Below are 57,671 nucleotides of genomic sequence, written 5' to 3'. Positions count from 1 at the left end.
ATTCTAATCACTGTATCAATGGGAGTCTTATCACTCGTAATTGGGTTTGGTGCACCATTTGTAGTTAAGATTTTAGGTCATGAATATGAAAATTCTGTCCCTTTAATTCAAATTCTCTCTGGTTTACCGTTGCTGCTTGGTTGGGCAAATGTTTTTGGCATCCTCACCATGATTAATTTTGATTATAAAAAGGAATTATCCCGTATTTATATCATTACAAGTATCTTTGGAGTTCTCTTAACAATTGTTCTTATCCCAACCTTTAAGCAATATGGAACCGCTTGGAATGCTATTCTCGCAGAGGCATTAGCAACGTTTTTAATGGCAGGGTTTTTATGGAAAAAAGGGATTCATGTTTGGAAATTTAAACGCTAAGAAAGGATTTTTACATATGGTAATAAACAAAGTAGCTTCTATTATGGTTACTTATCATCCCGATTCAGATGTTGTTCAAAATGCAAAATCCATTATTCAATCATGTGAAAGACTAGTCATCATTGATAATGGTTCAAATGCAGATTCAAAGGCATACCTTAAGGAGCTTGAAAGCGAGGATCGAATCATCCTTATTTATAACAATGAAAATAAGGGGCTCGGCTTTGGCTTAAATGCTGGGATTCGCTATATTTTAAATGCTGAAGATCTACAACAAATCCAATGGATTGCTACATTTGACCAGGATAGTCATGTAGAGCCGGATTATTTTACAAAAATCATGCTTGCCTATGATACTTACCAGGAAAAAGACAAATTAGCCATTCTTGCACCTAATTGGATTGAGCAGAAAGCGAAAAATGAGGATGCATCAAATTTAGAGCAAAGCTATGAATTACAAGAGCAAAAAACGGTGATTACTTCTGGAAGTCTTGTAAAAAAAGATGTTTTTCAGAAGATAGGTTTATTTGAAGAAAGCTATTTCATTGATTTCTTAGATATTGAATTTTGTTTGCGGGCTAGAAGCTTTGGATATAAAATTGTCCAAGTTCCTCAAGTGACAATGCTGCATAATTTAGGAAATACTGAGCGTCATAAAGTACTAGGCTCTAATCTACAAGCTACGAATCATAATGCCATCAGGCGCTACTATATTACCAGAAATAGACTTTATACGTATAAAAAATATTTTCGGACAGAGAAGGAATGGATGAAAGAGGATATGATTGCAACAGCAAAAGAATTTCTCGTTATCCTCCTGTTCGAAAAAAACAGATTAAAAAAGCTTGGTAGCATAATTAAAGGTACCTTTGACGCGTTAAGAGGAAAAACAGGCCCAATGATTTAAACTATAAAAAATGCGGGGATCCTTGATCTGCCATACTATGGCTGATTAAGAATCCCCGCGCTTTTGTTTAATAACTTTTAAAAGCGTATAGCATTTTAAAGATAATCGTATCTCTCTTGTTTTGCCGGAAAATGGGTGTGTTTATTGCATAGTCAATTCTTCCGAAAAAGGATTGTCTTTTATATAAGAAATCATCAACCAGTCTTTTTTGTTCATGACTTAATTGGTCTTGAAATAAATGGGAAAATTCTTCCGTCTGTACTGTGTAAGATTTTTCATGACCTTTTTTCTTAAAATTTTTATAGCGAATCATCATGCTTTTGAATTTATTATTTGCCATGCCAAGCGTATTAGAGGAATGCTGGCGATACAATAAATGGGATTGTTCATCATAGATGACTTTGCCAAAAGCAGTTCCAAGTAAGTAAAACCAAGAATCATGCATGGTTATTTTTTTCACATCTGGAATGTTGGACTTAAATAAGTTCAACATTTTTTTATTAAAGACAATGGTACAGCCGGTTGCAATATTTTGAATTAAAGCATTCTTAAATTCAACCCCTTTGGGTGGAATTTGAGATTGCTTTAATAATTGTAAGTTTTCATCTACAATATCTAGCCGTGAAAAATACATAAGAGGAATTTGTGTATTTTCTTGTTCCATTAATTCGACTGCTCTTGATATTTTTGTTGGCTTCCAGAAGTCATCCTGGTCGCAAAATGCAAAATATTCAGCTGTATCAGAAGCCTGCCTTAATAAATCAAAAAAGCTTGCGATAACCCCTTTATTTTGTTCTTTCAAAACTTTTATATTTTGATGCTGCTTTCCATACTCATCTAAGATCGCGACGGTAGAATCCTTCGAACCGTCATCACGTACTAAAATATCAATATTTGGGTAGTCCTGCTGAAGTAGACTATCTAGTTGTTGACCTATAAATTTTTCGCCGTTATAGGTGGACATTAAGATTTGAACCTTTTTCACGTTTATATACTCCTATCCCTTCAATAACTATGAATCTACTGCTTGTTTTTGCAATTTATAACTAGCTAGGGACCTTATATCAACCCTAGTACTCTATTATACTTTTAATAATAAAAATGATCAATCTAGCTTCTTTTACCAATCGTACGACACCTTCTACGTCTTATGAAGGGTACATGAATAGGAAAAATACTCCTATTATATGATATGATGGATTCATTACATAACGATGGGAGATGAATCAAGAATGAAAAATGAAATCATCGAACGTTTTATTTCATACGTCAAAGTAGATACACAATCGAATGATGAGAGTGAAACATGTCCATCTACACCAGGGCAGCTTGTTCTTGCAAACATGCTCGTTGAAGAATTAAAAGAGATTGGTCTAGAAGAGGTAACCATCGATGAAAATGGCTATGTCATGGCTACTTTACCTTCTAATACAGAAAAAAATGTGCCTACGATTGGTTTTTTAGCTCATGTGGATACGGCTACAGATTTTACAGGTACCAATGTCCAGCCCCAAATCGTCGAAAGCTACGATGGCAAGGATATCGTTTTAAATAATGCCCTGAACGTTGTCTTATCACCGCAAAGCTTTCCAGAACTCTTAAACTACACTGGCCATACGTTAATTACAACGGACGGAACAACACTTCTTGGAGCGGATGATAAGTCAGGGATTGCTGAAATTATGACTGCCATGGCTTATTTAGTTAAACACCCAGAGATTAAGCACGGGAAAATTAGAGTTGCGTTCACACCAGATGAAGAAATTGGACGAGGTCCTCATAAGTTTGATGTTTCAGCATTTAACGCAGAATATGCCTACACCCTAGATGGCGGCCCACTTGGTGAACTTCAATATGAAAGCTTTAATGCGGCTGGAGCCAAGCTCACCTTTAAAGGGAAAAGTGTTCATCCCGGCACCGCCAAAGGAAAAATGGTTAATTCCATGAAAATCGCAATGGAATTTCAAAGCAAACTTCCGGCTTCAGAAGCTCCGGAGTATACGGAAGGCTATGAAGGCTTTTATCATCTAATCTCCATTTCCGGAAATGTTGAAGAAACAAAGCTTTATTACATCATTCGTGATTTCGATCAAGAGAATTTTCAAGCAAAGAAAAAGACCATCACGGCCATCGTTGATGAATTGAAAGAAGTGTACGGACCGGACAGTATTGTGTTAGATATGAAGGATCAATACTACAATATGGGTGAAAAAATTAAACCCGTTAAACATATTGTTGACATTGCTCACGAAGCAATGCAAAATCTCGATATTGAGCCTATCATCATCCCGATCCGCGGCGGCACAGACGGATCTCAATTATCGTATATGGGACTCCCTACGCCTAATATTTTTACAGGTGGAGAAAACTTCCACGGCAAATTCGAATATATTTCCGTTGACAATATGATCAAAGCAACTACTGTTATTATTGAAATAGCAAAGCTGTTTGAAGAAAAAGCGTAAAAACAACGAGGGCTAAAACCCTCGTTATTTTTTTCAAAGTCATCATCCCCAATTGGTAGAAATAAAATTTCTATATCGACATCACAAATTTACCTTCGGTCAATTACTGCCTAATGCTAGCTTCAAAGAATCGAATAACATAAATTTTTTCCATTTTATTCCCTATTTCATCTTCCAATAAACGGATAAATATGATAGTTTTGTATATTAGGTGAAGTTATTCAACAAATTATTTACTCACCATACGATCCATTTGGAAGATTATATAATAAGGGGAATTTCAATATATAATGAAAAAATATAAATTACTTATGATTCTATTAGTTGGTTTTGTATACTGGGTCCTTTTATCTAGCTTTATGTCAAAAGAAAAAGTGGTAGATCAACAAACCGGTAACCCTTATCAGATCACTCTACATAAAAGTAAACCAATCGCCTCCATAAAAAAAGATTTAACGAAAGATCGTTTGATTGAATATGTTCAGTCAGAACAAGTGCTGCCTGAACCGTTAAAAAACGATATTCATAGAAAAGTAATCGCGCTTACATTTGATGATGGTCCAAATCCAAGTTCAACGAATCGAATCCTTGATGCCTTGAAAAAACACAGTTCTTATGCGACATTTTTCGTGCTTGGAAATCGCGCCCAACGCTATCCTGAAACTGTTCAAAGGATTGTTAAGGAAGGAAATGAAGTAGGAAATCACTCGTGGGATCACCGTCTGTTTACTAAGTTAAACGAGGATGAAATTCATCATGAGGTTTATGATACCGAATCTATTATCGAGCAAGTAAGCGGGTATAGACCTGTCCATTTAAGACCGCCTTTTGGAGCAGTAGATGAACGTGTCCGTCAATCTATTGGAGATATGAGCGTGGCACTGTGGAATGTTGATTCAGAGGATTGGAAATATAAAAATACACAAAAAATCATTGAAAATGTCATGTGTAAGGCTGGCGACGGAAAAATCATTCTCATGCATGACATTTACCAAACAAGTGCAGAAGCAGCAGAACAAATCATTGAACAGCTAAGCAATCAAGGATATATCCTTGTAACAATGGCTCAGTTGGAAGAGGTACAGAAAAGAAGAGGCATGCTCTCTCCTTAAATGACAATTATTAAGGTTAAGCCATTTGAATGGCTTAACCTATTTTCAATTCGATATAAAATTAGCCGAAATCGATAATAAATTTAAAAATTCGATAAAAAAATCAGAAAATCGATAAATAAAATAGTAAAATCGATAAAAAACTTACTTTCGTGTTATCTTTTAAGAAAAAATGTACTCACCTTCACCAATCGTAACGGTTTTCCCTTTTAGCATTTCAGAATTCGTTTCAAAAACGACTTGCTTAAATTGGTTCTCGTCCCCTTTTACGAAAGTAAAAGTCTTATCTCCAATACCAAGGGTTGCGGAAGTATCATCTGAATCTACGACGGACAGCCCAAATAATTTTCCCCAATGCTCAGCAACAGCTGCCGGGTCAGAAACATGAAAGACCGCTTTTTTAATAATAACATCACCAGCAGGGTGTCGCTGGATAATTCCAGATGAGGTTAAGTTATCCAATCTTTCTTCATCTGTCCCTTTCCATTGAATAACAAATGGATAGACTAATCCTTGAAAATCGCCATCAATGGTCATCATTCGCCATTCTATTAATCTCCCATTCGTATCCAAGCGCTTGCCATCCATGATAGGAGACAGTTTCAAGCCTGCTTCCTTTAAAGAAGCTGCGATTTCTTCAATATCATTTGTCCGAATAACTACTCTGCTTAAAACCTCATGTTCTGGCAAAGTGATAACGGCATCCTTTACGACACGATTATGTTCCGTTGCCTTTGCTAATTCAAGATTCTCAATTGCTAGAAACTCGATATACGTTAAGCCAAAATAACTTAGCGTATTATAGGTTCCCCATTCTTTATGTGAACCTCCTTTAAAGGCAATCAATCCATTTTCTTCAAAGGTTTCAAGCGTTTGATTTAATTCATTAACATAATGAACGAGGTGATCCCAATTTTTTGTAGCCATAACTAGTCCTCTCCTAACTCCGTTGTCCGCTTTACGGCTGCTAAGACACTTCTTTGCAAGCCGGCTGCGAAATCACTATTGTTAAGTTCGTATAAGGCATGAATTCCTACACCGCCAGCTGAATTATTTATATCCAGCAGCTGTCTTGGGTGCAGGCCAGTTTGTTGAAGCATAGCGACAGAACCAGCGACATTTTCCAACGCAACCTTCCACGCTTGGTCCCGAGACAATCCAGCTAGTACACCAGCATCAGCAAGTGATTCAATAAAATAATAAATATAATTTGGTCCAGCTACACCATATCCAGTGAAAATATCAATTAAGGATTCGTCTATATATTGGACTTTTCCGAATCCATTTAAGAATTCATCTACTTGATCTTTTGTTGAATAAGCATTTAATGCTACTCCACTATAGCCATATCCCGTATCGGTCAAGGTGTTTGGAATGACCCGGATAATCGCGCGTTCCTCTCCAAAAAAACCAGCTAGCTTTTCTATCGTTACACCAGCCACAATCGAAACGATTGCGGCAGTTGGTGCAGCGAATTGTTGTACGGCTTGACCTAGTGCAGCCAAATTATCTTGTGGTCGGACAGCAATCACAATCAAGTCTGCATCTGCAAGGTAGCTCTCCTGTGAGCCATCTGTTTTTACACCGTATGTCTCACTCAAAAACTGTAGACGTGCCTCATTAATATCCGCTACGCTGATTTGATCTGCTGACACAGTCTGATTGGTCACAATGGCGCGAATGATTGCTTCTGCCATTTGTCCGCCACCGATAAAATGAATCTGTTTCTTTGTCAACCTGTCCACTTCCTTACTTAGTTGTTTTTCCACGCTTCAGGTAGAATGAAACCATCATATTTCTCTATTCCAGTAATATATTTTTCAAACTCTTGAGATTCGTAGGCAGCTTTTAGATCCTTCGCCCATTGTGTATTTTCATCCTTCTTATTAATTGATACGATAATTCTGTGCTGCATTGGAGTATTTTCAATTTTTAATGCATCTGTAATCTTTTTGCCTGCATTTGCAATATAGTTTCCATTTACAACCCCATAATCAACATCTTGAAGGGATACTAAAATTTGTGCTGGATCTAAAATCTTAATATCAATTTTATATTTATCTGGCTCCATGCTGTTAATGTTAAAGTCAGCTGTACCAGCACCTGCTTTTATTTTTACCCAGCCAAGCTCTTCTAAAATACGAAGCGCACGCTCTTGGTTAACTGGATCATTTGGAACAGCAACGGTTGTACCATCTTTTACATCATCAAGTGATTTATGCTTTGTAGAGTAAAGACCTTGTGGTGCACCTGGGACATAGGCAATTCCAGTCATATCTGAACCAATTTCTTTATTGATTGCTTCCATATAAGCTGTACTTTGGAATATACTTGCGTCAATAGAGCCTTCTTTCATCGCTGGATTTACCTGCATGTTTTGAGAAAAAGTTTTAATATCCACTTTGTAGCCTTTTTTCTCTAAGATAGGCAGAATCGACTGACGGAATTGCTCTTCATACGTTCCAACACCAAAGCCCACCGTAAATTCTTTCTTTTCTTCTTTTTTCGCACCTGAATCTGAGTTTTTTGTGTCTTCTTGACCACAAGCAGATAATACTAATACAATTCCAAGTAAAATAGTAAGGAATAATTTCTTCATTATTTCGTCTCCTTTTCAAATACAGAATTTTTTAGTTGTTCTAGAGCTTCATCGGTTACATTAAGCGGTATTGCACAATTTGGAGCGAGAATAAAAGGTTGATCCTTCATTAGGCTTAAAGCTTCTTCAGCTTGCTTTTGAATTTGAACAATGTTGTTTGTTGCAAATAATGCGTGATCGACACCACCTACCTTAGTAGCTTTTAAAGCTGCATCTAAGTCAGGATTTCCTTCAGCCTTTGTATCCCAGCTAATCCCATCAATTCGATAGTCATTAAATCTCTCTGGCTGGGCATATGTTCCACAAGTATGAAGGACATTTTTCCCATACTCTGCAGCTTCTAAAACAATAGAATCGTAAGGTCTAGAAAACTCATTAAACATCGCTTCGTCAAATAAGCCTGGATGAGCTGTGCCTGTCACCGCATAAAAGAGTCCATCTGATCCAGCATGTTCTAATTCTTTTACATAATCTGCTAAAGTTAATGAAATCGCATGTAAAGCATGATGTGCTGCTGCTCTATGCTCTGAAAATAACGCTTCAAGAGTCACAGGTTTCTCAATGCCAAAAACTGTTTCTGTTACATAAGCAGATCGGCCTACAATAAAGAGCAGGACCGTTAAAGGTGAAAAAACCGTTTGAATCAAAGGAGTATCAGGCAGACCTTGACGAATCTTTTTCACCGCTTCCAATTGCTCTAATAATGGAGCTGAACTTACTGCTTTTTTGACTTCAATATCCCATAAATTTGAGGCTGTTGGAATGGCAGTCGTTTTTTGTCGAGGAAAAACAGTTCTATAATCTTGGAAGTCATACACATTTCCCCACGTTTCAGCCAAATAGGTTGCCCTTGGATTAATTTTGACCCAATCCCAATCATATTTTTTTGTGAATGTGACGGTTGTATCTGCTAAATCTTCGGCGTTTTGTTCTTTGTCGACGAAATGACGCCATCCACTTACAATAGGACGATCAGCCTGTTCGCCTGATAATAGGGCGTTAAATCGATCTTTCTTACTCCATTCACCCACTTAACCTTTCCTCCTTTTAAATGAATGTATTTATCCCGCATTAACGGTCAGTAAGTCCCCCACCTCAAGGTTATACGGGTAAACGAGAAATCCTAGGTAGGGGATAACTGACCGTAAAAGCCCGACGACGGACAGGACGTCCTAGTCAGGCGAATGCCACAGGATGTGGCATGTATGAGCGTGATTGGTTCAACTAACAATCAGTGTGGGATGAAGCCCCCCCATTGATTGAAGTTTCACTTTATGTGATTCAGAAAAAGGGATCTCCCCTCTCCGTTTCCACTGTAGATCATTAATAACGGCGAATCTTCCTTGCTAAAATGTTTCCTAATGATTGAATTCCTTGTACAAAAATAATCAGTATAATAACCGTAGCAACAACTACAACGGTGTCAAATCGTTGGTATCCATATACAATGGCTAAATCCCCAACTCCACCACCGCCAACCGTTCCAGCCATGGCAGTCGCGCCAATTAATCCAATTGTCGCAGTCGTTAAAGATAGGATTAGTGAACCAAATGCTTCTGGTAATAGAAAATACCAAATCACTTGAAACGGTGTAGCCCCCATCGATTCTGCTGCTTCAAGAATCCCTGGATTTACCTCAAGCAAAGAGTTCTCTACTAATCGTCCAATATAAGGAGCGATATAAATAATAAGCGGAACGATTGCTGCGCTTGTCCCAATAGAAGTTTGAACAATCAATCGGGTAAACGGGATAATGGCAACGAGTAAGATAATAAAAGGCAATGAGCGAACAATATTCATAATCGGATTTAAAATGGCATACAACACTTTGCTTTCCAAAACACCGCCTGGTCGAGTAACCACTAGTAATATCCCGAGTGGTATCCCGATTAAAGATCCAACAAGCAAGGACATCGAAACCATATGTATCGTATCGATAATCGCTTGAATAAATTGATCTGTTGTAATCGTGGTTGACATCATGCTTTTTCTACCTCCTCAATACCAACCCCGTTGGTTTTTAAGAATGACAGTGCATCGTTCACTGCTTCTTTCTCCCCATTTAACTGAATAATCATTTTTCCTACTGTTGTTTCTTGAATCTCTGTCATATTGGCAAATAAAATGTTGACCTTCACATCGTACGAACGAATTAATTCGTACATAATAGGCTCAGAAGCGCATTGGCCAACAAATTCGAGTTTGTAAAGCTTACTTCCTTGTTCAACTTTAATTGTTTTTTGCACGCTAGTTGGAATACTATTTTGAATAACAGTCTTCACAAAATTTTGTGTGGTCGGGTGCTTCGGATGTCCGAATACCTCAAGGACGCTTCCTTGCTCGATAATTTCTCCTTTTTCCATCACAGCGACCTTGTTGCAAATCTCCTGAATAACAGACATTTCATGAGTAATAATCATAATTGTTATGTTGTATTCATCATTGATTTTTTTCAAAAGCTGCAAGATAGAATGAGTCGTCTGTGGATCTAAAGCGGATGTTGCTTCGTCACAAAGAAGTATAGATGGGTTTGAGGCAAGTGCTCTTGCAATCCCAACGCGCTGCTTTTGTCCACCAGATAATTCACTCGGAAAGCTGTTTGCTTTTTCACTTAATCCAACAAACTCAAGCAATTCCATAACACGCTTACGGATTTCGTTTTTATTTTTCTTTAACAAAACGAGAGGAATTGCCACATTATCAAATACTTTTTTCGATTCTAATAAGTTAAAATGCTGAAAGATCATCCCAATATGTTTTTTTGCCGCACGCAGCTCTTTCACACTGTAAGCATCTAAATCATGTCCATCAACAAAGACCTGTCCTTTTGTCGGCCTTTCTAGATAGTTCACTAAGCGGATTAATGTACTTTTTCCAGCTCCACTATAGCCGATAACCCCAAAGATATCGCCCTTTTCGACCTTTAAATTGATCCCTTTTAATGCATCATTTTTGATCCCTTTACGATGATAGGTTTTGTAAATATCCTTTAATTCAATCATCTGTATTCCTCTCATTTCGTTTTTGTTATAAATTCAGGATTGGTAAAAATGCCTGTTAATGCTTGATCTAAGTCCCTGATAATATCATTAGCATCCTCTAAGCCAACAGAAAGGCGAATTAATCCATCTGTAATGCCAAATTTAATTCTCTCTTCCTTTGGAATTGACGCATGAGTCATTGAAGCAGGATGCTGTACTAATGTCTCTGGATCACCTAGGCTGAAGGAAATCATCGCCAGCTTTAAAGAATTTATAAATTTTTTCCCTTCAACTAAGCCACCCATTACTTCAAAGGAAACAATTCCCCCCATCCCTTTCATTTGCTTTTTTGCAAGCTCATGCTGTGGATGAGATTCTAAACCAGGGTAATAGACTTTATCAATGTAAGGATGAGACTCAAGGAATTCAGCAATTTTTTGAGCACTGCTGCAATGTCTTTCTACTCGTAATGCCATCGTTTTAATCCCTCTTAAAATCAAGAAGGATTCCCAAGCATTTAAATTTTGTCCTAAATCACCCATCAGTTTCTTTCTCATAAACTGTATGACATCTTTTTTTCCTATAATAAAACCAGCCAGTACATCACCATGTCCGTTTATATATTTTGTCGCACTATGTACAACAACATCTGCGCCAAGCTCCAATGGCTTCTGTAAGCAAGGACTCATAAAAGTATTATCGACAATGACGGGCAGCTTATAAGATTTACAAACTTCTGTAATTTTTTGAATGTCTAAAATCGTTAAATTTGGATTTGAGGGAGTTTCAATATATACCGCTTTCGTGTTCGGTTTAATAGCATTCATCATTGATGTGATATCCGTGCAATCGACAAAATCAAATTGGATGCCAAATCTCGGTGCTAAGGAAGTTAAAAAGCTATATGTACCTCCATAAACATCCTTTGTGACAATGACATGATCCCCTTGCTTTAAAAAACCGAGCAATGCAATAGAGATTGCAGCCATTCCACTTGAAACTCCTAAAGCATCTTCCCCGCCTTCTAATGCAGCTATCTTGTTTTCTAGTGTACGCAACGTAGGATTTCCGTACCTTCCATAAAAAACTCCTTCCTCCTCACCCGAAACAACAGCCGCTGCTGTTTCTGCATCAGGGAACGCATAAGCGACTGCTGGTACAATACTTTGAGAGATGGCACCTGTTTGGGAGTCTGGAAATTGGTTTTCATGGATAATTTTTGTATCCATACTCCATTCTGTTTTCATTGAAAACTCACTCCTCACTTTTATCTCCAATTTCTTTAATTCTCTCTAGTGCAGTAGATAGACTGCTTAATATATGATCTTGCATAGCTTTTTCCGCGCCCTCCTGATTTTTTTGGGCTATGTTTTGTAAGATAAGGCTATGTTCTTCATCAGCTAGCGTGTTCCAATTCCCATGCATAGAAACAAATCGACAATAGCGTAGAGCATGATCTCTTAAAAGGTCCAATATTTTCACAAATGTTTTTAGTCCACTTATTTCAGATAAATAATCATGGAATTCAAACCCATATGAAACTAAATCTTGATTATAGCCGTGCTGAAAGGATTGTTTAATTTTTTCAAGTACGGTCGTTAAATTTTGAATATCCTCGCTGGTGGCGTTTTTTGCGGCATGCTTAGCGATAAATCCTTCTAGCATACTGCGAATAAGAAAAATTTCTTCAACCTCTTTCATTGTTATTGGCGCGACTTTCAATCTGCCATTCGGCTGTCGAATGAGAAAATCCTCTATTTCTAATCTTTGTATAGCCTCTCTTAAAGGTGTTCGGCTAATTCCTAACAAGGCTGCTAAATTTTCTTCTCGCACGATTTGATCAGGCTTTAGCTCACCTTCTATAATTTTTTGTTTTAGTGCAAAATAAGCATTATCCTTTGATAATCTACGTGGTCTTGCATCAAAGCGGTTCATATATCCATCTCCTAACAACCAATTAAAACTATTTCGCTTAGCATCTAAATTTGATGTGTATAATTGTATACATTTTTATTGAGGATACTTACACTTATTCACACTGTTTAGTTTCAGAAAATGCAAACATCACGTTTAATGGCATCAGATAAATCAAGATATATTGGCAGGTCAGATTTCAGTATGCTGACTGGTCGTACATATTTCTTGCACTTGAAGAATACACAGTTTAATGGAAGGTTCTACATTCTGAAATTACTTTTTTGTGAAAAGGGCCATTTGAATTGAATCACATGATTTAAAACATATAAGGTCATGTATCTTAGTTGAGGAAGGATCTTTTTGTAAGATAGTCTTATCGAAATTATTTTTAGAGTTTTCAGACTATTCTGTTGTATACAATTATTATATTTTGCGTTTCTTTTTTCGTCAACATATTTTTAATAAGAAATAATATGAATCTACATATTTCGACATGAACCTGTATAGTTGTCTTTTATTATCAAAGTTTAAAAATTTTTCACTTGGCCTTTCACTCTTGATCAATCTACTATGTGAGTAAAGCAAAAACACAATTCTATGTAGAAAATCTTATTTTTTACTTTTATATATAAAACCGAGTTGTTTAATTGGAATAATTGGATAATATCATGACATGTCCTTTTAGTCAATCTCTTTTTAAGGAATTTTGTACTATTATGTAGAAATTTCATACTCTTTCTTTCGTCTTAGTTGAAATAATTCCATATTTAACAAAAACACCTAAACTTTTCGCCAAATGTGAACGATGTATTCTTCCTACTTAGCTATCCATAATAAGAAAAGCAGATGCGCCTTATTTAGCCCTGAAGAAAAATGTTCATTTGCCTCCAAAAGCGCGTACTTTGCTTTTTAAGGCAAAGGGTTATTTTTCACAAGGGCTAGGCGCTGGAGCTAGACATCAAGAAAAGCGGCCGTTTTTCTTAATAACCGCTCGGCTGTTCGCCTTCTGCTGAAATGGAAATGCCCAATTTAATTAGCTCAGTCTTTGCTTGATTTAAATAATGTTCAGCTTGATTTTGCCACCTTATAATCATTTGTATAAATGGTTTAAATTCAGAGCTGGCATTTCCCTCCATCACTCTTAACCATTCTTTCACAGAACGATCCTGTTTTTCAGCATTGTTTATACATGTGATCATCGTATCAATGATCGATTGTCTCTGCTCACCCGTATTGAGCCTTTGAGCCGATCCAACCGCAGTCACACGATGGTAGGACGCTGGGACTAAATGATTATGCATTTCATTATTCCCTTTTAAATCTTTCGTTTGTGGAATATGATATAGCTCACTGCTCATCGAACAAACCATTTCTTCGGCAAATAAACTCCTTTGCAGCAAATTTAATATATTTAACCAGTTTACTTGTCTGTCATAATAGTAAGTATACAAACATACCACCCCCTAAAAGAATTTTCCTTTATAATGGTATGTTGATTCTTCCTTTTAGGTGATTGTACATATAAATTAGCTTTTTTTTGCGAGGAATTAAAAATGTGTGGGATGTTGACAGAGGGTAGAGAAGAAAAGACAAACTGGTAGGGAAGGTGAAAAACACCCTCCCTACCAGTTTGTCTTATGTCTGTCGCGGCTGTTCAAGGCGCTTACGCTTTTCTATTAATGTCCGCCAAGGTAGGCAAGTTTAACCTGTTCACTTGCTCGCAGCTCTTCAGCTGTTCCAGAAGAAACAATCTTCCCTGTCTCTAACACGTATGCTCGATCTGCAATCGATAAAGCCATATTGGCATTTTGTTCGACGAGAAGGACTGTTGTCCCCGTACGGTTGACCTCTTCAATCACTTGGAAGATCGTTTTTACTATAAGAGGTGCAAGTCCCATTGAAGGTTCATCAAGGAGCAGGAGCTTTGGCTTAGACATTATCGCTCTACCCATCGCCAGCATTTGCTGCTCACCGCCAGAGAGAGTTCCAGATAATTGTTTTTTACGTTCAAATAATCTCGGAAAAATGTCATAGACCTTTTGTAAGTCTTTTCGAACCTCACTTGAGTCCTTTCTTAAATAGGCACCTAGTTCAAGATTTTCTTCCACTGTCATATTAGCAAATACTCTGCGCCCTTCTGGCACATGAGAGATTCCTGCTTTTACGATTGACTGAGCTGGCTTACCTGAAATAGATGCACCTAAGTATTCAATTGTCCCTTCCTTTGGCTTCAGGAGACCAGATAAGGTTTTGAGTAAAGTACTTTTTCCTGCGCCATTTGCTCCGATTAACGTTACTATTTCTCCTTCGTTTACTTCTAAGGAAACACCTTTGAGTGCTTGAATATTCCCATAATAAACATTAATATTTTCAACCTTCAGCATGCTAGTTAATAACCTCCTCTCCTAAATAAGCTTCAATAACCTTCGGGTGGTTACGTATGGCATCTGGGGATCCTTCCGCAATAAGCTGACCGTGGTCTAACACGTAAATGCGTTCACAAATACCCATGACAAGCTGCATATCATGTTCGATTAACAGGATCGTCAATTGAAACTCCTTACGAATAAAGGCGATTAACTCCATCAACTCTTGCGTCTCCTGAGGATTCATCCCAGCCGCCGGTTCATCCAGCAGCAATAGCTTCGGACCCGCTGCCAACGCTCTTGCAATTTCTAGTCTTCGCTGTTGTCCATATGGTAAATTTTTTGCTTTTTCATCCTTGTATCGATCTAATTTGAAAATTTTCAAAAACTCAATCGCCTTTTCCTCCATCTCTTTTTCACCTGAAAAATGAGAAGGAAGTCGTAAAATCGAGCTTAAAATAGAGTGCTTCGCTAAGGAATGATAGGCAACCTTGACATTATCCAATACCGAAAGTTCATTAAAGAGGCGAATATTTTGAAAGGTACGGCTAATTCCTCGACGAGTAACTTGGTATGGAGCCAATCCATTTAGTCGTTTCCCGTCAAAGACGATCGACCCTTCCGTAGGGGCATAAACACCTGTTAGAAGGTTAAAGCTCGTCGTTTTCCCAGCTCCATTCGGTCCAATTAACCCAATTAATTCTCCTTGTGAAATTTCCATATCAATGCCTGATACAGCCTTTAATCCGCCAAATTGAATCCCCGCGCCTTGAACCTGAAGCAACGGCTTATTTCCCATATGTGTTCCCTCCCTTCATTTTTTTCCATCTTCCAAAATAATCGGTAATTTCACGTGTTCCCATTAAGCCTTGCGGGCGATAAAGCATGACAACGACAAGTACAAGACTGTAAATGATCATTCGAGTTTCAGGATAATCCTGTAAAAATGTTGACACAACCGTTAATAGCACTGCGGCAATGGCTGCTCCTGAAATACTGCCTAAACCACCTAGCACAACGTAAATTAAAATATCAAATGATTTTAAAAAGCCGAAGTTAGTCGGGTTGATAATGTAAAAGTTATGTGCATATAACCCTCCAGCAATTCCGGCAAAAAAAGAACCAATGGCAAACGCCACTACTTTATAATAGGTTGTATTAATCCCCATTGCATCAGCTGCAATTTCATTTTCACGAATCGAAATCGCCGCTCGTCCATGTCTGGAATTAGTAAAATTCACAATGACCACAATTGTAATCAAGAGACTTAAGAAGGTAGAGGTCCAAGTCGTAAAATGGGATACTTGCATCCCTGCTGCTCCACCGACATATTCAATATTTAAAAATACAATTCGGATAATTTCCGCAAAGCCTAAAGTAGCAATCGCTAAATAATCCCCTTTTAAACGCAAGCTCGGAATACCAACTACTAAACCAGCTAGAGCTGCGACAATTCCGCCAGCGATTAATGCCACAAAAAAAGGCCCTTCCATTTTCATCGTTACAATTGCTGATATATAAGCACCGATCGCTAAAAAACCAGCATGACCGATTGAAAATTGACCTGTAATCCCAATCACTAAATGTAGACTAACGGCCAATATGATATTAATAGCCATAAATATCATCATATTGCTATAAAACGGATTTAAAATTCCACTATTAATAAGAAATTGGACAACTCCATAAACGATTGCAGATAGGATGATCCATATCCAAAATCCTTTTGACTTCTTCATTGCTTCTCACCTACACTTTCTCTCTTGTATTTTTCCCAAAGATGCCTGATGGCCTAAAGATAAGAATAAGGATCAAAATAATAAAAGCAGCTGCATCTCTCCATAAAGAAAAACCTAACGCACTAACAATGGTTTCTACCACACCAAGAATCAAGCCACCGACCATTGCACCTGGCAAAATGCCGATGCCGCCTAATACGGCTGCAACGAAGGCCTTTAGCCCAGGAATAACACCCATTAATGGTTCGATTTTCGTATAATACACACCAAAAATAACACCCGCTGCGCCAGCTAATGCAGAGCCAATCGCGAACGTAGCTGAGATTGTTCGATCTACATTAATGCCCATTAAACGAGCCGCATCTATATCATGGGAAACAGCTCTCATCGCTTTCCCAATTTTTGTTTTATGAACGATAAACTGTAAGATCGCCATTAAAATGACGGAAATAAGTAATATCAATAATGATTGACTACTAATGTGAGCGCCAAAAATCGAAAATGTTTTATTCGGAAGTACGTTTGGAAAAGCTTCCGGCTGCGCACCACGAACATAAATGACACCATATTCAATAAGCAATGAAACTCCAATAGCTGTAATGAGGGCTGCAATTTTTGTTGCATTTCGAAGTCTTTTATAAGCAATTCTTTCGATAAGAACACCAAACAACGCACATACAGCCATGGAAAGTATTAAAGCTGGAAAAAAGCCAAGCCCAAAGCCAGTAATCGCGTAAAAACCAACAAATGCACCAATCATAAATATATCGCCATGGGCAAAATTAATTAACTTAATAATTCCGTATACCATTGTATAGCCTAATGCAATTAGCGCATAAATGCTTCCAAGGGAAATGCCATTTACGATTTGCTGTATCCATTCCATCTTTTTTCACTCCTTTTCATATCCTAAAAAACGGAAAAATAGTGGAGAGATGCTCCCCCCACTTTCACCTTACATAGAAAATTATAAAATAGTAGGTTGTAGATAGCTTCGATAGTAATGTATCCACATCCAGTTCCAGCGCCTAGCCCCTCGGATCATAAGCCACAATACTCCAGAAATCAGGATTTCCTGCGTATTGCATCTTATGTCTGTCGGGGCTGTTCAAGGCGCTTTCACTTTTGTCAACTTCCTTACGGATTGATTCTTGTCTTAAAGACTTGATTTCCATCCTTGTACTCTAATACCGATGCCGATTTAATCGGGTTGTGATTTTTGTCAATCGTTACTGTACCTGTTACAAGTGATAAATCCTTAAGTTCGGCAAGAGCATCCTTTATTTTACTTGCATCCGTGCTGCCGGCTTTTTCAATAGCAGCTTTTAACATATAAACTGAATCATAGCCTAGAGCATTAAATGCATCAGGCGCTTTATTGTATTTCTTCGTATAGTTTGCAACAAACGTTTGAATCTTTTCATCTGGATCCTCAGCAGAGTAATGGTTTGTGATAAATGTATTATTTAACGCATCAGCACCTGCTAATTCAACAAGCTTAGGTGAAGCCCAGCCGTCACCACCTATTAGCGGAACGGTAATACCCATTTCACGTGCTTGTTTTACAATTAAGCCTACTTCCTCATAATATCCAGGAATATAAATAAATTCAGGATTTTTTGCTTTAATACGAGTTAAAGTTGAACGGAAATCCGTATCCTTTGCGACATATGATTCTTTCGATACGATTTTTCCACCGGCTGCTTTAAAGGTTTTATCGAAGGACGAAGCTAATCCTTTGGCATAATCACTTGCACTGTCAGAAAAAACAGCCGCATTTTTCAAGTTTAATTCTTTCGCTGCAAAATTCGCTGCTACTGTTCCTTGAAATGGATCAATAAAAGATGTACGGAAAGCAAATTCATTTACTTTCCCGCCTTTTCCAACGGTTACATTCGGAGCCGTTGCAGATGGGGAAAGAAGTACCGTTTTATTATCATTGGCAATTTGCACTTGAGCCACCGTGTTTCCACTTGTTGCTGCACCAATAATCGCTGTTACTTTGTCTTGACTCGTTAATTTGATCGCTGCATTCGTTGATTCTGAAGTTTCTGATTTATTATCAACTTTAATTGGTTTAACTTTCTTTCCATCAATACCGCCATCTTTATTTATTTCATCGATAGCGAGATCAATTCCACTTTCAAGTGATTGTCCATAAGAAGCTACAGCACCTGACAGCTCTAGATTTACCCCTAATTTAATAACATCTTGATCAGATGAGTTCGTTGAACCTTTTCCACCTGCACAGCCGGATAAAATACCAGCTACTAAGGCTGAAGTCATAAATAAATAGCCTAGTTTTTTCTTCATTGCAAATCTCCTTACCTTTTTAAGTATTCAAAAAATTCAAAAAATAATTATACGTTTACAAAAACAACAATTGCTATTCTAAAACAGATAATAAAATTAGTCCACCCCAACTTTCGACAAATTACAGCTAGTTTTAATATTATTTAAAAAAATTAATTTTAGCTCTGAACTTATGTATCTATTCATCATTTTTACTGTATTATCAAGATTTTATTTCAATTCAAGATTTAAAATAATCATATATATGGATAATATAAAAAACAGAAAACTACGTTAAATAATAGAAATCTACAAATATGAAATTAATGTGAATTTTTTTAAAATAACAAAAATCTTTGATTGTTCTTTTTTGGGATAATAATTTACATATAATGATAGATTTTATGACTCTTTAAAAATTACATCCATTTAAGTTGAGTTTCTTCATATATATACATCCTTGTCTTTATCATTTAATCAAAATAAAAACACTTAAGAAGACTAGTCCAACTTGTCAGATAATCTAACAAACTGGACTTGCTGCTTCCTAAGTGTTCCTGAATCATTTATTAAAGATTATTCAAAATCGCATTGGCTGTTTCTTCGGTTGTAACGAAAGCATTTACATAACCACCCTTTAATGCTCCAATGATTCCTGGAACCTTTTCGAGCGATTCTGCTACTCCGATCGAATAGCGAGCTTTTTTGATTTGATTTAGATTGATTGTAATCGTCCGTTCTGTAAGTGCTGTTTGTACTGGAACTCCGTTTTCATCAAAGAATCGGGAACAAATATCACCGACAACTCTTCCATCCTCGAGCTCTTCAATGACAGAATCACCATAAAAGGTGTGCCATGTTGATTTCCCTGCAATCTCTAGTGAACCAATGCCAAAAACAGCAACCGTTATTTTATTCCACAAGCCTGTAATTTCTTGTATGTGAGGGGAGGCTAATAAATCATTTCTCGTTGATTTTTTCTCAACAATAGCAGGTACATCAATCATCAAGGAATGAGCATGAAATTTTAGCGCTGCTTGATAACAAATCGTATTTACATGATATTTACTATTTAACCTTCCAGATGGTCCACCTACCATTGGTACAAACATAACATCCTTTTTCTTCGATGGCTGAAGCTCTTCTATAACCGCAGCCAAGCTGCTTCCCCAGGAAAAACCGATCACATCTTCATCATTTACCACTCTGTCCAACAATCCTGCACAGGCTTGCCCCATTGCCTTCAGCTTCATAGAGCTTGGTTGATCAGCCCCAACAGGAACAACGATTGCTTCCTTTAATCCAAAACGCTCCTTCAATTTTTGTTCAATCGTAAAATTATCGCTGCTATCATAATTAATCGTAATTTTGACAATGCCTTCTTCACGTACTTTTTTCAGCATCCGACTAATAGTAGTACGATAAATTCCGAGCTCATTCGCTATTTGATTTTGGGTCATATCTTTTTCATAGTACATTTGGGCAATTTTGATTAACAGCTTTTTTTCTTCATTGCTTTTCATTTTTTATCCTCACACAGCTTGCACATATGTTCACTAACGGAAAATATGTGCTCAAGTTTTTGCGCTCATTATACAATTTTTTTGCCCTATTTGTAAAACTGTATCGCTTAATGATTTTGCAAAATGAATGGATCATGTTAGTTTTTCATACATAATAAATGTACTTATATGAAGAAAAACGCAAGGAGAATCCTGATGATTGACAGATAAAAGGTGCGAATGTATACTGAAATCAATTGATTGCACATTTTATATCAATAAAGCACATTTGTGCAAAATCAACTTTTTTTCGATTTCATTCGTATACTTGGGAGATGAATAGCCATTGGATAAAAAGAAGAATTGTGCAAAAGAAGCTCTCGCTTATATTAATAATTATTCGATCGTCGGATTAGGTGGTGGAAGCACCATCTCCTATTTAATCGACTTTATCAAGGAAAAGGAGCTTCAAGTTAAAGTTGTAACCCCTTCATTTAAAACAAAAATGCTTTGTCTTCAGAATGGATTAGACGTTCTTCATACTTCCTTTGTTGATCATGTTGATGTCGCCTTTGATGGCTGTGATGAAGTAGATGAACAATTATTCGCACTCAAAAGCGGAGGCGGGATACATACAAAGGAAAAGCTCATTGCAAGCATGGCGGATGACTACATTCTTCTTGTGGATGATACAAAATTCGTCAAGGCTTTAACTTTCGGGCAGCCCGTTGTTCTTGAGATTTTAGAGGAATCGTTAGCCTATGTAACAAAAGCCGTCACAAAATTAGGAGGGGAACCCGTCACAAGGCAAAGTACAGCTAAAGATGGCGCAACCATTAGTGATAACGGAAATTTACTATTAGATGTTCACTTTCAAGCAGGTAAGGATATTGAAAAGCTTCAAGGTAGCCTTAAAAGAATTTGTGGCGTGGTAGATACTTCTTTGTTTACGAAAGAAGTTACAAAGGTGCTTGTGGCGAGTGATGATGAAGTAAAAGTGTTTGAAAAAAATAAATGAGGTGAAAACAAATGACAACCATTAATTGGGCAATTTTAGGACCTGGGAACATTGCTGCAGAATTTGCACAGGCTTTAAATGAAGTGAATGGTACCATCTATGCAGTAGGATCAAGAACTATAGAAAAGGCGCAAAAATTTGCCGATCGTTTTCATGTTGAAAAAGCGTATGATAATTACGACGAAATGTTAAAGGATCCAGCGATTGATGTTGTTTACATTTCAACTCCACATAGCAATCACTATGAATATATCATCCAAAGCTTAAAAAATAATAAACATGTATTATGCGAGAAAGCGATCACAGTAAATAGTCATCAATTAAAGAAGATCGTTCAATTAGCTGAAGAAAAGAATTTAGTAGTCGCTGAAGCGATGACCATTTATCATATGCCTTTATATAAACAATTACGTGAAATCCTTCACTCAGGAAAATTAGGCAAGCTGAAAATGGTTCAAGTCTCCTTTGGAAGCTGCAAGGAGTACGATGTGACCAATCGATTTTTCAGCAAGGATTTAGCCGGCGGGGCACTACTCGATATCGGTACCTACGCTCTTTCCTTTACTCGATTCTTTCTCTCAGAGCAGCCTCATGAAGTCTTGACGACTGTGAAAGAATTTGAGACTGGTGTTGATGAGCAATCAGGCATTATTTTGAAAAATGCCGCTGATGAAATGGCTGTCATCTCATTAACAATGAGAGCAAAAATGCCAAAAAGAGGAGTAGTCGCTGGAGAATTAGGCTTTATCACCGTGGATAATTTCCCTAGAGCTGAGAAAGCGATCATTACGTATGTCGATGGGACACAGGAAATCATCGAAGCTGGTGAAACAGCAAAAGCATTAAACTATGAAATTGAAGATATGCAAAATTATATTCTAAAAAATAGCAGCAAGGAAACATTAGATTTATCCGTTGATGTCATGGATCTTATGACGAATGTTCGTAATCAATGGGGGATTGAATATCCTTTTGAGAAACTCGTTGGTAAATTAGGAGAATAAGATTTAGTGCATCTGTATACCTTGTCGGAATTATTAAGATATACAGATGCTTTTTGTTTTAATATCAGAATTTATATCTGAAGTTAGATTACTGTCTAGCTCCAGCGCCTATCGACTATCAAACTTCAGGTCTTCTCCCTACGATAAGTCAACATCGATTCGCTAACGCTCATCGTGTATCCTTTATCTCAGTCGAAGCCCCTCCAGTTTGTACGTCGATGACCAAGGCGCTTGTGCTTTTCTTATCCAAAATACAGCTATTTTGCTTTATCCGGATATACTTCTTTTAAAGGTTCAACTTCCGTTTTATCCTCAATATCGAACTGTTCCTTAATGAGCCCGTTTTTCTGCGTCCAATCAAGGATTTCTTGTAAATGTTGTACATCCTCCTGGGTAAACGCTAGATTAAAATCCCAATCCTTTTTTAATTCTTCCTGAACCTTGTCTGCTGGTAATTTAAGTTCTTTAAATGCTAAATTAGCTGCTTGATCTGGATGCTTCTTTATATATGGATTGGCTTCATTCAAAGCTTTGATTATATTCTTTACCGTCTCTGGATTTTTTTGGGCAAAATCTCCGCTTGCTACTACATAGCCTCTCATGGCAAAGTTAATATCGTTAAGATCATTCAATACCTTTGATCCCTTAACTTCTGTCGCTTTGGCAAGAAAAGATCCATCAAACCAAGCACCATCAATCTCTCCCTTTTCAAACGCTGCATATATTTCTGCAGTAGATGTTAATGGTTCAAGTGTTACGTCGCTTTTATCAATGTTAAACTTATCTAAATATCTTGCCCAAACATATTCGTTCACTGTTCCTCTTTGTACCCCTAAACGTTTTCCTTTTAAATCCTCTGGTTTATTAATTTCGTCTTTCACAATTAATTTCAATCGACTAGGGCTAGGGATCGTAAACCGTGTAATAATTTTTAAATCACCCTTGCCTAAACGAGTTAATGCAGCATAATCCATTGCGATTCCGATATCAGCTTGATTGGAAATAACCGTATTTAATGTATCTATTCCAAAAGAATAAGTTGAAAACTCTGCATCAACGCCATGTTTTTTTAAAAAACCTTGGTCGCCTGCAACACGAAAAGGAAGTGAAAATACACCCGAATCCAAAGCGATGGATACCTTCTGCCCTTTGCTTTCTTTCCCAGAAGTTGATTGGCTGCATCCTGCTAAAAAAATGGCAAGTATAAGAATGGTTGATAGAAATATAGTTGAAATAGACACGTTTTTTTTCATTGAATTGATCCTTTCTATTAGGAAGCTTGTCTGAGCAAGTCCTTCTTTTTATTATTTGCTTTACGCACACCATATTTTTTTAGCAACAGACTGCCTACATTTGTTAGGACTTTGTCCATAAAGAATCCCATTAAACCTAGTGTAATGATGCCAATAAAAATCCAATCGGTTTTTAAATATAGTCTAGACGTCCAAATTAAATAGCCAATCCCCTCTTTAGCAGCTAACATTTCTGCTCCAACAATGGCCATAAAGGAGTTTCCCATCGCTAAGCGGATTCCATTAAAAATGTATGGAACAGCTGCTGGGAGAATCACATGAAATAAGATTTGTGAATCTGAAGCTCCCATCGACCTAGCAGCTCGAAATTTATTTTCATCAATCGCAAGCACACCTGTCATTGTATTAAGGGTTACGACAAATAGAGTTGTATAAGTGATAAGGGCTATTTTGGACTGTTCCCCAATTCCTAACCAAAGAATAAATAAAGTAACAAATACGAGTGCAGGAATAAATCTAAAAAAATTGAGAAACGGTTCTAGTAATAATCGAATATAACGAAATTTCCCCATTAATAATCCAAAAGGAATGCCAATTAAACTACCGAGAGTCCAACCAGCTAGGATACGGCCATAACTTATGAAAGCATAGTTTTGTAAGGATCCATCACGCACTAATTCAATTCCGCCAAGTAAGGTTTGCCACGGTCCAGGAAAAAATTCCGGCTTCGAAAATAGAGAGATGACATGCCAAATAATGATCCCAGCGATCCATCCAAAAAGGCCTAACCATACGGCTTCGGAAGTTCTAGTTTTATTAAAGAATTTCAACCTGATTCTCCTCCAGTCTCTTTTATATAATTTTGCTAATATCTTCAACATCGAAACTATGATTAGCATCTATATTCAGTTCAAAATGAGATTGGATCTTTTTATAATATTCGTTAAAATTTGGTGCTGTTATATCTCGAGGAAAAGGAAGCTTTATATCATAAATACTCTCAATAATAGAACCTGGACCTTTCGACATAATCCCTATTCTTTGACCTAAAAGAATCGCTTCTTGAATATCGTGAGTAACAAAAATGATGGTTTTCTTTGTATGAAGCCAAATACGAAATAACTCCTGCTGGATCGTACGTCTTGTCTGTGCATCTAATGCTCCAAAAGGCTCATCCATTAATAAAATATCCGAGTTGTTCGCTAAAACTCTTGCTATTTGTACACGCTGTTTCATCCCACCAGATAGCTCATCTGGATATTTTTTCTCATGCCCACTCAAACCAACTAATTTTAAGTATTGATCTGAAACAGCTTTTCTTTCTTTTTTGCTCACTTTTTGCATTTTTAGCCCAAATTCAACATTTTCCCTTACATTTAACCAAGGAAATAAAGCGGCATCAGGCTGTTGAAAGACCATCGCTCTTTCTTTTCCTGGCCCTTTTACTTCATTGCCTTGAATAAAAAAATCTCCACCGGATTTACGAATAAAACCAGCTATAATATTTAACAAGGTTGATTTACCACAACCACTAGGTCCAAGGAGAATGAAAAACTCCCCCCGAGGAATTTCAAGATTGATTTCTTGGATCACACTTTCTTTTGACTTAGGATCATAAAATTTAACAAGGTCTTTAATGACGATCAAATTTTCTTGGGCAATACTCATTATTAACCACTCCTTTCCTTTCGTACTTTCTGACAAAAAAGCACTCCTCTAGTAGATTAGAAGAGTGCTTCCGTCAGAACGGTCAGCATATGTTTTTAAAATAACCGATTAAACTTATTGGATTTATTTGTTTAACACTATAATGAGCGTGAAAATGTTTGTCAAGGTCTTTTTGTAAAAATAACTTAGAGTTAAAGAGAAGAGATTTAAAGTTCAAAATTAAATTTTTTTTTAAATTTTTTTGTTGACATTTTTCAAAAGAGAATCTAATATCATAATAACCGATGGGATTACTATACTTTAATTTTTCGTTAGATATTACGACTGCCCACCAGTCATCTGGAGGCCAGGACACCGCTTAAGCGAGTGTCCTGGCCTTTTTTTGTAAATGCAACGAACCCGTCGAATTATGTTAATGGAGGATGATAAGTACAAGGTATGTGAGATGTATTGCTTTGAACTCAATAGTTAAAGAAGCCCAGTGTGTTTTTGTTTTTCATTGAACCCAATGAAGGGGAATTAATAGGAGGTAAGAAAAATGAGCGTAATTGAAAAAACAATCTTAACAAATGCGGGTTTAGAAATACATCCAGTTGCGGGGCGCATTGGAGCTGAAATTCGAGGTGTTCGACTTTCCTCAGAGCTTGACGCACCAACAGTAGACGCTATTAAGCAGGCGCTGCTTCAATATAAAGTGATTTTCTTCCGCGATCAGAATCATCTTGATGACGAAAGCCAAGAAGCGTTTGCCCAATTATTTGGCGAACCTGTTGCCCACCCTACCGTTCCAACAAGACAAGCAACAGACTACGTTCATGAGCTTGACTCCTCACATGGAGGAGGAAGAGCAAACTCCTGGCATACAGATGTCACATTTGTTGATGCCTATCCGAAAATATCGATCCTTCGCGGGGTTTCAATCCCACCTGCTGGCGGTGATACCGTTTGGGCAAATACTGCTGCTGCCTACGAGGATCTTTCTCCTGAGTTGCGCGAACTAGCTGATCGACTTTGGGCGCTGCACACAAACGAATACGACTATTTGGGATCTCATACAGAAGCTTCTACTGAGGCAGTAAAACATTTCAATGAAGTCTTCGCCTCTACTGTATACGAAACAGAACATCCTATCGTCCAAGTACATCCTGAAACGGGAGAACGAACTTTAATACTAGGGCACTTTGTGAAAAAGATTTTGGGCTTGTCTTCCTCAGATTCGTTCCATCTATTTTCTGTGCTGCAAAATCATATCATTAAATTAGAGAATACGGTTCGCTGGCGCTGGTCAGCTGGTGATGTAGCAATTTGGGACAACCGTGCAACACAGCATTACGCCATTAATGATTATGGCGATCAACATCGCGTCGTACGCCGTGTAACTGTTAAAGGGGAAATACCTGTAAGTATTGATGGCCGTCACAGTATTACTCGCAGGGGAAAACAATAGAATGTTGTAACACTGTAGGGTTCAACCGTTTTTTATCAGCTTAATAGATGAAAACGAATCTATTAGCTAAGTTACATATGGTGAACCCTACACCCTTAACAAAGTGGTACTTTATTTTTCGTAGTTTACAATAAGATTGTTATATTTCGAAATTATATAGACTTCTATTATAATTTTATGACTATGTTATTTACCTTCTTTCTTTTTTAGAGAATTTCTTCTAAATTTTACTATTCTACATGTTAAGTAAACCAAAACGGAGAATGCTGACACTCCCATTGAAATATACAATATTTTTGGTACATACTTTAAATGTACAATATGTGTTCCTTTTTCTAATTTAACTCCTATAAACTCTCCTATTTTTTGATATTCAGTAAGAGTCCCATCCACTTTAATTCTCCAATTTTTATCATAAGGTATACTTAAAAAGAGCATTTCTTGATTATTTTGGACGGTAATCTCACCTTTTAATTTCGTATCTGAATAATCTTTAATCTTAAGCGAGTTTTGGTTTAGCTTGTTCACTTCTTTTTCCAAACTCGAGTAATTTAAGGTATAAAAAATAGGCATTTGGAGATTTGGTGTATTATTTTTTAACAAAATAGATACAGTTACATCTTGATTTTCATACGTACCCAAATCAATTAAATTCAACAATCCCACCTTTGTAGCATCAATAGGTTCATTATTAACTAAGATATCCATTTTACCTTCATAATCTTGATATGTTTCACTATCTAATTGCATATACAATTCTCTTGTATTTGAAATTTTCATAGATGCTTCAATTGAAGGTTTATCATTACTCTGTTGTATTTGTAAAACTTGATTCGTACCTTTTGTTAAAGAATTTAAATTCGTTTGCGGTTTCTGCTTTTCATAATAAGCGGATCCGTCAATCAAACGATTTTGTATGTTAAAAATATCAGATTGACCTTCTACATTCATAAACCCTTTATTAACCATATAACCCAATGGCAGATTAATATTTATTTTGTATACCTTTATATTTCCTTCTTCAAACATTTTCGTATATATTCTTTCATCTAAGCCTTTCGTTGTCACTATATATTTAAATCCTAAGAGTGCATCACTTAAAAAGATTCCGTTTTCCATGGAAACTGCTCGTGTACTAGCAGAATATCCTAGTTTATTTAAGAACATATTGTTTTCTGCTCGACCAGTAGAAGTATAAATGGTCATCCCTTTGTATTTATATCTTAAAGACTCATTTGGAAATGAAACCAAGCTAGTATCAATCTTTATTCGATAAAAAGATTGATCTAATGATTGCAGCGAAGCAATTGCTGTTTCATAGGAAGGATTATTTTTGTTATACCAATTATAAGGACCGGATGATCCTGTATAATTTCTTAAAATAAATTGACTATTCAATCCCATATCTCCCAGAACAAGAAAACATAAACATACTTTAGAGAAGACATGTACCCTTTTAGGTAATCGTTTATTTACTAAAAAGAAAAAGAATATAGCATAGCAAATTAGAATTAAAATATTCATATTAATCAATTCTATTGTAAAGATGTTCTGATTCAACAATTTATTTGCCATACATAAAAACAGAATATTATACCCAGCAACACCTATTAGTCGCTTAGGGGAAGTATATTCTAACTTTTCTAATGCCTTAACAGACAGAATTAGCATAAGGAAGGATACAACGAATGCATACCGATAATTTGCTCCAGCTGGCACTTCAAAAACATGCCATACCCTGTTCAAGAAACCATTTGTCATACAATATAGAAGAAATCCTAACAATAATCCATAAATAATACGTTCTCTAACAGCGTATTTTTGATTTAAAAAATATAAAGGGACTAAAAGGACAGCTCCCACTCCTGCATATATACTTAAATTTTGTAATTCGGTAGTACCGTTAAAGAAATGACCATATAAATCCAATGGATTTAGTAGATATGTAAAGAGATTTGTATCTTCTGACGTGTATTTATTTTTTCTCAACTCTAGATAAGTAGGAATCGTTATAAAAGACGTAAATAAAACAGCTAAAAAGACACCTTTGAAAAAAAGGATAAATCTTTTTATGACATCTTTTTTAGTAAAAATATTTACATAACATTCTGCAACAAAATAAAGAAATACAAATATGCCAACCATATATGAAATATAGAAGTTTGCGATAAATAATATCGACAAACTGATTAAAAATAAAGTGTACTTTTCTGATTTTAGAATGTCTTGAATTCCTGCAATGATAATCGGTAATAAATAAATGGCATCTAACCACATTGGCAGAAAATAATAAGTAATGGAAAATGACATCAGTGCGTAGCTTATGGAAAAAATAAAAATAGTAAAATGGTTTTGTGTAAAGTGCTTTTTCAGTAAGTAAGACATGGTTAAAGAACTTAAACCTATTTTTATCATCCATATCATTAGTATGGAAAAAGGAATAAAAGACCTAGGAAATACGAGAATTAAAAGAGATAAAGGTGATGATAAATAATAACATATTGTCGCCCAAAAGGATGTTCCCAATCCATAATTCCATGTATAGATGGCACTGCTGCTTCCTGTCAAAACATCATATAAATGATGATAGAACATGGTTAACTGAGCTGGTAAATCAATATACCAGATTGAAGCTTCTCCAAACGGAGAGATTTTAAGTCTTATAAATACGAGGACTAAAATGATCATCGGGATAAAAAATAAACCTGAATATCTCAATGACCTTTTCATTTTCTCCATATATTAAATTTTCCTTTCTTGTTAGAATTTTATAGATTTGTTTAAACGAGGTCATGTTATATACATGCCGCGTTTATTTTAGCATACTTTCGAATCATAACTTCCATATTTTATAAATGTGTTAATCGTTTTACTAAAAAATCATAGGAAGAAATTTTTCATTGTATAATTTTTGCTAAGCTCAAGCAAAATATTTCCATCCAAAAACTGGACAAATTACATCATCGCCTTTCTTGTAAGTTTTACTTGAAATGGCTATGTGAATGACTCTATTGATTTTTGGATGATTTAGCGAATCTTCCTAACGTTTAAATGTTTCACGTGTAACATTACGAATTTCTTTAAAAAACGATACCAGTGTACGATTCTTCCTCCTTTTAAAATACATAGTGTACTATCTTTCGTGACAGAACAAATTTAAGAAATGGCCTAATAATACTAATAAAGCAGAAAGTGATCAGGTTGCTTTCACCTTTTAAAAAACGAGGATCCTATTAAAGGGGTATAAAAATATAAAAAGAGCATTGTTTGATAAAGGAAATGGATTACTTGGACAACGGTTTAAATTACCGTTTAGGTGCAAGAATAGAGAATCGTGAAGTGCCTAGCGGAACAGATTATATAGAAAAAGCAAAAAGGCTTAACCTATGGTGATTAAGCCTTTGTCTTACATTATATTGGCATTAACTTGATCGTATCTTTTTCTTCTAAGCTTTGAATCATTTCACCCCAAGACTTTGGCTTATTAGGCAGCACTGAATAATAACGTTTTAGAAAGTTTATAATCAAGCTGCTATTTAACTCATCCCTACTATCGTCCATGACAAGAAAACATAGGTCGAGTCCAGATACAGCTTCTCCATCATTATGCCAAGAAGGATGAACGTAAGAGAAATCAAGACGTTTATAGCCAAGGTGAGACAAAACTTCTCGGCGTACATATGGATTCATCGACTTAACTCCGCCAAATTCATATTGCTCTACTTGATATGGGTCATAAATTTCAGCAAACATTCCATGTAACTTCTTTCCGCACGCTAATGCTAAAGAATGTAAATCGGCTAACCTCTTTTGTGCCAAAAATGCTCCAATACCAAGCCCGTCTTTCCTGATAATGGTAAAGTCGGTCATTGCTACATTAAAATCCTCATAATACCGGTATTCTGTCGCTCCTACCACCTTTCCATTAAGAACTGCAACAAAGACACGAATTCCCGGATCTTCTAAAGGTTCTTTCCAAAGAGATAATTCCAATACCTCTTCTGGAGGAAATATTTCTTGTATTAATTGATGCATTTGTTTAAATAATGGATCTTCTATGTTCGTAATTCGACGATATTTCATCTTCCGTTTTCTCCTTGTCTACAATAAAGGGGTTTTTCCACTCCATCAGTGTACCGTAATTACAAGACTCTTTATCTTCTATATAGTTTGCTACGACTTTAAGCGGAGTCCTACCGCAGCGAAGCAGAAACGTGATGACAGGGTCTTTTAATTCCCCTTTTACAAGAGCTTTGAGATATTGTTCTGGAGTCATTTCATTGGCATGTTTATAGTAGCCAGGCATTCTGCCGCCGCCTAACAATCGTTCTAACCCTTTATGAATCACAACATTGTACATCGATAACATCATCCATTTTCCTAATCCCAGTTTTCGATAGGTAGGGCTTACACTAATGTCGACAACATAGAGTGTATTTCCATTTGGTTTATGATTTCGAATATAACCATTATCTGTAATCTCTTCCCATGTATGCTCAGGTTTTTTCGGATCAAAATCAATCATCAGCCCTGTCATCGATCCCGCCATTTTACCATCTACTTCTATACATAAGGCTCCCTGAGGAAATAACGTAACATGGTTGTTTAATTGGTCCTCATTCCACCATAATTCAGACGGAAATGGCGGAGGGAAACTCTCCTGTTGGATACGAATTAAATCTTGAAAGTCTTCTTTTCCATAATTTCGAATCACTGCTGGAACAGGACGGTTCTGGTCAAAAACAAAAAACTCCTTTCGATACATCCTCATTTCTCCCTATACTTAATTTAAAGAACAAGCTCTCTTTTTAAATCCCAATCTGGATAAAGGTCTGTTCGGCGATCTCGCCATGTCGTAACGGAACCACTTTCACGGACCTGATACAGCAGCTCTAAATTCAAATCCGTTGTAACAATCATATCTTGATTCATTTCTCCTTCTACTAATAAGCCTTTAGGCGGAAATGGAATATCGTTAGGCGTAATAACCGCCGCCTGCCCAAAATTTGCTCGCATAAAGTCAACGGTCGGGAGAGAACCAACTGTACCAGAGTTTACAACGTACACCTGATTTTCAATGGCTCTCGCATGGCTTGTATAACGAACACGATGAAAACCATGTCGGTCATCTGTACAAGATGGACAAAAGATAACATCGGCTCCTTTTGCCTTGGCCATTCGGACAATTTCAGGAAATTCAATATCATAACAAGTTAACATCGCAATAGTTCCTTTATCTGTTTCAAATACTTGTAATCCTTCACCAGGAGTTAAGTTCCATTCCTGCAGCTCTGTTGGTGTCATATGAAGCTTTGGTTGTTCCGCTACTCTTCCATCTGGATAGAACAAATGGGCTGCATTATATAACTTATTATTTCTCTTGATAACATGTGTACCTGCTATAATATGCGTATTTGTTTTAATAGCTAAATGGATAAATAACGAACGATATTGCTCAGTGAAATTGGGTAAGTCATGGATGGATAACGCATTTCCTTGGAGATCTCCAATAGACATAAGCTGCGTGGTAAAAAATTCGGGGAACATAATAAATTCTGCTCCAAATTCTTCTGCTGTTTTGACATAGTGTTCAACTTGATTAGCAAATTCCTCAAAAGAATGTATCGTATGAAGATGATATTGAACCGCTGAGACTCTTAGTTTCATCAGGTTCCTCCTTTTCTCTTAATGATTTATTCAAATATTCTTACAATTAATTTGGAATATTTATAGATTTCAGTATAACAGGGGCCATTTTCTCTTGAAAGTACATACTTTAAATACACTTAGTATCAAAAGTATACTTATATCTGCAATAATTTAGAAGAAAACATTTTGGGAATATACTTTTTATAGATTAACGAATGATTCGAGGGTCTAAAACGATTATTTTCAATAAGAAAATGAGCTTAAAAAAGATCCTTCTTATTGAAAGAGAAGGATCTTTTTGATATCCCAACTATGATGTTCTATGTAAAACAAGAACTACTAAATTAGGAACAATAACAACTTTTCTACGATTTTTTACATGTTCACTGTACAGTTTGTATAAATTGGTGCACAGCTAAATTAAACCGCTCACTTTCTTCTAAAAACGGACAATGACAGCTATTTTCAAAGATTTCCAGCTTTGAATTTGGAATGTTATCTCGAAGGTGTTCACCAGCAGCAACAGGGATTAATTTTTCTTCCCTTCCAAAACATAGCAAACTCGGTATTGTTATTTTGGGTAGAAACTCACGGTAGTCAACAACTGATTGATCAAACAAAATGGCACTTGCAATCGATTCTGGCATTTTTGTTACTTCTTCCATGATCCATTCCATTTCCTTTTCAGGAAGCTCTTCCTTAAACATTAATGGCACGAACCCTTTTAATGTAGCTCGTCTATCATTTTGAATTCCCCTCATAAAATGAATAAGCGTCGGAAAATCAAAAGCACCTATTGGGAAATCAGGCCATTTAAAGTCAGAAGCCATTTCGTCTACAATTACATTTGCTTTTACATTTTCTTCACCAAATTGTTGAAGATATTCCCATACAACGAAGGCTCCCATCGACCAGCCAACTAAAACAACATCCTTTAATCCGAGACCTGTAATAAACTCCTCCAAGTCACGGGCATATGTTTCAATGGTATGTCCAAATGGTACTTGATCCGATTTTCCATGTCCTCTTAAATCAAGTAAAAATACTCGATAATTCTCTGAAAAATAAGGTAGTTGATTGTGAAAAAAGCGGCTGCTCATCCAAACTCCATGTATAAAAATAATGGGCATTCCTTGTCCTTTCTCTTCAAAATAAAGCTGAGTCTGATCCTTTAATGTATACGTTGGCATCCTAATCCCTCCACGTTATCAAAATGATTTGATGTGAGAAAAATATGCTTCTGTTAACACAAACTTGCTATTAAAAATAACAAAAAATTACTTTTAAGATAACCATTCGATAAAGAACTTAAAATCCTCTTGTTTTTATTCCCTTTTAAACCTAGTTAATAACAACTCAAAAATAAAATTCCATGAAACACATTCTACTTAAATATATTTCTTATAATCTACATATCATATATTGACCTTCATGAAGGGAGACTAAATTTATGCATTATTTTATCGGTCAAAATCAAGATAATCATGCTCCTATTTCGAACGGGAACGTATTAGCATGGCTGCAGCAATATGATGCCTGCTGCCGCCCTATTGATAAAATAAGCCAATTCTTTTTTCCAAACTTTGATCTATCAAGTGCTTTATTAGATGAACAAGGCTCTTATGTACTTGTAAAGGATCATAATGAAAAAATCTGGTACGATCCATATGGATTGATTCAACAGGATGTTGGACAAATTGGTGAAATTATTTCGATGAACAGCACTCGTTACATAAATGGAACAGGTATATATGAAGTGGTTTCTCATAAAGGCAATACCGTTGTAAAAACAAAAACATGGGCTCCTCCTTCCAGAAACGCGCTTATCCGTTCGGTACAAGTCAAAACACTCCGCGGAAATCATTCAACCGCAACCATCTTTCCTGTCATCCATCTCAAAAACATAGTCCAAAGAATAGAAAATACATTTATTTCGCGAATAGCTGAAAATCAATGGCTCGCTGCGACCGTCTTTCCAGATGCTAAAGGAATCGCAGGTGATGTGGCTAAAGCTGTAACAGGCGGTCAAATATTCATGTTCGAGCATAGCCTACTTCCTATCCCTTTAGTTTTTACGATTAAGCAATTTGTTCCCCGTGAAAAGTACAGTCAGCCTGTTTATCAAGTATCCGCAGCTGGCTCTTCAAAAGAAGAGGCACTCAAAGAACTGCAAAAAACACTTGCAACGATTAAACAAAGTGAACAGCAGACATTACATGAATGGGAAGAGTGGCAGAAAGAAACGATTGATATAGGAACGCTCTCACCACAGCTTAAGTATTTCTGGAGACTTAGCAATACGTTATTAAAGATGAGCTTACAAAAGGACGGCACTCCTATTATCATAGGGTTTAAACCATACCAAGGGAATGTTTGGATACGTGATAGCTTATGGATTGCTTCCACTTTAGCACTCGCAGGTCATAAGGGGGATGCTGTAAGGGCTTTATACGCAACCCTTAGTTATTTAGTAAAGCGTCCCGATGGCAATTATTATTTTGCCTATAACGTTGTTACTCGTTTACCAAGTGAGCATGCATTTGAAAATGATACAACTGGATTAATCTTATATGCCATTTGGCAAATATGGTCCATAACAAAATTGAACACTATTATATACGACATGTGGCACATCATTAGCCAATCCGCAGACTGGATCTTAAAAAATCGGGATTCAACCGGTCTTATTTTACCCGACGCAGGAATTTGGGAAACGTTCGGTCCACATTTAGGCGAGTCTTTTGAGCATATGACATGGACGTCTGCCATTTCCTCCTATGGGTTACTTAAAGCCGCAGAAATGGCTGAAGCGATTCAGGAAAATGAAAAAGCGAAGGAGTTTAGACAAGGAGCACATGAACTAGTTCAAGCGATCGGGAAACATAATGTTCATAATGGCATTGTGACTCGTTCGATGGAATCAAAGCTATTGGATGCATCCGTAACTTTGTTTTTCTCGGAGTTTCCAATTTTCCCAAAAGAATGGGTAGATCCAACCTTGCAGGCCATTCAACTAAGATTAGAAGATCCCTTTATCGGAGGAATTTGGAGACATGAAGCATTAACAACTGAAGAAGGCGATTTAAAACCATGGTTCGGACCTACTTTTTGGTTAGGTGAAGCCCTTTTCGTGAAAGGGGATGTCGCTCAGGCATGGAAATACTTCAACCATAATTACCACAATAGTGCTTTTTGTGGCCTCATGCCGGAATTATTGTATAGCCGTGGTCGTGCTAGAGGAATTGGAATGCCAAGCTACTCGCAATCAGGGGTTATCAGGTCTTTATTATTGGTTCAAAAGTTGTTTTATAGGAGAGATTAGATTGGGAAATTTCTAATCTAGCTATGGAGTAAGCTTCTTACTTAGTGATAGTACCTAATTGTTACAGAGATAAAAATCAGTTTTTCCCTCTACCATCAAATGTTATAATTTTCAAAAGGAGGGAATTATGAACTTTATTGCATGGATGATCATCACTTGCGAAGTAGCTTTTTGGATAGTTATTCTTTTCGGTTTACTTCTAAGATATTTGTTTCATTTTAAAAAACTAGGACTTATTTTACTTGCCTTAACACCTGTTATTGATTTGCTACTGATTATTATTACAAGTATAGATTTGTACAACGGAGCAACCGCTACTATTGCACATGGACTCGCAGCCGTTTATATCGGCGTGTCAATTGCATTCGGCAAAAGTATGATCAAATGGGCGGATGAACGCTTTCAATATTATTTTATTAAAAAGGGAACAAAACCTTCCAAAAAAGCAGGGATTAAATTTGCTAAGAGCTATGCAAAAGGATTTATTAGGCATATAATCGCTTTTTTAATAGGCTCCTCTATTTTATTAATGATGATTTATTATATTAACGATTCCAAACGAACTGACAACCTTTATGGAATGATCAAAATTTGGACCCTTATTCTATCAATTGATATGTTTATTACGATAAGTTATTTTATTTGGCCTAAAAAAGAGAAAACAATACCAAGGGATCAAAATAGTAATTGATATCTATGCATGGGAATGATGGACAATATCCAACTGGAATAAAAACCTTTTAGGCAGTATAAAAAAGGTAACGGTTTTTATCAAGCCACCAGCTTTCTAAGATTGTAGAAGCGGGAGTACCCGAGGAATTGGAATGCCAAGCTATTAACAATCAGGGGTGTTCAGGTCATTATTAATGGCTAAGAAATTGTTTCATAGGAGTGATTAGGTTAAGTTTTTATACTGAAGACACCGCAAATAAGGTGATTTATCCATCTGCAGTGTCCCAAAAAATCTAATCTTCAGGAAAAAGAATGACATTGCGTTCCTCTAAAAACTCCAACGCAAAGACAAGGTCTTGTTCCTGAAGGTTGAATGTCTCTTGCATCATGTTCAACCATTCTTTTCTATCCGAATAGTCCTTCACTTGAGTCTTATGATTGGATTTAATGAGAAGCTTGGAATTCATAACAGAATAGCTTATTCTCTCCTTAAAGATTGTTGCAACCATTCTTCTCATAAAAGGATTTTCATCTTCATCCCTATGAGCATAGACGATATCTTCCAAAAAGCTTTCTCGTTCAACTGGAAACCATTCAATGGTTTTCGTTACAAAGCTTTTCCCTCCAGTTCTTCGGTCAATAATATAATGCTGGTCACTTTGTTTATTAATGTAAATCTCTTCCCCACAGCGAACGATATATGGTTCACTTTCAATCCATAATGGCTCAAACAATGGAGCCATGTATCCCACATCGGTATAATAAGATTTGCCCTCGACCGTCACCATTAAGGCAAGATGATTATTCCCCCCTCTTACCCGTGTTATTTTCACATCAAAGCCAAGTGATTGTAGTAATTCCCCAAAATAGATGTTTAAGATATAACAGTTCCCTCCCCACCCTTTTTGAATTAAATTATCCAAATATTCTTCCTTGCTAGGAATGAGATCTGACTTTTTCCTAGTTGAATAATAATGATATTTGCTCACTATCTCAAAAGGAACACGGTGGAGATGAGTTTCAATTAATCTTTGAAGATATTCATAAGTAGGCTCCTTTTTTTCGATCCCTAAAAATTGCAAGTATAAGTCGCTCCAGCTTTTCATCTGCACTTCCTCCTATACAGGTTTGATGACCATAAAAATAAAAATAATTAAGACAATTGCACATGCCACAATATGAAGATTTCGAACCTTTTGCAGCAACACTAAAGATTCTTCATTTACTAAAATTTCACCTGAATCAATCAATTGAGCGAGATGACTTGATAGCCTTTTAGCTGCTGGAGCTAAAAAACCAACGATGACCACTTCAGCAATTAGATAGAGTACAAGAGTCCCTCCAATCCATATCGAAATAATACTTCCATATTCTCCAAGCCAAAGGAGAAGCAATCCAGAAAGCAAAGTTAACGTCCCAAAAATTTTAGGAAAAACCTCTAAACGGCTGACCAATTCTGTCGTCCGTTGTACTTCTACAATTGATTTCTCTTTTTTCAAGATAAATGGAAAGGCATATGCTGGACCAAACCCAATGACAGCTGAAATAACGTGAATAAATACAATCCATTCCATCAAAAAATCACCACCTATACATAAGATTCGTTTTCGAACCTTATTATAAATGGCGATAAAAAAACCAAATATCGGTTAAATTACGTATTTTATACATTATTTTTTGGATCTAATAATCCATGTTCGATGATATAACTTGCAAGTGCTGTTCTTGAGTTTATCTCTAATTTTTGATAGATCCGTTCCAAGTGCGTAGTAACGGTTCTTTTGCTTAAAAATAGTGTATCAGCAATTTCGGCATTTGATAACCCACGAGCTATAAGGATCGCAACCTGCAATTCCCTAGGACTTAAAGGACTTTTTACCTCCCCGCTTTTCTTCGATCCTTCTAGTTGAATCCGCTCTAAAGCCTGTTCGATAATTGGCTGTCTCTCTTTTTTTTCTAGAAGTGATATCTTTTTAATAAGCTCTGAGAGATGTCGAGATGTAACTTGAAGCATGTAATCGTTAAATGCCGAAAAACAAGCAGAGTCATTGCTTTGACTACAAATGGCACCTGTTATTTTTCCGGAATCACCTAGAATTGGGATTACTATATAATGAGGGTCAACCTTTTCATAATCCTGCTTGGAAAAATCCTCTTTATTCTTCTGATGATGGAGAAAGGTTGTCATCGCATATTGAAATTGCGACCGAATATTACTAATTCGGACTGGTTTTCCCTTTTGGACAGACCACAAGGCAACACGATAAAGAACTTGTTTCGCTGTTTCCTCATCTATTCCGCGCACAGCGGCAAGTTGTAAAAGATTTGATTCATTTTCCTCAACCAGCCATAACGCCGAACAGGCCCAACCGAATTTCTTTTCTAATTGCTCTAATAGCTCATTGTAAACATTGATCATTGATACGATCAGACTATTTTCCTCTGAACATATACGAGCAGACAGCACTCGGAACATTTCAGAAGAATGAACCGTCATAGTGATTCCAGTTTCTAACATCATGGTAAGCAGCTCATATTGCTTCTTCATTTCTTCAAAAATTTCTCCATCCGTTCTAGTTACTGTATACTCAACCTCCAACTCCCAAGTTGAAAAAGTATTTGGATCTACTGTCCGGATAAAGGCAAAAGGATTCTCTTTTAAATTTTGAATACTTTTCTTTAACATATGGTTTGCGATCGCTACATGATTTCTATCAACATACCAGACTCGTGATATGTTCGTAATGTTTGGGATTCCATTTTGACTACATGTGATTAAAGTTGCTGGTAAGACGCCCATTAAAGCTGGCTTCATCTCTTCAGGAATCATGTATCATTCCTCCTTTGATACTTTTTTCCAGCATAGGGACCAGGAGTATGGACAAAGATATCTGTCGCTTGATAGGTAATAACATCACAATGAGCTTTTGAAAGGGGATATTTCATATATAATTTCGGAAAAATTTTTAAGCTTCCTTTTCGATAATTGTTTAAAATTTCATAATCTTTTTCATCATCGCTTGACCTATAATCTAGAAATTCCCCTTTTATTTGATAAGATTCGTTTGAAAATCCATCAGTAAATAAACAAGCCACTATACTTTTCCCATTATTTACAATCGAAAGAAGTTTCTCTGCTTGAGACTTAAGTATATATACACTTAACTGATCGCTTCCTTCATAGGTTCTTACACCAAAACAGCGCAACGAATAAGGCCGTTTGTTCGCATCTGAAACAGCTAAATGGATATATAATGGTTCCGTTTTCACCAAGAATTCGACAACCTGATCATCAAGGATCATTCATGAGTCCCCCCGCCTAGATTAGCCAAAGATTACCTTGTTATTCATTACGTTCTTGTTTCAAGAATCCCGTCAATAAAATAGACTGTCAAATAATCTTACTATATAATCATTTTTCTGGTGTATTAGTAAAGACGTTACTATGAGTATGAATTTTCTTTATTATATGTCATATTCTTCAATTACGTATTTTTGACTGTTAACTGATCCGATTTCAGTAGCTAAAATAAAGATAAAGCTTAAAGAGGTGTTAGCTGTAGCCATTCTATACGTCTATATTCCCTTAGATAAATTCATTACAATCGTTTAAATACCTTGAAACCCGCTAACTGCCGAATAATCGAGTAAGAACATTGATATTCCCTATTAGATTTCCCATCCTACACCTTACATTTATGTTTCCTATAGATATTTTTCTATTCTCAAGGAGAATTTACGAACTGCTTCTATTAGTGATTCTGAACAATCGTTAAAACAATATTTAGACAAAATGAACATTCAATAAATTTACAGAAAAATGATAATATATAGAAAAGAAAATGATGTTATGTTTTGCTTCAATATGATGTAATAAAATATTACATACGCATCTATTATTCTGATTAAGAATGTGAAAAGTTTTCTACCAAAAAAGGCTTTTAAGAGAATAATAATAGATTTTATATCAAAGAAACCATTGAAAGGAATGATAAATGATGAGCTTAGAGGCTTTAAATGAACGAGTGAAAAACGACCTTTCTTATCTCGCCTTCGGTGGTCCGAACTGGGTTCGCCAACTCAGCCATCCAGAGGGACATGTGTATGATGTAGTGATCGTTGGCGGAGGACAAAGTGGCTTAGGAGCTGCTTTCGGACTTTTGCGTGAGCGCGTATCCAACATCCTCGTTATTGACGAAAACCCAGAAGGCGTAGAAGGACCATGGGAAACCTATGCCCGTATGGTGACGCTTAGAACGCCAAAGCATTTAACTTCCATCGACCTTGGAGTTCCTTCCTTAACATTCCGCTCGTGGTGGGAAGCCCAATTCGGACCAGAAGGCTGGGAAGAGGTCGATAAGATTCCACGGGGCGACTGGATGAACTATCTTCGTTGGTATCGAAAGGTTCTTAATCTCCCCGTTATTAATGAGGTGAAATTGAATCTAATCGATCCTGCGGAAGATGGAATTCACCGACTTCATATCGAAGGTCCAGGAGCACCATCTAACCTATTACTTGCACGTAAGGTAGTTTTAGCTACTGGAATTCAAGGTGGCGGCGAATGGCATGTTCCGAAGTTTATTTCAGATAAATTGCCAGAAAATCTCTATGCACACACTTCAAAAGCAATTGATTTTGAAGCGCTAAAAGGTAAGAAAGTTGCTGTTTTGGGCGGCGGGGCCTCGGCTTTTGATAATGCCAATTTCGCACTATCAGAAGGTGTGGCTGAGGCACATGTTTTTGTTCGCCGCAAGGAAATGCCGCGAATTAATCCAATCCGTCAAATGGAGGTTTCCGGTATGATCGAGCATTTTTACGCTTTACCGGACGCCGATAAATATACAGCGATGGCTCACTTCTTTAAGCATAATCAGCCGCCGACGAATGATACCTTTGGACGTGCAGCTTCATGGCCTGGCTTTAATCTGCATTTAGGTGCTCCATGGCTAGATGTTGAGGCAACCGATGAGGGAGCAGTGGTGACTACACCTCAAGGCAAATTCACATTTGATTTCTTAATTATCAGTACCGGCCTTATTACAGATCCGGCTTTGCGTCCGGAACTAAGACTCGTCGAAAGCCATATTACTCGCTGGGGTGACCGCTTTAAAGCTCCAGAAGAAATAGCCAACCCAATGCTAGATGCACATCCTTACTTAAGTCCTGGCTTTGCTTACTTAAGCCGTGATGCAAGAGGCGAAAAGCTGCTTCATGGAATCTTTGCTTTTAACTATTCCGCTCTAATCAACAGCGGAATTGCAGCCTCTGCACTTTCCGGCATGAGATATGGTGTACCAAAGCTCGTATCAGCAGTAACCGATCAACTTTTCCTTGATGATCGCGATGAAAATCTTAAAGATTTCTTTGCCTATAATGAGGTTGAATTTGTTGGGGAATGGCCGGTTAAGGCATAAAGACCTAAAGGCTTATGATCGTTTATACGATTATAAGCCTTTTTTTCATTTTTTGTTTTGACGATATAAATCCCGACTTTTGTAGCCCGCAGCAAGAATCATTTTCATCTCCTCGCGCCGTTTTTTTCTTGTTGCTTCTTGTTTCGCACTATACACATAACGGGCCCAATCTTTACGGTAACCAGGTGTAAGGGATTGATAAAGAGCTAGTACATCAGGAGCATCCTGCAGGCTTTTTTCGACCTCAGGAATCAGCTCTATATAATCATCTACACATTGACTTGCTTTCGTAGATGTTTGATTTTTACCTTTAGAATCTTCTTTTAATCCGACAACCGTAAAAACATCATCTAACCCAACCATACGTGCAAACTTAATGCTGCTTGTCCCTACATAACCATCTTCATCCGCACCTAACCCACCAAATAAATCATCGCGATGAATAAACGTTGGATACACTTTATTCCCCTTTTTGGGATAAGCCAAAAAAAGATATCCGTTTTTATTAAGAGCATTCTTCTCAACAACCTTGCTTACTAGTCCTTGTAGTGATTCCATATCTAACACAAAACCAAAAATTAAATCATATGAAGAATCCGTTAGCTCCGTATCATAATCGGTTAGCTCAGTAAAATAATCTGCACCATTTGGCACATTCAATATCGCTGCTTTTTTATATTTATGTAAGCTTAGCTTTTCTACGATTGTTTTTGCCATTGTTCATCCACCTTTTAGATTTATATATCGCTTCGTTCAGTTTGAAACATTTTAACTTGCCAAAACCAATCTTTCAACCGTCATGATGAAGTAAAAAAATAGAATATCATAAAAGAAATCTATTATTGGAATAGCAAGATTACCTTGTTTGCTGCTCGACGCTCTTTATCCATTTATTGGTAAGTTCAATAAACCTTTTTGCGGCAGGTGAAGCTTGCTTAATTGAAGATAGTGATAGTACAAGTGATCGAAAAGGACAGTCCTCCAATTCTACCACTGACACGTTTCGACTTTGCCCTTGTAATGCCAGCTCCGACATAACACTAATTCCTAGTCCGCTCTCTACCATTGCGACAATGGCATGATCATCGCCGGCTTCAAATTGAACATTTAGTTGAACAGAAGCCTTTTCTAATACTTGCCTGACATCGTATCCACATTGGTAGGAAGGCATAATAAAAGGCTCTTTCTCAAGTTGAGCATAACTTATTTTAGATTGATTGGTTAATGGGTGATTTTGTGGCACTATGCACAGCATGCGATCATTCTTCAAAGGGATAACCTCTAAATTATCAGAAGATGGCAATGACATAAAACCTAAATCTATCACTCCATTATGAATCCATGTTTCAATATCACTATAGTCGCCTTCCATCAAACTGATTTCGATACGAGGATGTTCATGACGAAATTGATTGATAATCCCAGGCAGCCAATGAATAGACACGCTCGTAAAGGTTCCAATTCGTATGGCACCTGCTTCCAATCCATTTATTGCTGCAATTTCTTGTTTTAATTGCTCATTATAATTCAATATCTCTCGCGCATACTTTAACACTCGTCTGCCATTTTCGGTTAATTGGACTCCTGCTTTATTTCGAGAGAGAAGCAGAAAACCATATTCTGATTCAAGACTTCGTACTGCATGACTAACTCCTGATTGCGTAAGGTTTAATGTTTCTGCAGCCCTTGATAAATTTCCTAATTCAACTGCCTTCAGAAAAATTTCTAACTTTGCTAGACTCAAAGATCTCCCTCCTCTATCTAAGAGTTTTTTTCAAGTATATCATTACATACATTCAATTTACTAATGTTTCATTCACAATTATACTAATAGCAATAAAAGAAACTGACAAGGAGTGTTCAAAATGAAACCCTATAAAGCTGATTTAATGATTTTGGCTGTAACAATGACCTGGGGTTCTTCCTATCTTTTTATGAAAATTGGATTAGAAACTGTTTCATCGTTTACCCTTGTTGCCCTTCGCTTTGGTCTTGCTTTTCTGATATGTGCTGCTGTTTTTTTCAGACAATTCCGAACTATTAATCTTGTTACACTTAAATATGGGTTTATTCTCGGGTTTTTACTGTTTTCCGTATCAGCATCAGTCATATTAGGCTTAAAAACCACATCCGCTTCTAATGCCGGCTTTTTAGCTAGTTTAACTGTAATCTTTATCCCCTTATTGTCAATCGTCTTATTTAAGGAAAATCTAAACTATAGACAAATAATAAGTGCTTTTTTTGCAATAACAGGAATTGGCTTACTGACCTTGAAAGATCATTTTACAATCAACCCTGGTGATTTATTATGTGTCTTAGCAGCCATTTTGTACGCATTCCATATCATCGTCACTGGCATTGCCGCAAAAGTAGCTAATACATTACATCTTGGTATCCTTCAACTAGGCTTCGCAGGGGGCTTCGGTGTACTATTTACCCTGATTTTCGAAAAACCGCAGCTTCCTGCCTCTAAAGAGAGTTGGTTGGCTGTCTTAGTATTAAGTATTGTATGTAGTGCTTTTGGATACATCCTTCAATCGATTGCTCAAAAATACACAACGCCCGCTCACACTGGTATCATTTTTTCATTAGAACCTGTATTTGCCGCATTATTTGCTTATTTTTTTATGAACGAATTGTTGCCTCTTAAAGGTTATCTAGGAGCTTTCTTAATCCTAACCGGTGTTTTTATAGCTGAGCTTAAAATTAAAATACCACATCATAAAAATACGATTAGAACTGAAGTTAAAAAATGCTCTGAGCTGACTTGAACTAGATCTTTTAGGTTTCTTGTTAAATATAATTATTGAAAAACTTGTTGAAAAAAAGTCACAACTCTTTTAAAAAAACAACCATCTAGGAGTTACTATTATTATAGAGATCTATAAATTTTGAAAGGAGGATATGCAATGAGTAAATATACAATCGTCGACAAAACTACTTGTATCGCTTGTGCAGCATGTGGGGCTATTGCTCCAGAAATATTTGATTTTGATGAAGACGGCATAGCTGAAGTGATCCTTGATAACAATACTGGCACAGGAAAAGTAGAAGAAGAACTGTATGATGATTTAATAGAAGCACAAGAAGGCTGTCCAGTTCATTCTATTAAAATAGGAGATACACCTTTTTCATAATATCTTTTGTTCATTGAAGAAACTGTCGATTGAAGGAAAATATCTTCACTTCGGTTCAATTAGATAGTGAGGGCAGCAGACGAGAAATTTGGTTAGAACACATATCTTCGTTGATCAATGGATATACGGATTAAAACAAACAGCTCAAAAAGCGGCAGGCTGACCTGCCGTTCTACTTCACTGCGCTATGAACTCTCAACGCTCAACTTTCTTAAAATAACGATATATTTTTTCTAGTTTTATAGTTTGTTTTCCCTTTGGACTTTCCATATTACCAAATTCAAAGAACTTCACTTTTTTAATTCCTACAAAGTTAAATAAGGCTTTCCTCATCAATATTTTATGGGCATTATTTAACCAATAAAGTGGATATATTGTAGGTCCCTTCATAGTGGAGATACACACAACTGACTTTCCTTTCAAAAGTCCCTCTGGTAGAATTCCCTTCTTATCTCTGTAGGCAAAATTTGCAGCAAACAATTGATCAATGTATCCCAGCAGCATGGCTGGAGGTCTTCCCCACCAGATTGGATAAATAAAGACAATCTTGTCAGCCCAAGTAATTTGCTTTCTATATTTTTCAATATGAGGATCACTATGCATATCTCGTCTTCGTTTATGTTCATTAAACACTAGGAGTGGATCGAATCTCTCTTCATACAAATCTAAGACTTGTAACTCCTTTATATTTGGGTTTTCATTACTTCCTTTTATGACTTTTTGTAAAAAGGCATAGCATAAACTTTTATGATTAGGGTGTGTGTAAATAACTAGCGTTTTCATAACGCACCTCTTTTACTTATCATTTGATAACTAAATAATAGCATTTATAACTTTTTATTGTCAAATGATAATTGTATTTTGATAACAATTTTGTTATCTTCTCACTAAGAGGTGAAAGATATGGACAAAAAAGCTCTTTTTTTAAAATGTGTGACCTTTACAGCTGCAGTTCATCGTATGACAAATGAATTAACAAAAAACGCAAAATCGGATTCCATCACGCCAGTTCAATACAACATTCTTGAATATATAACGATTTGTCAGCCAGTTACCCCTAGTGAAATTAGTGATTGTCAGCATTTATCTATGCCAAATACTAGTCGTGAATTGAAAAAATTAAGTGAAAAAAATTTAATTGAAAAGATAAATGATGCCAAAGATCGACGAAAACAATATATTCGTCTCTCTAAAGAAGGCGAAATCATGATGAACGAAGCTTTTGCATTCATAGAATCTCGTTTCTTAGATCGAATTCAAAATGCTACGAAAGAAGATTTAGTGGAAATAGACCGCGCCCTAGATCTTCTTCAGACAAAACTATTTTATTAATAAACAAGTTCAAAAAGAACAGTAGATCGTTACCCCGATCCGCTGTTCTTTTTGATTATGTGCCACCTTTTTTAGCGTTGCCCAGCCTTTTTGTGGAATACCCATGTGGACCACATAATGGACCCAGCAAGGATAAACACACACCAGCCAATGGCCCACCAAACATGGTTACCAACCGTATCACCGTTAAGGAGAGTCCGAATGGTTTCAATCACCGGAGTAATTGGTTGATTTTCTGCTACTCCATGTAACCAATCTGGCATAGTGTCTGTCGGCACGAAAGCACTCGAGAGATAAGGCAGGAATAATAACACGAACCCGTACCCGCTAGCAGCAGCCGGTGTGCTGGCGACAAGGCCGATCGCAGCGTAGAGCCAGGTGAATGTCAAAATGAATAAAATGATGACTCCTATTGCCGCAAACCACGCTATTATACTAGTGGTAGCCCGGAATCCTAAGATGAGCGCGATGCTTATGACTATACCAGTTGCAATGAGGTTCCGGACCAAACTTGCAACAACATGACCGGAAATAACGTTCAAGCTTCGAATTGGCATGGTTCGGAACCGGTCAATAATGCCATTCGTCATATCTGTAGCAACATCTACTGCTGTACTTGATGATCCAAAGCCTGCACACAACAAAATGATCCCTGGTACCACATAATTAACATATTGACCACTTGGATCAATGGCGCCACCAAATACATATGTGAACAGCAGCATGAGCATGATCGGAAGTGCAATGGCCATAATCAAAGCCTCTGTGTTACGCAGACTGTGAAGTAAACTTCGTCTAATAAAGACGGAATTGGTAATGAGTAACGTTGGTTTTTTAGTCTGAGTTTTCATGTTTATCATAATGCTCTCTCCTTCTCCATAGTGGTAAGGGTTAGGAATACATCATCCAAACTTGGCCTGCGTAAGCTTATACGCGTTCCTTCAGGTACCGTAGGAGTCAATTTCTCAAGAATATGTTTGACCTCATCAATACTGCCGTTTGTCGGAATTTCATGAATAATTTCATCCTTTTCGTTTCGTATTTCAATCATCTCACTGCCAATACGTGATTTCATTTCCTCCGGTGTTCCATGTGAAACAATATGACCACCCGAAATAACAGCAATCGAATCAGCCAGCTGATCCGCTTCTTCTAAATATTGAGTCGTAAGAAAAACCGTGACTCCCTCGGATGCCAAATTTAGAATGATATCCCATAATGAACGTCTGCTGCGTGTATCAAGGCCTGTCGTTGGTTCATCTAAAAATATAATCGGTCTACGGACAACTAAGCTGACAGCAAGATCCAACCGGCGACGCATTCCCCCAGAATACGTTTTAACCCGTTTATGTGCAGCCTCCGTTAAATCAAAATATTCAATAAGTTCACTTGCTCTTGAACGAGACTCTAACCGTGAGAGACCTAAAAGTCTGCCCATCATACGCAGGTTTTCCTCAGCAGTTAACATTTCATCAACAGCTGCAAACTGACCTGTGAGGCTAATGGAACTTTTTACTGCTTCTTTATTGTTTACAATATCGTACCCTGCAACCTTTGCAGATCCTGCATCAGGAGCTACCAATGTCGCTAGAATATTGATTAATGTAGTCTTTCCGGCCCCGTTAGGACCAAGAAGGGCAAAAATTTCTCCCTTTGGAACAGCTAAGTCGATACCATTAAGTACAGTCTGATGACCATATTTCTTTTGCAGACCAACGATTTCAATAGCTAATTGACTCATGAATATTCCTCCTTGTTTTTAACAGAATAATTATTGTGTATTATATAAACAGTATATTGCATACACAGTATATTGCATATACAATTATATTGCAACCATTCTTTTTTAGCTTTTTAAGTCCAATTTGTCATATACAGCAGGAATGGCCCAAATAATGTTATGTATGGAAATCATCACTTATTCAAAATCTGAATACATTTTGGGTTTTTAATGGAATAGTGTATTTCTTTTTAGGTTCTAAATGAAATTTGCAGAGGTGAAATAAAGATATGAAGGATCATGAAAATGAGGAAAACTTACCCTCAGGCGTAGCCATAAGCTGGGGGCTAGGCAAACAGCCACAGAGGGGGCCGAAACGAGAATTAAGCATCAAACAAATCGTCGAGACCGCTATCGAAATTGCCGATAAGGATGGATTGGCTGCCCTCTCCATGAACAAAGTTGCATCAACTTTAGGATTCACAACGATGTCGCTCTATCGGTATATACCAAGCAAGGATGATTTACTTTTACTCATGCAGGATGCTGTTTGTGATGTTCCTTTCCCAACGGATGATGAGGAAACTGATTGGCGCGAAAAAATGCGCGAGTATGTTAGAGTAAGCACTGGTATCATTCAGGACCATCCTTGGTTTAACGATATTCCAATCTCAGGCATTCCAGTCACCCCAAACCAACTTAAAATGGTGGATATAGCACTTCGATCCACTCGTGATCTCCTTCTAAATGATTATGAGAAGATGTCAATTGTTCTTCTATTAAGTGGATATGCACGTTGGTGCGGTACGATTATGAAAGATATGAACAGAGCTCTTCAGGCAGGAAAGAGTCCTGGTGCATTTAATGGCATCGATTACAGTACGGCACTAAAAAAATTGGTCACACCTGAAGGTTATCCAGATCTCTACCCGGTTTTGATGTCAGGAGCCTATACGGAAGAGAATGAGGAAGAAAACACGGTTGGAGATGATTTCGATTTCGGGCTCGAACGGATTCTTGACGGCATTGAGCACTACCTTATATCAAAGAGAGCGCAATAATAGGGGTGCCTTGATATACATACATTGATAAAAGATAAGATGACAAAAGACAGGTGCTTTTACCTGTCTTTGGATAACTTTGAAAATATTAAAACGTAAGAGTAGCAGATGGAGAATGGTCTTGTTCATCTTTCTTTTTATTTAGCTAAGCTTTAATAAATCAGATTTCCTTACCTATAGCAGATCTGTCTTTTACTTATTTGAAAGCACGACCTTTTATCAGCACGCGTTCAATACTTATAGCATTCTATCCCTCATACGCTTGCATTAACGTTTTGATGTCAATTTTATTCTTCGTTTGGAGCAATGCTTTCATCACTCTGTCCGTTTTCTCTGAATCAGAGTCATTGATCAACTCGTTTAGAATTGTGGGAACGATTTGCCATGATACACCGAATTTATCTTTAAGCCAACCACACACTTGAGCCTTTTCATCTCCGCCTTCGGATAGTTTTCCCCAATAATAGTCCAATTCTTCTTGATCCTCACAATTGACGATAAATGATATCGCCTCAGTAAATTGGAAGTACGGACCTCCATTTAAAGCTACGAATTGTTGTCCTTCTAGTTGAAATTCCACAGTCATTACTGTCCCCTCTACAATTCCAGGAATTTCGTGCCTTTCTTTTCCATAGCGAGTGATCCTTCCGATCTTGGAATTTTTAAAGATAGACGTGTAAAATTCCGCCGCTTCTTCGGCATGTTTATCAAACCATAAGTTTGGTGTGATTTTTTGAATTTTATTTTTCATCATTTTTGTCCTCCTTAATTTGCAAGAATTTACGATTTTTCATTTTTTGATAGTGCTTCTGACAAGTTCCGTTCTTATTACTCTTCGTAATACCATTCACACCATTACTAAAACTATTTCTTTTACCGCTATTTTGGTACGATTCACATTACCCCCTTATACCGTTTCCAAAACATTTACTAATACTTCTTAGAAAAGAGAAAATCACAAAATAAAATAATGCTGCCTCAAGAAAGGAGCAGCATTATTTTAGTAAAAAGGCAACTTGATTAAGAAAACAATAATAGCTTATTTATCAAGTACCGCAAAAGGTTCGGTAAGGGGTTGTCGACGCAGACAGTGTACAGTATTCAGTCTGTTCAGTAGAGTACACGTAAGGATTTGAAAGAACAGCCAAAAGCTGTTCCATCACACTGTAATCTCCTTGTTCTACTGCGGCTTCTAGAGCTTCTTCAACGCGGTGGTTCCTTGGGATAATTGCTGGATTGCTGTTCCGCATTAACTGATTCGAAGAGGCTTTCGACTCCTGTTGTCTACCAAGTCTCGCCTGCCAGAGTTCATGCCACTTAGCGAATTCTGGGGTCCCAAACAAGCCCGTATCGGATTGACTATCTAATGTTAATGCTCGGAAGGTATTCGTATAGTCTGCACGATGCTCCTTCATCATACTGAGAAGACCATTTATGAGGGCTTCATCCTCTGTCTCTTCGTTAAAGATCCCAAGTTTCGCTCTCATTCCTGCGAGCCAATTAGAATGATACAACTTAATAAATTCTGAAATCTTATCCTGGGCTAGTTTGAGAGCCTCCTCCTCATTATCATGCAGCAGGGGCAATAGAGTTTCAGCAAATCGCGCGAGATTCCACGCACCAATATTAGGCTGATTCCCATAGGCGTAGCGGCCTCGAATATCAATGGAACTGAATACCGTTTCCGGGTCATAGGCATCCATAAAGGCGCAAGGACCATAATCAATGGTTTCTCCGCTAATGGTCATGTTGTCGGTGTTCATCACCCCATGAATAAAGCCAACCAGCTGCCATTTGGCAATAAGCTCGGCCTGTCGCTTGATCACTTCCTGAAGCAGCGAAAGATAACGGTTTTCATCCGCTTCAACCTCTGGAAAATGACGCTTTATCGCATAGTCAGCCATAACCTGGAGTTCTTCTGTTCTCCAATTTGCAACGTATTGAAAAGTACCGACTCGCAAATGACTGGCTGCCACACGGGTTAGAATCGCACCAGGCAGGTCGGTTTCACGAATGACTGCCTCACCAGTTGTCACCACTGCTAGACTGCGGGTAGTAGGAATACCAAGGGCATACATGGCTTCGCTAATAATGTATTCACGCAGCATCGGTCCAAGTGCTGCGCGGCCATCACCCCCGCGCGAGTATGGCGTTCTCCCTGGACCCTTAAGCTGAATATCAACCCGCTCACCTTGAGGCGAGATCTGCTCGCCTAGCAGCACCGCTCGGCCGTCCCCTAACATGTTAAAATGGCCGAATTGATGCCCTGCGTAAGCTTGAGCAAGAGGCGAAGCACCTTCGGGAATCTCATTTCCAGCAAGCACCGCTACACCATCTTCGCTTTGCAGCTCCTGAACGTTTAACCCTAAAGACGATGCCAATGGATGATTAAGAATGACCAACTTAGGTGAGCGTACAGGAGTTGGATTGATGCTGGAAAAAAATGATTTCGGCAGACGGGCATAACTATTTTCAAAGTTCCATCCTGCTTCTTTACTCATTGTCATAGCTTCTCCTATCTTTTTTTCTTTTTGTATAATCGTTTTTTTTCTTAATATTAAACAAAAATCATAAGCGTAGTAATCAACATTCCATAAAAAAACACCAGGCAGCTCCTTTTTAATGTCTACTGCTGTAAATTAATTATACTGTTTCCAGACAAAGATGACGCTCTTTAAGTAAAATGGATTACCACACTCTTCGTGATTTGACGAAAACATCTTACTCTCTGATTGTGACTTTACCCATTAATCTTCCCACTTCCCCTAGATAAAATCTATAGCACTGGATTTGCTCTTGCTCGTTACGTTACGTAATGAGATAGAATTGTAATAGGAGGTGAGGGCTATGGACGGTGCAAATAAGACTTATTTGGTCGGAGAACTGGCCGCAGCAACCGGTGTAACTGTACGAACACTCCAGCACTACGACAATATCGGGCTATTGCCGACATCCGGCCGTACTGATGGTGGACGACGTTATTATACCAAGAAGATATGCTTTGTTTGGAGCAAATTATCTTTTACAAATCTTTAGGACTTTCTTTAAAAGAAATACGCGACAAGTTGGTTAAACGCCCCACGTTATCTCAAATCGAGCAAATACTGAAAGTGCAAGAGATTGAACTCTTTAAAAAAATAGAAGACGCACATGCAAGCATTGCTGCAATCGAAGCATGCCGGACTGCCATCGCTGCGGGAAACTACCCGTCATGGCAGCTATTGACTCATTTTATCCGAACCTTTAAGAACAGCAATCTATTGGATTGGAGTCAATTCACATTTAATGACACCCAGAAGGAAATCCTCGGCAAGCGATTTGTAAATGAACAAGACGCCTTCGATTTGTATCATACATGGAGAGTGTTGGCCGTGAAAGCTGTAACGCTTGCTAAGTCTGGAGTGTCACCGGATGATCCTGCCGCGCAAGACTTGGCAGCAGACTGGTGGAAAATGGTTCAAGAGGTAACTGGATGTGATTCCGATCAAATACAGGCATTTGCACAGATACAAGGAGAGCGGGCATCTTGGCCTGAAGGAGACCTCGATCTAATGGATGCATCACAAACCTTTATCGAACAATCAGTTAAGCACTATCTAGCGTCCCAATCGATTAAAAATAAAGAAGGAGGTTCGGGAGTATTATGAATCATAAAACCTATCAACCAACCAAGGAGTCCCTCAATACTCACCCGGTACCGGAGTGGTTTGAAGATGCTAAATTTGGAATTTTTATACACTGGGGATTATTTTCTGTCCCTGGTTTTGCACCTTTGGGTAGTTTAGCGGATACTTTGAAGACCGATTACGATCGGGCAATGTTAAACTACCCCTATGCTGAAGGCTATTGGAATGCTATTAAGGACCCTGATACACCATCCGCTCAATACCATAAAGCTAATTATGGCAACATGCCCTATCAGGGATTTAAAGAGATGTTTATGGATGGACTGAAAAATTGGGATCCCTCTGCTTGGGCAAAAATCTTTAGCGACGCCGGTGCAAAATACGTCGTGATCGTTTCCAAACACCACGATGGTTTTTGCCTATGGCCTACTGAGGTTAAAAATTCACATGAGCAGAACTGGTTTAGTAAGCGTGACATTATTGGTGAATTAGCTGAAGCTGTTCGAAAGGAAGGAATGCGCTTTGGCATATACTATTCGGGAGGAATAGACTGGACGTTTCGTCGAAGGATTTCAAGGACGTTTATTGATTATTCATTTTCCACGCCTGGTGGTGATTATCCGGCATATGCCGATGCACATGTCCGTGAGCTAATAGATCGATATCATCCGGACATTTTATGGAATGATATTTGCTGGCCTACCAACCAGGATAGACTATTCCGTTTGTTTGCCTACTATTATGATGTCGTTCCTGATGGTGTGGTAAATGACCGATGGAAACATGCAACTTCAGCCAACAAGATTATGGGCTTGAAACCTGTACGAGCCATAATGGACATCATGGTAAAGCAAATGATAAAGAAAAATCCCGATATTCACTCTGCCCTTGTACAACCTATCATTCCCCATAGCGATTTCGCTACACCAGAGTATACGAAATACACGGATATACAATTAAAAAAGTGGGAGATGACGCGTGGAATCGGAAATTCATTTGGCTATAATCGCAATGAGAGTGATAAAGACTATGCCTCCTTTGATAGATTATTTTTAGATTTTATAGATGCTGTGTCCAAAAATGGGAATTTGCTGCTTAATGTGGGTCCTCGTGGTGAAGATGCGCAAATACCTGTTGAACAGCTCAATCGATTATCAAAATTTGGCGATTGGCTTAATCGCAATGGTGATGCGGTTTATGGTACACGAACTTGGACACGGGCAGAAGCCATCACAGAGACAGGAGATACAATCCATTTTACTAAAAAGGGGAATAAAATTTACCTGATGATCCTTGGGAAGTTCAGCGGATCAAAATTAAAAGTAAAGGATGTATTTTTAGAGGGCCAGGCATGCCTTCTAGCTGATGGCAGTTCAATTAAATTAGAACGAGATGGTAATGACATGGTTCTTACCTTTTCACAGCAACTTCATGATCTATTTGTTCCTGTTGTTCTTATACAGAGTATGGTATAGGATTAACACCATTCTATCATTCAAAAAAAACATTATTAATTAGATGAACTTCACTTGAGAGGAGTTTTTATAATTGATCTTAAGGAAACAGGGAACTCGAGAAATATTAAATGTGAGATCTAAAAGAGTTGTTTGGGCTGGATACGCCTCATTTATTTGGGTGACTGTATTTAATTTTTTTCCATATTTATTGGTACTATGGCGGGCGCTTCGGCTTAGGCGATGCAACTAATTCGATCCCTCCTCCACCCACGACTCTTTCACAATGGATTTATTTTTACATTGGATCTTCATGTTTATTACCGGTACGATTGTTCCCCTTGCAACGATTCAGTCCTGGGGGAGGTTTATCCCTCGCCGAATTATACTTATCGCATGTTGGCTTGGATGTGCGATTTTGGTTCTGAGAGGACTAGCTGGTTTTGTTGATGATCTGTCTCGATCATTAGGTCTGTTGCCAACTGGTCTCACCGGATTAACTTATGAGCAAACCACTGGAGATGAACATATAACAACATACACACTATGGTCCAGCCGGGCAATAGATGGATATTTCTTTGTTGGCGGGATTTTATACGGTTTAGCGGCTAGGTTTTTTCAGCACAAAAGTACGTAAGAAATGAGCGCTTCAGAATTGAATATCATTCGTATTCTTCGAGGCATGCTATAGGCCACTTGACCAACGACCTTTTCCAAGGTTGGGCAAGTGGCCTTCCATGTCTCGTATCGATTAAGGTGAATAAATCCCCCTTACTTATGAAACGGTTCTCCTTGGTTAATCTAAATGAGGTTGTAGCTAGTATAAAAATAGAGTCTCTTTTTTATAGATAATCTAAGGTTCAAATTACATTTTCCTATATCTACTTAGCGCCAATATTCTTCCGTAGTCCTTTTATTTTTTATTTTCCAATTTTATTTTCTTTAAAAATAGAGAAAATAAGAAAAAAACAAAAGGAGTAACTTATCATGAAACTTAACAATCTTTGTATTAACTTTACCATTGGCACACTTTTTCTAATGCTAGCAGCTTGTAACAATAACGATCAAGCACAAGACAAAAACAACCATATTAACGAGAATGACACCATCTCCAGCTTACAAACAGATTTAAACAGTGAATTATATCCTCATACTCAACCAGTAAAGATTCAAGATGCTAAATATGAATTCGAAACCATAGAGAATGACCAAAACATGCAGCTGCAAATACCTCAGTCGCAGCAAGATAACAGACAAGGTCAGACTCCAAGTAATGCACAGCAACCATCACAAGCCGAAGCTCCTCAGAATGCCAACCAAAATCAAGGGGGAAGCGAATTTGTGACATCTGTCATTGAATTAACAAATGCTGAAAGACAAAAAAATGGTCTACCAGCTTTAAAGGCTTATCCTGACTTAAGTAATGTAGCAAACGTAAAAGCACAAGACATGAATGAAAAAGGATACTTTTCTCATACGAGTCCAACGTATGGATCACCATTTGATATGATGAGGGACTTTGGTATTACCTATCAATCCGCTGGTGAAAACATTGCACAAGGTCAAAGGACACCGGAAGAGGTTGTAAATGCCTGGATGAATAGTCAAGGTCATCGTGCAAACATATTAAACAATAAGTTCACCCATATCGGGGTTGGATTTGAAGAAGCAGGTTATGAATGGGTACAGATGTTTGTTAAAAAATAGGAATTATATACCACGGGAAATTCGTCTCAGCTAAGATATCTTATTTAAGTAATATTAAATAGAACTCCTTCCAATTTCTTATAAGGAGTTCTATTATCATAACCCTTATTAAAGCGGCTTAATTTAACAAGCATTCGTTTGTTTAATAAGGTTCTTTCAATAGTTCTTCATTACTCTTTCAATGGAAAGAACCCATTTACTTATAGTACTTGCAGGAATGCCAGTAATAAATGATCATTTATATTTCAGACTATTAATTCCTTAATTAACCTCTTCAAATGTTAGCTTAACTAAATGGTCTGCTGCCTCTGATACCTTTTTTAGTCCCTCTTGGATAATTTCCTCTTTTTTATCACGCATTGCATTATGTCCTTCAATAATCACTTCATCCATTACTTCCATACCGAACATACCACTAAACACATTTCTCATATATGTTATTGCCATTTCCATCGGCGCTCTTTCTGGTGTACTGTAAATTCCTCCACGCGCAGTTAAAAAAATGGCTTTTTTATCCGTCATAAGTTGAATGAGCTTACCCTCCGGACTATATTTAAAAGTAAATCCGGCAGCTGCGACATAGTCAACAAATGTGTGTAGTTTAACCGGAATGGTAAAGTTCCATAATGGAAATGCAAACACGATAACTTCCGCTTCTGCAAGAACATCCATTGCCTTTTGCTTTGCAGTTAGGATGCGATGCTCTATATCAGATAGTTCATCACCATTTTGCTTTTTATGAACAGCGCTAAAGAAATCTTGGCCAAAATAGGGCATATCCTCTTCAAACACATCGTAGACTCTTATATTTAAATGACTTGCATCCTGTATTCTCTCCATAAAGGTCTCATACATTTTGCTTGATATTCCTTCTGAACTAGGTCGATTATTTGCTTTCACAACTAAAATATTCATTTTCGATTCCTCCTTTTTATACAAGTGCATTTTATACAACATCTGTTGTATAATTTGATTGTATTCTTCAAATAAGTATCACTCAACCGATGGATTTTACAATTAGTTGTTTATACGACAGATTTAAAAAATTGTCTAAAAACTAGGAAGGTGTGTCATCATGATAGAGTCTAAACTTGATCCACGGATCGTCCGAACACGCAAATTAATCATGGATTCCTTTATCCGTTTATCACGAATAAAAGAATTTAATAGCATTACGATTAAAGATATTACTGATGAAGCTACTGTAAATCGAGCTACATTCTATTACCATTTCACAGACAAGTATGAATTATTAGAGCGAGTATTAAATGAAGATATGATCCCAAAAGTTATCGGACAAATTAACGACCACAATGAAATAAATGAAGAAACGATCACTAGAATATTTATCTCAATTACTGATTTTCAAAGCTCCATTAAAACACAATGTATGAAAAGCTTTGAATCCTTTAAATCCAATATAGAAACAATCATAAAAAAAGAAATGGAACAATTTTTTTATAAGGTTTTATTAGAAAAAAGGTCTGGTTATAGTGAAGAAGAATTAAAGATAGCAGCCGTTATGTTAAGTTGGGGGATCTATGGGGCAACAATTAATTGGCAATATCATAGTAATACGCCGAAAGAAGCATATATAAAAAAAGCAATGCCATTTATTACTCAGGGAATTGGGTTTTTAGGTAAGAGTTGAGATAAAAAAGGTTATATCGTACAAACACTCTTTTAAACAGTGAGTCGAAAACGATCGTTTTTCTTACTAAATAAATTTTAGTTCCAAGAACATAACATATTTCATGCTTAATTGAGAAATACTGATAGTAATTGAAAATTTATGTTTTATCATTAAAATCATTTTAAATTACTAAGCATTAATACCTACAAAAACAATAAGTATTGATTCATAATGGCAATTAAAATAAATCACAATAAAGTTGAGTATTATTCTTGACAAAACAATAAGATTTATAT

General features: G+C 37.2%; 56 protein-coding genes (1 of these 56 only partly in view). 20 read left to right on the top strand and 36 right to left on the bottom strand.

Features of this window, described 5'->3' with window-relative positions; translation table 11 throughout:
* Both FDO66_RS02245 and FDO66_RS02240 read left to right on the top strand, forming a co-directional pair.
* A protein-coding gene (locus FDO66_RS02245; RefSeq protein WP_141430784.1) for a flippase crosses the window boundary here: on the top strand, positions 1-375 show its final stretch. 879 nt of this gene lie to the left of the window's left edge; the window shows 375 of its 1,254 coding nt (coding positions 880-1,254); the start codon falls outside the window, past its left edge; it ends in the stop codon at positions 373-375.
* Between the two features lie 16 nt (positions 376-391).
* Positions 392-1,282: a glycosyltransferase family 2 protein gene (locus FDO66_RS02240; RefSeq protein WP_181444413.1), complete on the top strand. Its 891-nt coding sequence runs from the start codon at positions 392-394 to the stop codon at positions 1,280-1,282.
* Between the two features lie 67 nt (positions 1,283-1,349).
* Here the strand turns inward: FDO66_RS02240 and FDO66_RS02235 are convergent, their stop codons facing one another.
* On the bottom strand, positions 1,350-2,267 hold the full coding sequence (locus tag FDO66_RS02235; RefSeq protein ID WP_258535536.1) for a glycosyltransferase family 2 protein: 918 nt from the start codon (positions 2,265-2,267) through the stop codon (positions 1,350-1,352).
* A 247-nt stretch (positions 2,268-2,514) separates the two neighbouring features.
* Here FDO66_RS02235 and pepT point away from each other — a divergent pair, with 247 nt between their 5' ends.
* Both pepT and FDO66_RS02225 read left to right on the top strand, forming a co-directional pair.
* Positions 2,515-3,747, top strand: a complete 1,233-nt coding sequence (gene pepT / locus FDO66_RS02230) for a peptidase T (RefSeq protein ID WP_141430782.1) — start codon at positions 2,515-2,517, stop codon at positions 3,745-3,747.
* 290 nt (positions 3,748-4,037) lie between these two features.
* Positions 4,038-4,859: a polysaccharide deacetylase family protein gene (locus FDO66_RS02225; RefSeq protein ID WP_141430781.1), complete on the top strand. Its 822-nt coding sequence runs from the start codon at positions 4,038-4,040 to the stop codon at positions 4,857-4,859.
* A 162-nt stretch (positions 4,860-5,021) separates the two neighbouring features.
* On the opposite strand, the gene FDO66_RS02220 is transcribed toward FDO66_RS02225, so the two are convergent.
* From FDO66_RS02220 to FDO66_RS02150, 15 genes are all read right to left on the bottom strand, one after another.
* The gene (locus FDO66_RS02220) at positions 5,022-5,786 is read right to left on the bottom strand and encodes a VOC family protein (RefSeq protein WP_141430780.1); all 765 of its coding nucleotides are present in this window, start codon (positions 5,784-5,786) and stop codon (positions 5,022-5,024) included.
* Between the two features lie 2 nt (positions 5,787-5,788).
* A complete protein-coding gene (gene proC, locus FDO66_RS02215) occupies positions 5,789-6,595 on the bottom strand; it encodes a pyrroline-5-carboxylate reductase (RefSeq protein ID WP_141430779.1) in 807 nt (268 codons plus the stop codon).
* A gap of 17 nt (positions 6,596-6,612) precedes the next feature.
* A complete protein-coding gene (locus FDO66_RS02210; protein ID WP_141430778.1) occupies positions 6,613-7,458 on the bottom strand; it encodes a MetQ/NlpA family ABC transporter substrate-binding protein in 846 nt (281 codons plus the stop codon).
* The gene (locus FDO66_RS02205; protein WP_141430777.1) at positions 7,458-8,489 is read right to left on the bottom strand and encodes a uroporphyrinogen decarboxylase family protein; all 1,032 of its coding nucleotides are present in this window, start codon (positions 8,487-8,489) and stop codon (positions 7,458-7,460) included. The genes FDO66_RS02210 and FDO66_RS02205 overlap by 1 nt, the downstream gene beginning before the upstream one ends.
* 292 nt (positions 8,490-8,781) lie before the next feature.
* Positions 8,782-9,441 carry a methionine ABC transporter permease gene (locus FDO66_RS02200; RefSeq protein ID WP_141430776.1) on the bottom strand — a complete coding sequence of 220 codons (660 nt, stop codon included), beginning with the start codon at positions 9,439-9,441 and terminating at the stop codon, positions 8,782-8,784.
* The gene (locus FDO66_RS02195) at positions 9,438-10,460 is read right to left on the bottom strand and encodes a methionine ABC transporter ATP-binding protein (protein ID WP_141430775.1); all 1,023 of its coding nucleotides are present in this window, start codon (positions 10,458-10,460) and stop codon (positions 9,438-9,440) included. The genes FDO66_RS02200 and FDO66_RS02195 overlap by 4 nt, the downstream gene beginning before the upstream one ends.
* An 11-nt stretch (positions 10,461-10,471) precedes the next feature.
* Entirely contained in the window at positions 10,472-11,686 is a 1,215-nt protein-coding gene (locus FDO66_RS02190; RefSeq protein WP_141430774.1) for a trans-sulfuration enzyme family protein, read from the bottom strand.
* 7 nt (positions 11,687-11,693) lie between these two features.
* Positions 11,694-12,374, bottom strand: coding sequence for a GntR family transcriptional regulator (locus FDO66_RS02185; RefSeq protein WP_141430773.1), 681 nt, complete (start codon positions 12,372-12,374; stop codon positions 11,694-11,696).
* A 962-nt stretch (positions 12,375-13,336) separates the two neighbouring features.
* Positions 13,337-13,807 carry a hypothetical protein gene (locus FDO66_RS02180; protein ID WP_141430772.1) on the bottom strand — a complete coding sequence of 157 codons (471 nt, stop codon included), beginning with the start codon at positions 13,805-13,807 and terminating at the stop codon, positions 13,337-13,339.
* Positions 13,808-14,032: 225 nt separating this feature from the next.
* A complete protein-coding gene (locus FDO66_RS02175; RefSeq protein WP_141430771.1) occupies positions 14,033-14,740 on the bottom strand; it encodes an ABC transporter ATP-binding protein in 708 nt (235 codons plus the stop codon).
* Between the two features lies 1 nt (position 14,741).
* Positions 14,742-15,521 carry an ABC transporter ATP-binding protein gene (locus FDO66_RS02170; protein WP_141430770.1) on the bottom strand — a complete coding sequence of 260 codons (780 nt, stop codon included), beginning with the start codon at positions 15,519-15,521 and terminating at the stop codon, positions 14,742-14,744.
* Entirely contained in the window at positions 15,511-16,461 is a 951-nt protein-coding gene (locus FDO66_RS02165) for a branched-chain amino acid ABC transporter permease (RefSeq protein WP_141430769.1), read from the bottom strand. Before FDO66_RS02165 ends, FDO66_RS02170 begins: the two co-directional genes overlap by 11 nt.
* A gap of 10 nt (positions 16,462-16,471) precedes the next feature.
* Positions 16,472-17,347 (bottom strand): branched-chain amino acid ABC transporter permease, encoded by an 876-nt coding sequence (locus FDO66_RS02160; protein ID WP_141430768.1) that lies wholly within the window; start codon positions 17,345-17,347, stop codon positions 16,472-16,474.
* A 251-nt stretch (positions 17,348-17,598) separates the two neighbouring features.
* Positions 17,599-18,774, bottom strand: coding sequence for an ABC transporter substrate-binding protein (locus tag FDO66_RS02155; protein WP_141430767.1), 1,176 nt, complete (start codon positions 18,772-18,774; stop codon positions 17,599-17,601).
* 548 nt (positions 18,775-19,322) lie between these two features.
* The gene (locus tag FDO66_RS02150) at positions 19,323-20,276 is read right to left on the bottom strand and encodes a sugar-binding transcriptional regulator (protein WP_141430766.1); all 954 of its coding nucleotides are present in this window, start codon (positions 20,274-20,276) and stop codon (positions 19,323-19,325) included.
* 325 nt (positions 20,277-20,601) lie between these two features.
* On the opposite strand from FDO66_RS02150, the gene rpiA reads away from it, so the two are divergent.
* Both rpiA and FDO66_RS02140 read left to right on the top strand, forming a co-directional pair.
* Positions 20,602-21,273, top strand: a complete 672-nt coding sequence (rpiA, locus tag FDO66_RS02145; RefSeq protein ID WP_141430765.1) for a ribose 5-phosphate isomerase A — start codon at positions 20,602-20,604, stop codon at positions 21,271-21,273.
* 11 nt (positions 21,274-21,284) lie between these two features.
* Positions 21,285-22,277: a Gfo/Idh/MocA family protein gene (locus FDO66_RS02140; RefSeq protein ID WP_141430764.1), complete on the top strand. Its 993-nt coding sequence runs from the start codon at positions 21,285-21,287 to the stop codon at positions 22,275-22,277.
* 257 nt (positions 22,278-22,534) lie between these two features.
* On the opposite strand, the gene FDO66_RS02135 is transcribed toward FDO66_RS02140, so the two are convergent.
* The 3 genes from FDO66_RS02135 to FDO66_RS02125 are packed head-to-tail and all read right to left on the bottom strand — an operon-like array spanning position 22,535 to position 25,198.
* A complete protein-coding gene (locus tag FDO66_RS02135; RefSeq protein ID WP_141430763.1) occupies positions 22,535-23,530 on the bottom strand; it encodes an ABC transporter substrate-binding protein in 996 nt (331 codons plus the stop codon).
* A 17-nt stretch (positions 23,531-23,547) separates the two neighbouring features.
* A complete protein-coding gene (locus FDO66_RS02130; RefSeq protein ID WP_258535535.1) occupies positions 23,548-24,360 on the bottom strand; it encodes an ABC transporter permease in 813 nt (270 codons plus the stop codon).
* A 22-nt stretch (positions 24,361-24,382) separates the two neighbouring features.
* A complete protein-coding gene (locus tag FDO66_RS02125; protein ID WP_141431139.1) occupies positions 24,383-25,198 on the bottom strand; it encodes an ABC transporter ATP-binding protein in 816 nt (271 codons plus the stop codon).
* A gap of 538 nt (positions 25,199-25,736) precedes the next feature.
* Here FDO66_RS02125 and FDO66_RS02120 point away from each other — a divergent pair.
* Positions 25,737-26,645, top strand: coding sequence for a TauD/TfdA dioxygenase family protein (locus FDO66_RS02120; RefSeq protein ID WP_141430761.1), 909 nt, complete (start codon positions 25,737-25,739; stop codon positions 26,643-26,645).
* Between the two features lie 186 nt (positions 26,646-26,831).
* On the opposite strand, the gene FDO66_RS02115 is transcribed toward FDO66_RS02120, so the two are convergent.
* From FDO66_RS02115 to FDO66_RS02095, 5 genes are all read right to left on the bottom strand, one after another.
* Positions 26,832-29,333, bottom strand: a complete 2,502-nt coding sequence (locus FDO66_RS02115; protein ID WP_258535571.1) for a YfhO family protein — start codon at positions 29,331-29,333, stop codon at positions 26,832-26,834.
* A gap of 723 nt (positions 29,334-30,056) precedes the next feature.
* Positions 30,057-30,728, bottom strand: coding sequence for a GNAT family N-acetyltransferase (locus FDO66_RS02110; RefSeq protein WP_141430759.1), 672 nt, complete (start codon positions 30,726-30,728; stop codon positions 30,057-30,059).
* Positions 30,685-31,410 carry a GNAT family N-acetyltransferase gene (locus tag FDO66_RS02105; RefSeq protein ID WP_141430758.1) on the bottom strand — a complete coding sequence of 242 codons (726 nt, stop codon included), beginning with the start codon at positions 31,408-31,410 and terminating at the stop codon, positions 30,685-30,687. The genes FDO66_RS02110 and FDO66_RS02105 overlap by 44 nt, the downstream gene beginning before the upstream one ends.
* Positions 31,411-31,433: 23 nt before the next feature.
* Positions 31,434-32,312, bottom strand: a complete 879-nt coding sequence (locus FDO66_RS02100; RefSeq protein WP_141430757.1) for a carbon-nitrogen hydrolase family protein — start codon at positions 32,310-32,312, stop codon at positions 31,434-31,436.
* Between the two features lie 365 nt (positions 32,313-32,677).
* The gene (locus tag FDO66_RS02095) at positions 32,678-33,484 is read right to left on the bottom strand and encodes an alpha/beta fold hydrolase (RefSeq protein ID WP_141430756.1); all 807 of its coding nucleotides are present in this window, start codon (positions 33,482-33,484) and stop codon (positions 32,678-32,680) included.
* A gap of 260 nt (positions 33,485-33,744) precedes the next feature.
* Between FDO66_RS02095 and FDO66_RS02090 the strand changes: the two genes are divergently transcribed.
* A complete protein-coding gene (locus FDO66_RS02090) occupies positions 33,745-35,616 on the top strand; it encodes a glycoside hydrolase family 15 protein (RefSeq protein ID WP_141430755.1) in 1,872 nt (623 codons plus the stop codon).
* Between the two features lie 127 nt (positions 35,617-35,743).
* Positions 35,744-36,307: a hypothetical protein gene (locus FDO66_RS02085; protein ID WP_141430754.1), complete on the top strand. Its 564-nt coding sequence runs from the start codon at positions 35,744-35,746 to the stop codon at positions 36,305-36,307.
* Between the two features lie 274 nt (positions 36,308-36,581).
* On the opposite strand, the gene FDO66_RS02080 is transcribed toward FDO66_RS02085, so the two are convergent.
* From FDO66_RS02080 to FDO66_RS02065, 4 genes are all read right to left on the bottom strand, one after another.
* Positions 36,582-37,394 carry an arylamine N-acetyltransferase gene (locus tag FDO66_RS02080; RefSeq protein WP_141430753.1) on the bottom strand — a complete coding sequence of 271 codons (813 nt, stop codon included), beginning with the start codon at positions 37,392-37,394 and terminating at the stop codon, positions 36,582-36,584.
* A 12-nt stretch (positions 37,395-37,406) separates the two neighbouring features.
* A complete protein-coding gene (locus FDO66_RS02075; protein ID WP_258535570.1) occupies positions 37,407-37,862 on the bottom strand; it encodes a DUF2269 family protein in 456 nt (151 codons plus the stop codon).
* An 89-nt stretch (positions 37,863-37,951) separates the two neighbouring features.
* Positions 37,952-39,118, bottom strand: a complete 1,167-nt coding sequence (locus FDO66_RS21090) for a LuxR C-terminal-related transcriptional regulator (protein WP_220095143.1) — start codon at positions 39,116-39,118, stop codon at positions 37,952-37,954.
* Positions 39,115-39,591: a hypothetical protein gene (locus tag FDO66_RS02065; RefSeq protein ID WP_141430751.1), complete on the bottom strand. Its 477-nt coding sequence runs from the start codon at positions 39,589-39,591 to the stop codon at positions 39,115-39,117. Before FDO66_RS02065 ends, FDO66_RS21090 begins: the two co-directional genes overlap by 4 nt.
* Positions 39,592-40,286: 695 nt before the next feature.
* Here FDO66_RS02065 and FDO66_RS02060 point away from each other — a divergent pair.
* Positions 40,287-41,705 (top strand): NAD(P)-binding domain-containing protein, encoded by a 1,419-nt coding sequence (locus FDO66_RS02060; RefSeq protein ID WP_141431137.1) that lies wholly within the window; start codon positions 40,287-40,289, stop codon positions 41,703-41,705.
* A 45-nt stretch (positions 41,706-41,750) separates the two neighbouring features.
* Here the strand turns inward: FDO66_RS02060 and FDO66_RS02055 are convergent, their stop codons facing one another.
* On the bottom strand, positions 41,751-42,422 hold the full coding sequence (locus FDO66_RS02055) for a YdeI/OmpD-associated family protein (protein ID WP_141430750.1): 672 nt from the start codon (positions 42,420-42,422) through the stop codon (positions 41,751-41,753).
* 139 nt (positions 42,423-42,561) lie between these two features.
* On the bottom strand, positions 42,562-43,449 hold the full coding sequence (locus tag FDO66_RS02050; protein ID WP_141430749.1) for a LysR family transcriptional regulator: 888 nt from the start codon (positions 43,447-43,449) through the stop codon (positions 42,562-42,564).
* 121 nt (positions 43,450-43,570) lie between these two features.
* On the opposite strand from FDO66_RS02050, the gene FDO66_RS02045 reads away from it, so the two are divergent.
* Both FDO66_RS02045 and FDO66_RS02040 read left to right on the top strand, forming a co-directional pair.
* Positions 43,571-44,476 carry a DMT family transporter gene (locus tag FDO66_RS02045; protein WP_141430748.1) on the top strand — a complete coding sequence of 302 codons (906 nt, stop codon included), beginning with the start codon at positions 43,571-43,573 and terminating at the stop codon, positions 44,474-44,476.
* 138 nt (positions 44,477-44,614) lie between these two features.
* A complete protein-coding gene (locus FDO66_RS02040; protein WP_141430747.1) occupies positions 44,615-44,842 on the top strand; it encodes a ferredoxin in 228 nt (75 codons plus the stop codon).
* Between the two features lie 195 nt (positions 44,843-45,037).
* Here the strand turns inward: FDO66_RS02040 and FDO66_RS02035 are convergent, their stop codons facing one another.
* Entirely contained in the window at positions 45,038-45,625 is a 588-nt protein-coding gene (locus tag FDO66_RS02035) for an NAD(P)H-dependent oxidoreductase (protein ID WP_141430746.1), read from the bottom strand.
* 120 nt (positions 45,626-45,745) lie between these two features.
* On the opposite strand from FDO66_RS02035, the gene FDO66_RS02030 reads away from it, so the two are divergent.
* Positions 45,746-46,174 carry a MarR family winged helix-turn-helix transcriptional regulator gene (locus FDO66_RS02030; protein ID WP_141430745.1) on the top strand — a complete coding sequence of 143 codons (429 nt, stop codon included), beginning with the start codon at positions 45,746-45,748 and terminating at the stop codon, positions 46,172-46,174.
* A gap of 71 nt (positions 46,175-46,245) precedes the next feature.
* Here the strand turns inward: FDO66_RS02030 and FDO66_RS02025 are convergent, their stop codons facing one another.
* Together FDO66_RS02025 and FDO66_RS02020 are read right to left on the bottom strand one after the other, a co-directional pair.
* A complete protein-coding gene (locus FDO66_RS02025; RefSeq protein WP_141430744.1) occupies positions 46,246-47,034 on the bottom strand; it encodes an ABC transporter permease in 789 nt (262 codons plus the stop codon).
* Positions 47,031-47,915: an ATP-binding cassette domain-containing protein gene (locus FDO66_RS02020; RefSeq protein WP_141430743.1), complete on the bottom strand. Its 885-nt coding sequence runs from the start codon at positions 47,913-47,915 to the stop codon at positions 47,031-47,033. The genes FDO66_RS02025 and FDO66_RS02020 overlap by 4 nt, the downstream gene beginning before the upstream one ends.
* 269 nt (positions 47,916-48,184) lie before the next feature.
* Here FDO66_RS02020 and FDO66_RS02015 point away from each other — a divergent pair, with 269 nt between their 5' ends.
* Complete coding sequence (locus FDO66_RS02015; protein WP_141430742.1) at positions 48,185-48,955, top strand: TetR/AcrR family transcriptional regulator; 771 nt, start codon at positions 48,185-48,187, stop codon at positions 48,953-48,955.
* Between the two features lie 247 nt (positions 48,956-49,202).
* Here FDO66_RS02015 and FDO66_RS02010 read toward each other — a convergent pair whose 3' ends face one another.
* On the bottom strand, positions 49,203-49,706 hold the full coding sequence (locus FDO66_RS02010; RefSeq protein ID WP_141431136.1) for a VOC family protein: 504 nt from the start codon (positions 49,704-49,706) through the stop codon (positions 49,203-49,205).
* 295 nt (positions 49,707-50,001) lie between these two features.
* Positions 50,002-51,462 (bottom strand): protein adenylyltransferase SelO, encoded by a 1,461-nt coding sequence (locus tag FDO66_RS02005; RefSeq protein ID WP_141430741.1) that lies wholly within the window; start codon positions 51,460-51,462, stop codon positions 50,002-50,004.
* A 340-nt stretch (positions 51,463-51,802) separates the two neighbouring features.
* Here FDO66_RS02005 and FDO66_RS02000 point away from each other — a divergent pair, with 340 nt between their 5' ends.
* From FDO66_RS02000 to FDO66_RS01980, 5 genes are all read left to right on the top strand, one after another.
* The gene (locus FDO66_RS02000; protein ID WP_141430740.1) at positions 51,803-51,991 is read left to right on the top strand and encodes a MerR family DNA-binding transcriptional regulator; all 189 of its coding nucleotides are present in this window, start codon (positions 51,803-51,805) and stop codon (positions 51,989-51,991) included.
* Between the two features lie 29 nt (positions 51,992-52,020).
* Positions 52,021-52,602, top strand: coding sequence for a hypothetical protein (locus FDO66_RS01995; RefSeq protein ID WP_141430739.1), 582 nt, complete (start codon positions 52,021-52,023; stop codon positions 52,600-52,602).
* Entirely contained in the window at positions 52,599-54,056 is a 1,458-nt protein-coding gene (locus FDO66_RS01990; protein ID WP_141430738.1) for an alpha-L-fucosidase, read from the top strand. The genes FDO66_RS01995 and FDO66_RS01990 overlap by 4 nt, the downstream gene beginning before the upstream one ends.
* Before the next feature lie 397 nt (positions 54,057-54,453).
* Positions 54,454-54,672 (top strand): hypothetical protein, encoded by a 219-nt coding sequence (locus FDO66_RS21085; protein ID WP_220095142.1) that lies wholly within the window; start codon positions 54,454-54,456, stop codon positions 54,670-54,672.
* Positions 54,673-55,022: 350 nt separating this feature from the next.
* A complete protein-coding gene (locus FDO66_RS01980; RefSeq protein ID WP_141430736.1) occupies positions 55,023-55,742 on the top strand; it encodes a CAP domain-containing protein in 720 nt (239 codons plus the stop codon).
* A 261-nt stretch (positions 55,743-56,003) separates the two neighbouring features.
* Here FDO66_RS01980 and FDO66_RS01975 read toward each other — a convergent pair whose 3' ends face one another.
* Positions 56,004-56,657 carry an FMN-dependent NADH-azoreductase gene (locus tag FDO66_RS01975; protein WP_141430735.1) on the bottom strand — a complete coding sequence of 218 codons (654 nt, stop codon included), beginning with the start codon at positions 56,655-56,657 and terminating at the stop codon, positions 56,004-56,006.
* A gap of 160 nt (positions 56,658-56,817) precedes the next feature.
* Between FDO66_RS01975 and FDO66_RS01970 the strand changes: the two genes are divergently transcribed.
* A complete protein-coding gene (locus tag FDO66_RS01970) occupies positions 56,818-57,393 on the top strand; it encodes a TetR/AcrR family transcriptional regulator (protein ID WP_141430734.1) in 576 nt (191 codons plus the stop codon).
* Positions 57,394-57,671 lie beyond the last annotated feature (278 nt).

Origin of the sequence: Bacillus sp. 03113 (assembly GCF_006546985.1) — a bacterium.
Taxonomy (GTDB): Bacteria; Bacillota; Bacilli; order Bacillales; family Cytobacillaceae; genus VATK01.
The sequence above is the reverse complement of the archived record's forward strand: the minus strand, read 5'-3'. Positions and strand labels throughout refer to the sequence as shown.

Coding starts and splice junctions, on each gene's coding strand:
- FDO66_RS02240 (WP_181444413.1), top strand. CDS start 392: ATGGTAATAAACAAAGTAGCTTCTATTATGGTTACTTATCATCCCGAT.
- pepT (WP_141430782.1), top strand. CDS start 2,515: ATGAAAAATGAAATCATCGAACGTTTTATTTCATACGTCAAAGTAGAT.
- FDO66_RS02225 (WP_141430781.1), top strand. CDS start 4,038: ATGAAAAAATATAAATTACTTATGATTCTATTAGTTGGTTTTGTATAC.
- FDO66_RS02220 (WP_141430780.1), bottom strand. CDS start 5,786: ATGGCTACAAAAAATTGGGATCACCTCGTTCATTATGTTAATGAATTA.
- FDO66_RS02210 (WP_141430778.1), bottom strand. CDS start 7,458: ATGAAGAAATTATTCCTTACTATTTTACTTGGAATTGTATTAGTATTA.
- FDO66_RS02200 (WP_141430776.1), bottom strand. CDS start 9,441: ATGATGTCAACCACGATTACAACAGATCAATTTATTCAAGCGATTATC.
- FDO66_RS02195 (WP_141430775.1), bottom strand. CDS start 10,460: ATGATTGAATTAAAGGATATTTACAAAACCTATCATCGTAAAGGGATC.
- FDO66_RS02190 (WP_141430774.1), bottom strand. CDS start 11,686: ATGAAAACAGAATGGAGTATGGATACAAAAATTATCCATGAAAACCAA.
- FDO66_RS02185 (WP_141430773.1), bottom strand. CDS start 12,374: ATGAACCGCTTTGATGCAAGACCACGTAGATTATCAAAGGATAATGCT.
- FDO66_RS02175 (WP_141430771.1), bottom strand. CDS start 14,740: ATGCTGAAGGTTGAAAATATTAATGTTTATTATGGGAATATTCAAGCA.
- FDO66_RS02170 (WP_141430770.1), bottom strand. CDS start 15,521: ATGGGAAATAAGCCGTTGCTTCAGGTTCAAGGCGCGGGGATTCAATTT.
- FDO66_RS02165 (WP_141430769.1), bottom strand. CDS start 16,461: ATGAAGAAGTCAAAAGGATTTTGGATATGGATCATCCTATCTGCAATC.
- FDO66_RS02160 (WP_141430768.1), bottom strand. CDS start 17,347: ATGGAATGGATACAGCAAATCGTAAATGGCATTTCCCTTGGAAGCATT.
- FDO66_RS02155 (WP_141430767.1), bottom strand. CDS start 18,774: ATGAAGAAAAAACTAGGCTATTTATTTATGACTTCAGCCTTAGTAGCT.
- FDO66_RS02150 (WP_141430766.1), bottom strand. CDS start 20,276: ATGAAAAGCAATGAAGAAAAAAAGCTGTTAATCAAAATTGCCCAAATG.
- FDO66_RS02140 (WP_141430764.1), top strand. CDS start 21,285: ATGACAACCATTAATTGGGCAATTTTAGGACCTGGGAACATTGCTGCA.
- FDO66_RS02135 (WP_141430763.1), bottom strand. CDS start 23,530: ATGAAAAAAAACGTGTCTATTTCAACTATATTTCTATCAACCATTCTT.
- FDO66_RS02125 (WP_141431139.1), bottom strand. CDS start 25,198: ATGAGTATTGCCCAAGAAAATTTGATCGTCATTAAAGACCTTGTTAAA.
- FDO66_RS02120 (WP_141430761.1), top strand. CDS start 25,737: ATGAGCGTAATTGAAAAAACAATCTTAACAAATGCGGGTTTAGAAATA.
- FDO66_RS02115 (WP_258535571.1), bottom strand. CDS start 29,333: ATGATCATTTTAGTCCTCGTATTTATAAGACTTAAAATCTCTCCGTTT.
- FDO66_RS02110 (WP_141430759.1), bottom strand. CDS start 30,728: ATGAAATATCGTCGAATTACGAACATAGAAGATCCATTATTTAAACAA.
- FDO66_RS02105 (WP_141430758.1), bottom strand. CDS start 31,410: ATGTATCGAAAGGAGTTTTTTGTTTTTGACCAGAACCGTCCTGTTCCA.
- FDO66_RS02100 (WP_141430757.1), bottom strand. CDS start 32,312: ATGAAACTAAGAGTCTCAGCGGTTCAATATCATCTTCATACGATACAT.
- FDO66_RS02095 (WP_141430756.1), bottom strand. CDS start 33,484: ATGCCAACGTATACATTAAAGGATCAGACTCAGCTTTATTTTGAAGAG.
- FDO66_RS02090 (WP_141430755.1), top strand. CDS start 33,745: ATGCATTATTTTATCGGTCAAAATCAAGATAATCATGCTCCTATTTCG.
- FDO66_RS02085 (WP_141430754.1), top strand. CDS start 35,744: ATGAACTTTATTGCATGGATGATCATCACTTGCGAAGTAGCTTTTTGG.
- FDO66_RS02080 (WP_141430753.1), bottom strand. CDS start 37,394: ATGAAAAGCTGGAGCGACTTATACTTGCAATTTTTAGGGATCGAAAAA.
- FDO66_RS02075 (WP_258535570.1), bottom strand. CDS start 37,862: ATGGAATGGATTGTATTTATTCACGTTATTTCAGCTGTCATTGGGTTT.
- FDO66_RS21090 (WP_220095143.1), bottom strand. CDS start 39,118: ATGATTCCTGAAGAGATGAAGCCAGCTTTAATGGGCGTCTTACCAGCA.
- FDO66_RS02065 (WP_141430751.1), bottom strand. CDS start 39,591: ATGATCCTTGATGATCAGGTTGTCGAATTCTTGGTGAAAACGGAACCA.
- FDO66_RS02060 (WP_141431137.1), top strand. CDS start 40,287: ATGAGCTTAGAGGCTTTAAATGAACGAGTGAAAAACGACCTTTCTTAT.
- FDO66_RS02055 (WP_141430750.1), bottom strand. CDS start 42,422: ATGGCAAAAACAATCGTAGAAAAGCTAAGCTTACATAAATATAAAAAA.
- FDO66_RS02045 (WP_141430748.1), top strand. CDS start 43,571: ATGAAACCCTATAAAGCTGATTTAATGATTTTGGCTGTAACAATGACC.
- FDO66_RS02040 (WP_141430747.1), top strand. CDS start 44,615: ATGAGTAAATATACAATCGTCGACAAAACTACTTGTATCGCTTGTGCA.
- FDO66_RS02035 (WP_141430746.1), bottom strand. CDS start 45,625: ATGAAAACGCTAGTTATTTACACACACCCTAATCATAAAAGTTTATGC.
- FDO66_RS02030 (WP_141430745.1), top strand. CDS start 45,746: ATGGACAAAAAAGCTCTTTTTTTAAAATGTGTGACCTTTACAGCTGCA.
- FDO66_RS02025 (WP_141430744.1), bottom strand. CDS start 47,034: ATGATAAACATGAAAACTCAGACTAAAAAACCAACGTTACTCATTACC.
- FDO66_RS02020 (WP_141430743.1), bottom strand. CDS start 47,915: ATGAGTCAATTAGCTATTGAAATCGTTGGTCTGCAAAAGAAATATGGT.
- FDO66_RS02015 (WP_141430742.1), top strand. CDS start 48,185: ATGAAGGATCATGAAAATGAGGAAAACTTACCCTCAGGCGTAGCCATA.
- FDO66_RS02010 (WP_141431136.1), bottom strand. CDS start 49,706: ATGAAAAATAAAATTCAAAAAATCACACCAAACTTATGGTTTGATAAA.
- FDO66_RS02005 (WP_141430741.1), bottom strand. CDS start 51,462: ATGACAATGAGTAAAGAAGCAGGATGGAACTTTGAAAATAGTTATGCC.
- FDO66_RS02000 (WP_141430740.1), top strand. CDS start 51,803: ATGGACGGTGCAAATAAGACTTATTTGGTCGGAGAACTGGCCGCAGCA.
- FDO66_RS01990 (WP_141430738.1), top strand. CDS start 52,599: ATGAATCATAAAACCTATCAACCAACCAAGGAGTCCCTCAATACTCAC.
- FDO66_RS01980 (WP_141430736.1), top strand. CDS start 55,023: ATGAAACTTAACAATCTTTGTATTAACTTTACCATTGGCACACTTTTT.
- FDO66_RS01975 (WP_141430735.1), bottom strand. CDS start 56,657: ATGAATATTTTAGTTGTGAAAGCAAATAATCGACCTAGTTCAGAAGGA.
- FDO66_RS01970 (WP_141430734.1), top strand. CDS start 56,818: ATGATAGAGTCTAAACTTGATCCACGGATCGTCCGAACACGCAAATTA.